Raw genomic sequence first — 57,671 nt, 5'->3', positions numbered from 1 at the left:
CCTGGCGCCGGCCGATACGGCGCTGCTCGACCCGACGCTGGTGCTCGGTTTCGTCACCGAGGAGGGCGGGCCGACCAGCCACAGCGCGATTCTGGCGCGGGCGCTGGGCGTGCCGGCCGTGGTGGCGCTGCCGGGTGCCGGTGAGCTTCCGGAGGGCACCGTGATCGCGGTGGACGGCAGCACCGGCGAGATCTTCGTGAACCCCAGCGCGGAGAAGAAGGCGCAGATGGAGGCGGAGGCCGCCGAGCGCAAGGCCGCGCTGGCCGCCTCGACCGGGCCGGGCGCGACGTCCGACGGTCACCAGGTGCCGCTGCTGGCCAACGTCGGTGGTCCCGCCGATGTGCCCGCCGCGGTGGAGGCGGGTGCGGAGGGCGTCGGTCTGTTCCGTACGGAGTTCCTCTTCCTCGACGACAGCAAGAACGCGCCGTCCGAGGAGAAGCAGATCACCGCTTACCGGCAGGTGCTGGAGGCGTTCCCGGAAGGCCGGGTCGTCGTGCGGGTGCTGGACGCGGGCGCGGACAAGCCGCTGGACTTCCTCACCCCGGCCGACGAGCCGAACCCGGCGCTGGGCGTGCGGGGTCTGCGGACGCTGCTCGACCACCCGGAGGTGCTGCGTACGCAGCTGACGGCGCTGGCGAAGGCCGCGGAGGGGCTGCCGGTCCACCTCGAGGTCATGGCCCCGATGGTCGCGGACCGTGTGGACGCCAAGGCCTTCGCGGACGCGTGCCGTGAGGCCGGGCTGCGGGCGAAGTTCGGTGCGATGGTGGAGATCCCCTCGGCCGCGCTGCGGGCGCGCTCGATCCTTCAGGAGGTCGAGTTCCTGTCGCTGGGGACGAACGACCTCGCGCAGTACACGTTCGCCGCCGACCGTCAGGTGGGCGCGGTGTCGCGGCTGCAGGATCCGTGGCAGCCCGCGCTGCTCGACCTGGTCGCGCTGGCCGCCGAGGCGGCGAAGGCCGAGGGCAAGAGCTGCGGTGTCTGCGGTGAGGCCGCGTCGGATCCGCTGCTCGCGTGTGTGCTGACCGGTCTGGGCGTCACCTCTCTGTCCATGGGTGCGGCGTCGCTCCCCTATGTGCGGGCGACGCTGGCGAAGTTCACGCTGGCGCAGTGCGAGCGGGCCGCGGCGGCCGCTCGCGCGGCGGACAGTGCCGAGGAGGCGCGCAACGCGGCTCAGGCGGTGCTGTCCGGCGAGTAGGCCCGGCGAGGCCGTTACCGTCACTGTGGTGAGGGGCGCTCCACCTTCGGGTGGGGCGCCCCTCGCGTTCAGTGGTGGTGCCCCGGCGCGGGGATGTCCTCCCCCAGATCGGGGGGTGTGCCGTAGTCGACGTTGGATTCCGGGGAGATGAGGTCGCCGGACTCGACGTCGGTGCAGTAGGCGTCGAAGACCTCGCCGGCGGTGAGGGGGGTGAGGCCGTATCCGCGCAGGCGCCAGCCGTAGATGCGGTCCGGGTTGCCGGGGGCGCTGGTCCGCATGACCAGGCCGCCGGCGGTGTGGGTCGCGAGGCCGAGGGCCAGGACGGCGGTGAATTCCAGGGCGTCGGCTTCGTCCAGCTGTACGGCGCCGTCGGTGTCGTCGTCGGCGTGCAGGACGGAGGTGAGGGCTTCCGGTGTGGTGGAGACGCTGCAGACCAGGTGCCGGTGGCCCGCCGGGGCGGTTTCGAGGATGCGCGCGAGCAGGCGTGAGGCGCGGGTGAACGCGGCGCGGCCGAGGTCCTCGCCGCAGGTGGCGCAGGTGCCGAGGCGGGCCAGCAGGGTGGAGGCGTACTCCCAGGTGGCCTGACGGACGGCTTCGTCTACGAGGGTGGGGACGAGGTCGGCGAGGGGCTGTCCGTCGTAGGGGACGGTGGGGCCGTGGGCGGCGAGCTCGGCGGTGAACCGGGTGCGGGTGGCGGGGAGGTCGGGGTCGAGGCCGGCCGTCGAGCAGAACTCGGCGTAGTCCTCGGGGTCGAAGAGGGCGATCGTGGTGTGGGTGCCCTGGGAGGCTCGTGTCCTGAGCAGGGCTTCCACCTGCCTGAGGTAGGCGGCGTGGTCGTCGAAGGTGAAGCTGCGGTAGCGCCGCATGGCGCGGAAGTCGTGCTCGTCGGTGAGCAGTCCGATGGTGCCGGCGATTTCGCGGCGCAGGACGCGTCGCATCGTCTGGTCGGTGTGCGCCATGTCTTCCCCCTGTGCGCAGTCGATCAATGCTCACTCACCGTAACCGGCGGCACTGACAACGGGGGTCGGCGTGGGCGCGGGCCGGCCGCCGTCGTGCGGGCGGCCGGCTTGCCGGGGGCCTGGTCAGGCGCGTTTGCGGGCGAGGTCTTCGTAGAAGTGGAGCAGGTCGAGGTTGTCGATGGAGCCGGGGTTGACGGCCTTCTCCAGCGGGGTGCCCTGGAGGAGCCGCTTGACGGGGACCTCGATGCGTTTGCCGGTGAGGGTGTGCGGGACGCCCGGCACCTCGATGATCTCGTCCGGGACGTGACGCGGTGAGAGCTGTTCGCGGATGGTCTGCTTGATCCGCGTCCGCAGGGCGTCGTCGAGGGCGGCGCCGGGGACCAGGTGGACGAAGAGGGGCATCCAGTAGCCGCCGTCGGGCTGCTCGACGCCGATGACGAGGGACTCCCTGATCTCGGGGAGGCGCTCGACGGCCTCGTAGATGTCCGCCGAGCCCATGCGGACGCCCTGCCGGTTGAGGGTGGAGTCGGAGCGGCCGTGGATGACGACGGAGCCGCGTGAGGTGAGGGTGATCCAGTCGCCGTGCCGCCAGACGCCGGGGTAGGTGTCGAAGTAGCTGTCGTGGTAGCGGCTGCCGTCGGGGTCGTTCCAGAAGCGGACCGGCATCGAGGGCATGGGGTTGGTGACGACGAGCTCGCCGACCTCGTCGGTGAGGGGTTCGCCGTGCGGGTCCCAGGACTGGAGGTCGGTGCCCAGGCCGGGGGCCTGGAGCTCGCCGATGTGCACGGGGAGGGTGGGGACGGCGCCCGCGAAGCAGGAGCACACGTCGGTGCCGCCGCTCACGGAGGCGATCCACAGGTCCTCGCGCACCTCGTCGTGCAGCCAGCGGAAGCCGTCGGGCGGGAGCGGGGAGCCGGTGGTGGCGACGCACTCGATCCTGGAGAGGTCCAGGTCGCGGCCCGGGTGGACGTCCGCCTTGCGGCAGGCCATGACGTAGGCGGCGGAGGTGCCGAAGAGGGTGGCGCCGGTGCGCTCCGCGATGCGCCACTGGGCGTCCGTGCCGGGGAAGCCGGGGCTGCCGTCGTAGAGGACGATCGTGGTGCCGGTGAGCAGGCCGGAGACGAGGAAGTTCCACATCATCCAGCCGGTCGACGTGTACCAGAAGAAGCGGTCCTCGGGGCCGAGGTCGCAGTGCAGGCCGAGCTGCTTGAGGTGCTCGACGAGGATGCCGCCCTGGGACTGGACGATGGCCTTGGGCAGGCCGGTGGTGCCGGAGGAGTAGAGCACCCACAGGGGGTGGTCGAAGGGGACCTGCTCGAAGACGGGGTCCGTGTCCGCGGCCGTGAGGGCGTCCCAGGCGAGTGCGCCCTCGGGGGTGTCGGTGCCGAGCAGCGGGATGTGGACCACGGCGCGCAGCGTGGGCAGTTCGCGGCGCAGTTCGGCGACGGTGTCGCGGCGGTCGTGTTCCTTGCCGCCGTAGCGATAGCCGTCGACGGTGAACAGGACGACCGGTTCGACCTGCTGGAAGCGGTCCAGGACGCTGCGGGCGCCGAAGTCGGGGGCGCAGGAGGTCCAGACGGCGCCGACGGCGGCGGTGGCGAGGAGTGCGGTGACGGCCTGGGGGATGTTCGGGAGGTAGCCGCTGACGCGGTCGCCGGGGCGGACGCCGAGGGCGCGCAGTTCGGCGGCGAGGGAGCCGACCTGGCGGCGCAGCTGCGACCAGGTGACGGGGGTTGTCTCGTGGGTCTCGTCGACGTACAGGAGGGCCGGTTCGTCCGCGCGGGTGGCCGCGGCGCGCAGGGCGTGCTCGGCGTAGTTCAGGGTGGCGCCGGGGAACCACTGGGCGCCGGGCATCGAGCGGTCGCCGAGTACGCGCGCGTAGGGGGTCGAGAAGCGTACGTCGAACCACTCCGCGACGGCTTTCCAGAAGGTGTCCAGCTCGTCGACGGACCAGCGGTGCAGGGCGGCGTATCCGCCCTCGGCGGGGGCGCCGTGGTGTTCGGCTGCCCAGGTCTGGAACCTGGTGATCCGTGCCTGCGCGATGCGCTGCGGATCGGGCTGCCAGAGCGGCTGGAGGTTCGTGGTCGACATGGGGCGGCTCCCGGACTGTGCGCGTCGTGTGCGTCCTCCGCGCACGGGCTGGGGTGTGCGCGTGACGCGGCTGACACGGACGATGCCATGTGATCGACTCCCGCACCAGGGTGCGCCCCACATAGTCGGTGTCGTGAAGATGTGGTCCTGTCACGGGTGAACGGCAGTTGAACGCGGCCCGCGCGGAGGGCGGTCGGTGGCAGGGTGAGCAGCATGGACGGTCGTGACCTGGTGCGTTCGATGAAGGCGTTCGGTTCCGCGGGACCGGCGCAGGGGTTGCGTACCGTACGGGCGGCGTGGCGCAGGCGGCGTGCGGATGCCGTGGGGCTGCCGCCGCGTGGGGCGGAGCGGGCGCGGGTGCCGGGGGCGCTGCGGGAGGTGGAGCCCGGGCCCGGGGGTGGCGTGATCCGGTTCGGCCGTTCGGAGCTGCGGATCCTCGTCGCCGTGAACGGGGCGGTGTTCTGGGGCTGGGACGGGGCGGCGCCGGAGCCGTCGTACGCGTTGGCGGGCCGCTGTCCGGAGCCGGATCCGCGGGCGGTGCTGGAGCCGGACAAGGACGGCGGCCGGCGGGTGGTGGCCGAGCGGGTGACGGTGGCCGTGTCGCGGCACGGCGCGGTGGAGGTGCGTACTCCGGGGGGTGTGGTGCTGCGCCGTGAGCTGCCTCCCCGGTGGTGGGAGCCGGCGGCTGGTGGTCCCGCGCGCTGGACGCAGCGGTCGGAGGTGGCGGCGGACGCCCGGTTCTTCGGGCTGGGCGGGCGAGCCTCGGGGCCCCGGCTGCGCGACGGCACGTACCGGCTGTGGAACACGGGGCCCGGCCCGGCCGGTCCCGCTCCGGGTGACGCCCCGGCGTCCGTGACGATGCCGGTGCAGCTGGTGGTGGCCGACGCGGGGACGCACCTGGTGTTCCACGACAACGCGTGGGACGGCTCGGTGACCTTGCGGGAGGGCGAGGAGGGTGCGGGGTCGGGGCACGACCGGCCGGGCAGGAGTGTGCTGCGGATGGACGGGGGGCCGCTGCGCTGCTGGGTCATGGTGGGGACCCCCGCGCGCGTGCTGCTCGCCTGGGCGTCGCTGACCGGCGCTCCGACGCTGCCGCCCGCGTGGGCGCTCGGTCATCATCACGGGCGGCGCGATGTCGGCGACGAGCAGGAGCTGCGGCGGGTCGTCGCCGGCTACCAGGAGCGTGATCTGCCGCTCGACGCCGTGCATCTGGACGTCGACCACCTCGATGCCCGCCGGGTGTTCACCGTGGACGAGGAGCGGTTCCCGAAGCTGCCGGTTCTCGCCGAGGAGCTGCGGCGGGACGGGATCCGGCTGGTGTCGGTCGTCGATCCCGGGGTCCCGGCCGGGTCCGGGCATGCCGCGTACGACAGCGGGGCGGAGGCGGACGTGTTCGTGCGGGGTGCCGCCGGGCCGGTGGTGCGGGGTGTGGGGTGGCCCGGAGAGGTGGTGTTCCCGGACTTCACGGACGCGCGCGTGCGGGCGTGGTGGGGCGGGCTCTGCGCGGAGCGGCTGGAGCGGGGGTTCGCCGGGTTCTGGCACGACCGGGACGAGCCGGTGTCGTTCGCCGCGTTCGGGGAGCCGACGCTGCCCCGTTCGGCGCGGCACCGGCTGGAGGGGCGCGGTGGTGACCATCGGGAGGCGCACAACGTGTACGCGCTGTGCATGGCCAGGGCCGGGTACGAGGGCCTGCGGGAGCTGGTGCCCGAGGAGCGGCCGTTCGTCCTGTCGCGCTCGGGGTGGGCCGGGATGCAGCGGTACGGGGGTGCGTGGACCGGGGAGCCTGCTTCCGGCTGGCCGGGGCTGCGGGCGTCGCTGGCGCTGGTGATGGGGCTCGGGCTGTGCGGGGTTCCGTACTCGGGGCCGGACGTGGGCGGGTCCGGGAGCCGTCCGTCGCCTGAGCTGTATCTGCGGTGGTTCCAGTTGGCCGCGTATCTGCCGCTGTTCCGTACGTACGGGGGTGCGCGGGCGGGGTTCCGCGAGCCGTGGGAGTTCGGTGCGGAGGTGCTGGAGCACGTGCGCGCGGCGTTGGTGGAGCGGCGGCGGCTGTTGCCGTACTTCGTGACGCTGGCGCATCTGGCCCGGCGTACGGGCGCGCCGTGGGTGCGGCCGCTGTGGTGGTCGGCGCCGGAGCAGCGGGCGTTGCGGGACTGCGAGGACGCGTTCCTGCTGGGCGACTGCCTGCTGGTGGCGCCGGTGCTGGACCCCGGCGCGGACGGGCGGGCGGTGCAGCTGCCGCGGGGGCGCTGGTACGACACGGTGACGGAGCGGGCGTACGAGGGGCCGGGGCAGGTGCTCGTGCAGGCTCCGCCGGACCGGATTCCGGTGTTCGCGCGCGCGGGGGCGGTGGTTCCGGTGCGTGGGGAGGACGGCGGGGTGGAGCTGGAGGTGTGGGCGCCCGCCCGGGGCCGGGCCGGGGGCGGGCTGGTCGTGCCGGACGCGGGGGACGGCTGGGAGGAGGCGGAGACCGAGCGGTACACCGTCCGCTGGGAGGGCCGGCGGGTGGTGGTGGAGCGGGAGGGAGAGGACGGCGTGAGTGCGCCGTCCCGTCCGGTGCGCGTCCGTGGGCTGGTGGAGGACTCGGCTCAGATGTAGCGGCCTTCGAAGAAGGCGCGCACGGCCCGGGTGTGGAGGGGGAAGGCGAGTTCCTCGGCCTGGCGCAGGAGGTGCCAACCCTCGGTCTCGTCGGTGGCGGCCGAGGTCGGGAGGCTCTCGGCGGGCCGCTCCGGGAGGAGGCCGAAGAGCAGCAGGTGACCGTCGGGCGAGCTCATGGCGTCGGCAAGGCGTACGTCGCGGCTCGCCGCGTCGATGCCCGTCTCCTCCTTGAGTTCGCGGACGACGGCCTGCCGCCAGTCCTCGCGGTCGTCGATGTAGCCGCCGGGCAGGGCGACGCCCCCGCGCGCGGGGGTCACGGTGCGGGTGATGACGACCAGGGCGGTGCCCTTGGTGTCGTACACGGGCTGGAGGGCGACCGCTACCGGCAGCGGGTTGCGGTAGGCGGTGGCGCCGCACGCGAGGCAGGTGCGGGGCCAGCCGGAGACGCCCTCTCCGTAGGGCGTTCCGCAGCGCGAACAGTGGGAGTCCGGCGCGGAGTTGGGAACGGAGGTATGAGTTTCGGACACGCGGCGGACTGTATCCGATCACGGAAGGGGCGGCTCCGGCGGGCGGCTCAGTGGCGGCCGGACAGTGCCTTCGCGGAGACCGGGAAGTCGAAGTAGGTGTCCGGGTAGGGCTCGGGCTTGTAGGTGAAGTGCCACCACTCCTCGGGGAGGTTGACGAGACCGGCGTCCTCCAGGGTGGTCTTCAGCAGCAGCCGGTGGGCTCGCTGGGTGCCCTGGACGCGGGGGTCGAGGGTGTGCGAGAGGGTGTCGAAGCAGTCGTAGCCGGTGCCCATGTCGACGGAGTTGTCGGGGAAGCGTTCCTGCTGGGGTGCGAAGCAGGGGACCAGTGGCTGTCCGGGGTGGTACGGGCGGGTGGGCTTCGCCGGGAGCTTCACGATCGTGAGGTCCATGGTCGAGCCGCGGCTGTGGCCGGACTTCTCCGCGATGTAACCGTCGTCGAACAGGCGGGTCTTGTCGACGTTCGGGTAGAACTCGGCCTTCATCCTCTGGTCGTCGAGGTCCTCGGCCCACCGGACGAAGTGGTCGACGGCGCGTTGCGGCCGGTAGCAGTCGTACACCTTGAGGGAGTAGCCCTGGCTCAGCAGCCGGGTCTGGGCCCGGTGGAGGGCCTGGGCCGCGGGTCGGGTGAGGATGCACAGGGGCCGGCGGTAGCCGTCGATGCGCTCGCCGACGAAGTTGTGCGAGGTGGTGTAGCGCATGTCCTGGATGATCGTGGGGTCGACGCTTCTCAGGGCCACGAAGTCCTCGGGCGCCTTGGGTTCGGGGCCCGCGGCCCGGGCGGTGGCGGGCGCGGTGGTCACAGCGAGCAGGGCGGCGAGGGTGGTGACCAGTCCGCGCAGGACGGTGGAGAGTCGTGTCATGTCCCCTGCATCTATCAGGCGGGGGTCCCGCGACGGAAGCGGTCGGACGATCACTTGTGCCGGCACGCTGCGTGATCGCGTCGGAATCCTACGTGAACGTCGCATGAACTGGGCCTGGGCGGACGCCGGTGGCGCCATCATGCTCGCGTGCGCTCCTGGACGGATACTCTCCGCTTCGCCTTCCAACCGGTGGTCAACCTGATGACCGGCGGGGTCGCGGCGCTGGAGATACTGGCCCGCCCGGAGACCGGGGACGTGCTGGCGGAGGCCCGTCGCAATCCCGGACTCGACGGCCGGCTCGCGGTGGCGGCGTTCCGCGCGGCGGTGCGGAAGGAGACGCTGCTGCCGCTGCACGTCAACGTGTTCGCCGGCACGCTCGCCGACCTCGGCGGTCTCCGCCTGTTGCGCGACGCGGTGCGGGAGTCGGGACGCCTGCCGTGGGAGGTGACGATCGACATCGGGCCGCCGTACACGCACGTACCGCACCGGGCGCTGCTGGAGGCGGTGGCCGCCTTGCGTGAGCAGGGCTTCCGGATCTGTGCGGACGGTGTCGGGGACGGTGACGTGCCGCTGCGGCTGCTGGCGGACCTGGCGCCGGAGCTGGTGAAACTCGACGCGTCGCTGCGGGCCCGGCCGGCGGCCGTCCGGGCCGCGCGGACGCTGTGCGACGAACTGGGGGCGCTGCTGTGCGTCGAGGGCGTGGAGACGGAGCTGCAGTGCGCCGCCGCGCGGTCGGCCGGGGCGCAGCTGGCGCAGGGCCATCTGTTCGGTCCGCCCGCGCGGCTGCCGGCGGCGGACGTGTACGTGCCGCCGCGGAACTCGGGTGGCGCCGGCCTGCCGCCGGTCCCACGGTCGGGCCCTTCGGTGCGGGAGTTCGTCCGGCCGGCCGCGCTGCTGCCCGCGACCGCCTCCGCCGGGCAGGTGCGCGCGCTGCTGACCGGGGCACCGGACGTGTCCGGGGTGGTGCTCGTGGACCGGGACGGGGTTCCGGTGCGGTCGGTGCACCGGTCCCGGTTCCTGCTGTCCATGTCGGGGCGCTACGGGCACGCCCTGTACGCCGACCGGCCCGCGGCGAAGCTCGGTGACCCGCCGCGGACGGTGGGCGTCGGCGCCACGGCCTGGGAGGTCCTGGACGTCGTGGCGGTCGGCGGTCCCGGGCGCACGTCGGACGACGTGGCCGTGGTCGACACGCACGGGCGGTGCGTGGGCGTCGTACGGCTCGCGGATCTCGTGCGGGCGCTGGCCGAGAGCCGGGTGGAGGAGGCGGCCGGACTCAATCCGCTGACCCGGCTGCCCGGTTCGGACGCGATCACCGGTGAGGTGGACCGGTGGATCGCGGACGGGCGGCCGTTCGCGCTGAGCTGGCTCGACGTGGACGACTTCAAGCGGGTCAACGACGGGGCCGGGTTCGCGGCGGGCGACGAGCTGATCCGGGCGGTCGGGCGGGCGCTGCAACAGGAGGCGTCGGGGACCACGCGCGTGGGGCACATCGGCGGCGACGACTTTCTGGTGCTCGCCGTGCCGGAGGAGCTGGATCCGCTGGCCGACCGCCTGCTGGGCGGGGCGTGGTCGGCGGGCGGGCGGCCCGTGACGCTGTCCCTGGCGACGGTCGTGTGCGCGCCGGGCAGTGTGCCGGACCACCGGCGGGCCGCGGCCTGTCTGGCTCCGCTGAAGAAGGCGGCGAAGGAGCTGTACGGGGCGAGTTGGGTACTGGGACGGGCCGGGGTGCCGGGGCACGAGGTACGGCGCGGCTCGGTGCGGGCGCCGGCGTCGGCGGGGTGAGGGACGGCGGCGGCGCGAAGCGCGGTCCAGTGGTCGCGCGGGCTCGTACGGGGCTGGCTCTGGGTGTCGGCAGAGGGACGGGAGTCGGAGGCAGGGGGACGGGCAAGAGCCGGGGCGGCAGGCGGAGGCGTGCGCGGGCCGACGGATGGACGGACAGGAACCGGGACGGCAGTCCAGGGGTGCGCGAGCCGACGGGTGCCGGCAGAGGCACGGGCAAGAGCCGGGCGGCAGGCTGAGGCGTGCGCGGGCCTACGGATGGACAGGCAGAAGTCGGGCGGCAGTTGCGGGGCGCTCGCGGGTCGGGGCGTGTCCGCAGGGTGGTGTTGCGTGGTGGCCGGTCCGTGTCGCGGGATCGTGGGCGGCCGGTGATCGACGGGGTGATCCGGCCGGGTGACGGTCGGGAGGCCGGCCGGCGGGTGCCGAACCGTTGCCGTCGGCTGCCTTGACGCTCCCCGGGTGCCGGTCGACACTTCCGGTGTCGGTCGGCATCGCCGTACATCTCGGCGCATTCCGGTGCGCGCCGGGCGGGCCCTGCGCCTCGAGGCCCACTCCCCCACGGGCGGTTCGACTGCGACGGCACGCCCGTGGCCCCTGCCCGCCCGGCGGAAGACGCCACGGGAATCGCACGCCGCACCACCCTGCTTTCGGGGACCAGGGCCTAGGAGCCGCCATGAGCAATGGAGACATCTTCGTCGGCGAGACCATCGGCACGGCGATCCTCATCCTCTTCGGCGCGGGGGTCTGCGCCGCCGTCACGCTCCGGTACAGCAAGGCGCGGGCCGCGGGGTGGGTGGTGATCGCGTTCGGCTGGGGGTTCGGCGTGCTGGCGGGCGCGTACACCGCCGCTCCGCTCTCCGGCGGGCACCTGAACCCCGCCGTCACCCTCGGGATCGCCGTGGACACCGGCGAGTGGGGCAAGGTCTGGGTCTACCTGCTGGGTCAGCTCGTCGGCGCCATGATCGGTGCCGTCCTGTGCTACCTCACCTACTTCGCCCAGTTCCAGGCCAACGTGCGCACGACGGGCACGACGGAGGGCACGGCGGACGAGCCGGTGCCGACCCTCGGGATCTTCTCCACCATCCCGGAGATCCGGCACCCGGTCGCCAACCTGGTCACCGAGATCATCGCGACCGTGGGGCTCGTGCTGCCGATCCTCGCGTTCGGGCTGACCGAGGGGCTCGGCGAGTCCGGGACGCTGGTGCTGATCGTGTCCCTGCTCGTCGTCGGCATCGGACTGTCGCTCGGCGGGCCGACCGGCTACGCGATCAACCCGGCGCGCGACCTCGGCCCGCGCATCGTGCACACCTTCCTGCCGATACCGAACAAGGGCACCTCCGACTGGGGTTACGCCTGGATTCCGGTGGTCGGCCCGCTGATCGGCGGGGCGCTCGCCGGTCTCCTCTACAACGTCGCCTTCTGATCCACGGCACGGGCACGGCCCAGCAGTCCTCTGAACCCAGCCCAAGGGATGGCCATGACGGAGCATGCGAAGTACGTCGCCGCGATCGACCAGGGCACCACCTCCAGCCGCTGCATCATCTTCGACCAGGACGGCGCGATGGTCGCCGTCGACCAGCGCGAGCACCGCCAGATCTTCCCCAGGCCCGGGTGGGTCGAGCACGACGCCACCGAGATCTGGTCCAAGGTGCAGGCCGTGGTCGCCGGAGCGCTCGCCAAGGCCGGACTGCGCGCCGACCGGCTCAGCGCGCTCGGCATCACCAACCAGCGCGAGACCACGGTGCTGTGGGACCGCGCGACCGGCAAGCCGGTGCACAACGCCATCGTCTGGCAGGACACCCGCACCGCGGCCCTGTGCGGCCAACTGGGCGGCACGGACGGGCAGGACCGCTTCCGCGAACAGACCGGGCTGCCGCTGGCCAGCTACTTCTCCGGGCCGAAGGCCGCCTGGCTGCTCGACGACGTACCCGGTCTGCGGGCCCGGGCGGAGCGCGGTGAGATCGCCTTCGGCACCATCGACTCCTGGCTGATCTGGAACCTCACCGGCGGCACCGACGGCGGGCGGCACGTCACCGACGTGACCAACGCCGGGCGCACCATGCTGATGAACCTGCAGACCCTCCAGTGGGACCCGGCGATCCTGTCGGCGATGGACATCCCCGAGGCCGTGCTCCCCGAGATCAGGTCCTCCGCCGAGGTGTACGGCACCGCCGTCGGACAGCTCGCCGGGGTGCCCGTGGCCTCGGCCCTGGGCGATCAGCAGGCCGCCGTGTTCGGACAGGCCTGCTACGACGTCGGAACGGCCAAGAACACGTACGGCACGGGCAGCTTCCTGCTGCTCAACACCGGGAACAGGCCGGTGCCGTCGAAGAACGGGCTGCTGACGACGATGGGCTACAAGATCGGCGACGAGGCTCCCGTGTACTGCCTGGAGGGGTCGATCGCCATCACCGGCGCGCTGGTGCAGTGGTTCCGCGACCAGCTCGGCATCATCCGCACCGCCGACGAGATCGAGCCGCTGGCGGCGAGCGTCGAGGACAACGGGGGCGCCTACATCGTGCCCGCGTTCTCCGGACTGTTCGCGCCGTACTGGCGGTCCGACGCGCGCGGAGTCGTCACCGGGCTCACCCGGTACGTCACGAAGGCGCACCTCGCACGAGCGGTGCTGGAGGCGACGAGCTGGCAGACGCGCGAGGTCGTGGACGCCATGTACCAGGACTCCGGGGTGCCCATCACGACGCTGAAGGTCGACGGCGGAATGACGCGGAACAACCTGCTGATGCAGCACCAGGCGGACGTGCTGGGCGTGCCCGTGATCCGGCCGAGGGTCTCCGAGACGACGTGCCTGGGTGCGGCGTACGCGGCCGGGCTGGCCACCGGCGTGTGGAACGGCCTGGACGAACTCAAGGCGCACTGGCGGCGGGACGTCGAGTGGACACCCGCCATGGACGCGTCCGTACGGGACCGCGAGTACCGCAACTGGCGCAAGGCGGTGGAGAAGAGCTTCGGCTGGATGGAGGAGGACGGCGACGCTTAGGGGCGCGCGGGCGCGGCCGGCACGCGCGCGTGGAGGGCCGGGTTCAGGTGGCGACGGGCCGGCGCCGGTCCGCCGCCTGGGCCATCGCGTGCTGGACGACGCCGACGAGGACCTCCTTGACCGACTCCCGGTCACGGGCGTCGCACATCACCAGCGGCACGTCGGTGTCGAGGTCGAGGGCCTGGCGCACGGTCTCGGCCGGGTAGCGGGCCGAGCCCTCGAAGCAGTTGACGCCGACGACGAAGGGGATGGAACGCCGCTCGAAGTAGTCGACGGCGGCGAAGCAGTCCTCCAGGCGGCGCGTGTCGGCGAGGACCACGGCGCCGAGGGCGCCCTCGGACAGCTCGTCCCACATGAACCAGAACCGCTCCTGCCCGGGGGTGCCGAACAGGTAGAGCACCAGGTCCTCGCGCAGCGTGATCCGGCCGAAGTCCATCGCCACGGTGGTGGTGTGCTTGCCCTCCACACCACTGACGTCGTCGACGGGGCGTCCGGCCTCGGTGAGCAGTTCCTCGGTGCGCAGCGGTCTGATCTCGCTGACCGCGCCGACGAGGGTGGTCTTGCCCACGCCGAAGCCGCCGGCCACGAGGATCTTGAGCGTGACGGGCTCGACCGGCGGCTTGCCGCGCTGAGAACGCCCGAAGATCATCGATCTCTTCTCCTTACCTGCCCGCGGGGCCGCTCCGGGGTGCCCGCGGGACCGTTTCACAGTGCGCGCAGGCCGTTGATCACGTCGCGCAGAATGTTCTCGTCCGGTAGTTCGGCCGGGGGCACCGGCCGGTTCACGTGGACGAGCTCGGCGTCGACGAGGTCCCCGACCAGGACGCGTACGACGCCGACGGGCAGGTCGAGTTCGGCGGCGAGTTCGGCGACCGACTGCGGGGTGTCCCGGCACAGGCCGACGATGTCCACGTGCTCCGGGGCGAGCGTGACGTCCGCCTCCGGGTCGTCCGCGTGCGGTTCCGGCACCACCACCGCGATGAGGTCGAGGCGGTGCTGGGCCGTGCTGCTGGTGCGGCCGCGCGTCATGGCGTACGGACGGACGACGGGGCCGGCCTCGTCGTCGAACCAGTGGTGTGCTCCCTGACCGTCTGCGCTCATGTCATCCCACTTACCCACCCGAGGGCAGATCGGTGCGCGGGGCGGTGCCCAGATGCACGCCGACCCGCTTGACGAGGAGGGTCATCTCGTAGGCGACCTGGCCGACGTCGGAGTCGGCGTCCGACAGGACGGCGAGGCAGCTGCCGTCGCCGGCGGCCGTGACGAACAGGAAGGCGTCGTCGAGTTCGACGACCGTCTGCCGGACGCTGCCCGCCTCGAAGTGGCGGCCCACGCCCTTGGCGAGGCTGTGGAAGCCGGAGGCCACGGCGGCCAGGTGTTCGCTGTCCTCCCTGGTCAGGTCCTTGGAAGCGCCGGTCGCCAGGCCGTCGCCGGACAGGACGACGGCCTTGCGGATGCTCGCGACGCGGTCCACCAGGTCATCGAGGAGCCAATTGAGCTCGCCGGACCTGGTCTCGGCGTGGCCGGTCGCCTTCGGTGCGGTCATCGACCGTCCCCCTTAGTCGTTCGGTGTGGTGCTTGTGGTGCCTGCGACGCTTGTGGCGTCTGTGGTCGTGGTGCGTCTGGTCGTGCGGCGTCGGAACCGGCGTCGCCCGAGGCGTTCTCCCTGCGGCCGCGCTGCCAGCCGCGCTGGAGGGAGGCCATGCGGCTGCGCACCTCCTCGGCGTCCCGGTCGGACGGGTCGGGCCGCTCCTCGGCGGGCCGTTCGGCGCTGCGCTTGAGCTGGGGGGCCAGGTTGGCCTGCCGCACGCGCCGGGGCAGTGCGCTGCCGTCGGTGCCCGGCCCGGAGTCGTCCGGAGCGCTGGACGTGAGCGGTGTGCCGCGGCGCCGGGACGGGAGGGACGGCAGCACGTCGGGCTCCGGGCGGCCTGGGGCGCGGTCGGTGTCGCGACCGGTCTCGCGGTCGGTTTCCCGGTCGGTGGCAGGGGGCGGGGCCGGGGCCTCCCGTCGGCCGCGGACCGGCAGCGCGGGGGCCTCACCGGGTTCTGCCGGCCGCTCCGTCCGGCTCCCGGCGTCCGGCGCGGCCGTGTCGTCCGCACGGTCGCGGGAGCCGCGCTCGGGGACGGGGCGTCCGTGCGAACTGACCAGCTTGGGCGTCCGGCGGCGGGGCAGCGGGACCGGGGCGTTCGGGTCGCCCTCGGCATCGGGCCGGTCCGCGCTTCCGGGCCGTTCCGAGGCTCCGGGGAACCGGTCCGGGCCGGCCGGTCGTCCCGGCCCCTCGGTGTCCTGGCGTCGCCGCTCGCCACGGCCGATCACCGGGTCGTCCTGCGCCGGGGTGAGGGAACGACGTGACCGGAAGAGGCCGCCACGCTCGCTCTCCTGGTCACCGAGCCCGCCGGGGAGGTCGTCGAGGGCGTCCAGGTCGACGGGCGCCTCCAGTTCGACCGGTCCGTCCAGCAGCGGGGCCGGCCGGCCCGGGAGCCGGACGGGAACGTGGGCGAGGGCGGAACGGCGGCTCTCCTCCCGCTCCTTCTCCTTTGCGCGCTGCGGCCGGTCGAGGCGGAATCCGACGCCGTTGGTGTCGGGCGCGTCGTCGGTGAGCAGTGCGTCGGGGACGAAGACGACGGCGGTGGTGCCGCCGTACGGGGAGGGCTGGAGGGAGACCCGGACGTTCTGCCGCTGGGCGAGCCGGCTGACGACGAACAGGCCGAGCCGGTCGGTGTCGGACAGCTCGAACTCCGGTGTCTCGGCGAGCCGGAGGTTGGCGTCGAGAAGGGCCTCGGCCGCCATGCCGAGGCCGCGGTCGTGGATCTCCAGGGTGAAGCCGTTGGCGACCCGCTCTCCCAGGACCTGCACGGCGGTGTGCGGCGGCGAGAACACCGTGGCGTTCTCCAGGAGTTCGGCCACGAGGTGGGTGAGGTCGGCGACGGCCGGCCCGGTGACGGCGATGCGGGGCAGCCGGCGGACCTCGATGCGCTCGTAGTCCTCGACCTCGGCGACGGCGGCCCGCACGACGTCCATGAGCTGGACGGGCTTGCGCCACTGGCGGGACGGGGCGGCGCCGGAGAGGATGACCAGACCCTCGGCGTGCCGGCGCATGCGGGTGGTCAGGTGGTCCAGGCGGAACAGGTCGGCGAGTTCCTCGGTGTCCTCGGTGCGTCGCTCCATGGTGTCGAGCAGGGTGAGCTGCTTGTGCAGCAGGACCTGGCTGCGGCGGGCGAGGTTGACGAACACCTCGGAGACTCCGGCGCGCAGCTCGGCCTGCTTGACGGCGGCCTCCACGGCGGCACGCTGGAGCGTGTTGAGGGCCTGGCCGACCTCACCGATCTCGTTCTTGTCGTACTCCAGGCGCGGCACCTCGGTCTCGACGTCGACCTGTTCGCCCGCCGAGAGGCGGCGCATGACGCTGGGCAGGCGGACTCCGGACGCCTCGTGGGCCTCCAGGCGCAGCTGCCTGAGGTCGCGGATGAGGGCGCGGCCGACGCGGACGGACAGGAAGAGGGAGAACAGCACGGCGATCAGACCGAGCGCGCCGGCGACGACCGCCTTGGTGATGACGTTCATCGCGACCGGCCGGACGCGGTCCTGGTAGCGGTCGGCGGCCTGGTCGTCGAGGTCGCCGAGCTCGTCGAGGACGCTCCCGGCGGCGGTGTCCCAACTCTTGGCGGTGACGCCGTGGGGCAGGCCGTCCTCGGTGGAGACGGCCGCCTCCTCGGCGACGCGCAGGGGGGCGGAGGAGGCGTTCTTCCAGAAGCGCTCGTACCGGCCGCGTTCCGTGGCGGGCAGCAGCGGAAGGTTGCTTTCGTACAGCACGGTGCGCTGCGCCACGAGGTCCGAGACGTCCCGTGTCTCGCTCCGGGTGAGCCTGCCGGTGACGAGGGCGGAGCCGAGCAGGGCGTCCTCGCGGGAGAGCAGTTCGCGGGCGCGGGAGACGTTGACGAGTGCGCGGTACTGCTTGTCCAGGCCGACGTCGTCGACGACGTGCAGGTTGGCGAGCAGCGCGTGGCAGGGGTCGACCAGGCGGTTGTAGAGGCCGAGTGCCTGTGCACGGTCGACGGTGCCGTCCTCGACGCTGCGGCGCAGGGCGTCGATGCCGTCGAAGGCGTCCAGGACCGCGGTCAGGCGGTCCTCCTCGGGGGCGCCGAGCGCGTCGCGTACGTCGGGGTTCGCGGCGTTGCGGCGGATCTCGGCGACGGCCTCGTCGGTGGCGGTGCGGCTGCGGTGCAGGGCGGAGAGGCCGTCGGAGGCGCGTGGGTCGGCGAGATGGACCAGGGTCTGGCGGCGTTCCTGCTGGAGTACGCGGACGGTGTCCTCGACGGGGTAGCCGACCTGTTCGACGAGGGTCGACACGTTGAACAGCCGGCCCGCCTCACGTCCCGTGAGCACCGTGGCGAAGGCCCAGATCGTGGTCAGGGACACCAGCGGCACGAGAAGCAGCGCCACGATCTTCCGGCGGATCGACTTCCCGCGAAAGCGCATGGCCTCCCCCAGCTGGACCCCCACCGGAAGGGGGTACACATGTGCGTCAACAAACGGCGCGAGCCTACTACCGACGCACAGGTAACTCGAAGACCCGTCCGGAAGGCGAACTTCCGCACCGGCGGCCGGGGATGGTCAGTTGTCCGGTCATTGCGGGAGATTGCCTCCCGGGTTCCGGCGGGCGGCGCGGGACCGTGTCCGTGGAGCACGGCGGGCGGATTGGCCGAAATTTTTCGACTGCCGGGGTTTTCCGGGAATCTTGGCAGGCCGTGGTTCGTCGTTCTCTACGGGAAATGGAGGCGGAATCGGCCACAGGAGCCGCATCCCGCCTCCGCGCGGCGTAAAGCGACGCAAGCCGGGCAGCCAGAGGGGAGCCGGGTCTTCGGACGCGGGTGGGCGGTCTGCAGGCGGTGGGGAGTGACATGGTGATGGGCACGGCGGAGCGGCGCAAGGCGCCCGGGGACGCCGGGGCGGCCGAACCGGCGGGAGCGGGTCCCGGGGTGACGGATCGCGACATTCCGGCGCCCGGGCGCGCCGTGGAGGGGACGGAGCAGGAGAGAGGGCGCGAACCGCAGCCGGTCTACCGGCAGTTGTGGACGGACGAGCCTGCGCGGCGGCGCCGGCTGCCGGATCCGGTACGGACGGCCGCGGTACGTGCGGTGCTCGTCGTCGCCGTGACGCTGATCCTGGCCATGGTGGCCTTCCTGTGCACGATGGCCGGATCCTGGCTGGCGTTCCCGATGGTGATCGGCAGCGTGGCCGGCACGGTGGTGGCCACCTGGGGCGTGCTCGACGTGTGGGTGACGCGTCAGGTCTGGAACCAGCGCCACGGTGTGGTGTCGATGCCGAACAGCACCGCGCGGGCGATGCGGCGCGAGCGGCGCCGGGCGCGGCGGCAGGCGCGGACCGCCGAGCGCGGCCAGGATCGGATACGCGGGCGCGGTGGCGCGGGACAGTTGTCGCACCCCTGAGGGGCCGTACCGGCCGTTCAGTTCGCGGCGGGCTGCGCCGGGGCCACTGCCCGGGCGAGTTCGCGCCGGGCCCGTGCGAAGGGGCGCGGCCGGTCCACGGAGAGCACCGCGGTCGTGCGGCCGTCCCGTTCGTAGCGGGCGAGGAAGCCGTCCTCGGCGGGCGCCCCGTCGGTGATCCCGCCCTCGGTGATCCGGACGGTGTCGCCCTCCTGACGCCGGCCGGCGAACTGGATGCGCGCGCCGTACTGGTCGGACCAGAAGTACGGCACCGGCCTCAGGCTCTCCACGGTGCGCCCGGCGAGCAGGTTCGTCACGGCGACCCGGGGCTGTTCGGTCGCGGAGGTCCAGTGCTCCGCGCGCGTGCCGCCGACGCGGGCCACGTCGCCGACGGCGACCACCTCGGGCAGGGCCGTGACACATCCGTCGTCGCACAGGACGCCGTCGTGCAGGGCCAGTGCCGAGCCCGCCAGCCAACTCGTGTTGGGGGTGGCGCCGATGCCGACGACCACCACGTCCGCCGGGAGGGCCCGGCCGTCCGCGAGGGCCACCGCGGTGACGGCGTCGGTGCCGTGCAGTGCGGCCACGGTCGCCCCGGTGACCAGGTCCACGCCGCCGCGGCGGTGCAGCGCGGCGCACACGGCGGCCATCTCGGTGCCGAGCGGGGCGACGAGCGGGAGCGGGGCGGCCTCGACGACGGTGACGGCGTGGCCGAGGGCGGCGCAGGAGGAGGCGGTCTCGGCGCCGATGAACCCGCCGCCGATGACGACGACCCGGCGCGGGCCTCGGGTGAGTTCCTCGCGCAGGGCGCGGGCGTCGTCCAGGGTGCGCAGCGTGTGGACGCCGGCCAGGCTGTCACCGGGCAGGCGCCGGGCCGAGGCACCGGTGGCGATGACGACGCCGTCGGTGGACACGGTGCGGCCGTCGCCGAGGAGCACGGTGCGGCCCCGGGGGTCCAGGCCACGGGCGCGGACGCCGAGCAGCCACTCGGCGTCCAGTGCGGCGGTTTCCTCGGCGTCGGTGAGGGCGAGCCGGTCCTCGTCGGCCCGGCCGGTGAGGAAGTCCTTGGAGAGAGGAGGCCGGTCGTAGGGGCGGTGGGGTTCGTCGCCGACGACCACCAGCCGTCCGTCGAATCCCTGGGCGCGCAGTTCCCGGGCGGCGTAGAGGCCGGAGAGCGAGGCGCCGACGACGGTCACGGTCCTCATGCGGCGCTCCCCTCCTCCGCGGCGACATGGACGTGGATCACGCCGTCGTCGACGCTGACGCGGTGGGTGCGCACGGGGCGGCGGGCGGGCAGGCAGGTCGGCAGGCCCGTGCGGAGGTCGAACGAGGCGGCGTGCAGCGGGCATTCGACCAGGCAGCCCTCCAGCCAGCCCTCGGAGAGCGAGGCGTCCTGGTGGGTGCAGGTGTCGTCGATGGCGTAGAGCTCGCCGTCGTCGGTGCGGAAGACCGCGATGGGCGGGGTCGTCGCGATGCGGACGGACTCGCCCTCGGGGAGGTCTTCGAGGCGGCAGACGGGAATCACGGGCCCCCCTCTCGGTCCGGAACGCGCGGCTCCCGCGGGATCCGCGTCCTCGGTGACGGCGCGATCCGCTCGAGGCGCGCACCCTTCCGGGATCCGGACTCTTCGGTAACATGATGTTTCACATGACGCACTGACAAGCGCTGTGCGCAACAGAATCCGGGCGGGCGACCGTGACGTCAAGGGTTTCCCGCAGATGCGGTCCGAACGGGGCCGCCAGGTGGTGAGAGTTGAGCCATGACCCGCACGCAGAAGCAGTCCGAGCACGGTGACGAGCAGGTGGAGAACGCGGCGGAACCGGTGCACTCGGGACCCTCGGGAAAGCAGAACGGCAGAGGCGCGGCGAGCTCGGTCCAGTCGGTGGACCGCGCGGTGAGCGTGCTGGAGATCCTCGCCCGGCACGGCGAGGCGGGTGTCACCGAGATCGCCGACGAGCTGGACGTGCACAAGTCCACCGCGTTCCGGCTGCTCGGCGTCCTGGAGAACCGCGGCCTGGTGGCCCAGGAGAAGGACCGCGGCAAGTACTACCTGGGTGCCGGCGTACTGCGCCTCGCGGGGGCGGCGGCAGTGCGTCTGGACATCTCCCAGGAGGGCGTTCCGGTCTGTCGCGAACTCGCCGACGAACTCGGGGAGACGGCCAACATCGCCGTCCTGGACGACGACGCCGCGGTCAACATCATGCAGGCCCGCGGCACCGCCTCGGTGACCGCGCAGAACTGGCTCGGCCGACGCACACCGTTGCACGCCACCGCCAGCGGGAAGGTGCTGCTCGCCCATCTGCCGCCCACCCTGCGCGAGGGCCTGCTGGCCCGCCCGCTGCACCGGTTCACGGAGCGCACCGTGACCGGGGCGGCGGCGCTGCGCGGCGAGCTGGAGACGGTGGCCCAGCAGGGGTACGCGATCACGCAGGAGGAGCTGGAGATCGGGCTCGCCGCCGTCGCCGCGCCCGTCCGTTCCCACGAGGGCAAGGTGATCGCGGCGATCAGCGTCTCGGGCCCGGTGTACCGGCTGAGCCCCGACCGGCTGCCGGAGTTGGCCAAGCGCGCCCTGGCGGCGGGGGACGAGCTGTCCCGCCGGATGGGATACGGCGACTGACCCGGCCGGGGCCGGGCGGGTGCGACCGCGGCGCGGGACCGGAGGACCGGGGACTCCCGGGGCTTCCAGGTCCCGCGCCGCGGCGCGTTCTGCCGTGTTCCGCGCTACGCGCGCTCTTTGCCAAGGGTTGGACCGCACCTCTTGACGACCCGTCGGCGGCGTTCCCACTATGTTCCTCATCGCGCAACCCATCGTGCAAAGCGCAACAGCAGAGGAGCTTGTCGTGCCACACGAGGTCCGTGCCGTGGTCGCGGTGAAGAAGGGCGCACCCGTCGAGGTGCAGACGATCGTCGTCCCGGATCCGGGGCCCGGAGAGGTGCTCGTGGCCGTGCAGGCCTGCGGGGTGTGCCACACGGACCTCCACTACCGGGAGGGCGCGATCACGGACGACTTCCCGTTCCTGCTGGGCCATGAGGCCGCCGGCACGATCGAGGCCGTCGGCGAGGGCGTCACCGGCCTGAAGCCGGGTGACTACGTGGTCCTGGCCTGGCGTGCGCCCTGCGGCGACTGCCGTTCCTGCCGACGGGGCCGCCCCTGGTACTGCTTCGACTCCCGCAACGCCGCCCAGCGGATGACCCTGCTGGACGGCACGCCGCTCACCAGCGCGCTCGGCATCGGTGCGTTCGCCGAGAAGACGCTGGTCGCGGCGGGGCAGGCGGTGAAGGTCGACCCGGCCGCCCGCCCCGAGGCGGCCGGTCTGATCGGCTGCGGGGTGATGGCCGGTTACGGGGCGGCCGTCAACACCGGAAACGTCGGGCGCGGCGACTCGGTCGCCGTCATCGGCTGCGGCGGCGTCGGCGACGCGGCGATCGCGGGCGCCTGTCTGGGCGGCGCCATGAAGGTCATCGCCGTCGACATCGACGACCGGAAGCTGGACCGCGCGGAGCGGTTCGGCGCCACGCACACCGTCAACTCCCGGGGCACGGACCCGGTGGAGGCGGTCAGGGCGCTGACCGACGGGCACGGCGTGGACCTCGCGATCGACGCGGTGGGCCGCCCGGAGACGTTCCGGCAGGCGTTCTACATGCGCGACCACGCGGGTCTGCTGGTCCAGGTCGGCGTCCCCGCCCCGGAGATGAGGATCGAGCTGCCGCTGATCGACGTGTTCTCCCGCGGGGGCGCCATCAAGTCGTCCTGGTACGGCGACTGTCTGCCGAGCCGTGACTTCCCGTTCCTCATCGACCAGTACCTGTACGGGCTGCTGGACCTGGGCGCCTTCGTCACGGAAACGATCGCGCTGGACCGGGTGGAGGAGGCGTTCACGAAGATGGACCGGGGGGAGGTGCTGCGCTCGGTGGTGGTGCTGTGAGCGGCCGGTTCACCGGCGGCACGCTCTCCCACGGCACCCTCTCCCACGGCGGCCCGGCACGGCCAGGGCAGCACTATCGCCCCCGAACGGCCCCCGCGTCCCCGCACCCTGAGCGCCGCCGACGTCCCAGGCCCCGGCGCGGGCCGGGCTCTGCTCCGTCCGGCCCCGGCTCCGCATCGGCCCCCGACCCACCTCACTCCGGCTCACCCCGCTCCGGCTCACCCCGCTCCGGCTCACTCACCCCGGCAAGGAGGGGCATGTCCAGCACCCCCGCACACGGTTCCCCCCGCGTGGTCGTCATCGGCGCCGGCATCGTCGGCTGCTCGCTCGCCGACGAGCTGACCGCCCGAGGCTGGACCGACGTCACCGTTCTCGAACAGGGCCCCCTGCCCGCGCCCGGCGGTTCCACGTCGCACGCGCCGGGCCTCGTGTTCCGGACCAGCCCCTCGAAGACCCTCACGGCGTTCGCCCGGTACACCGTCGAGAAGTTCGGCTCTCTGGAGGCGGACGGCGTCCCCTGCTTCCTCCCGGTGGGCGGCCTGGAGCTGGCCACCACCCCGGAGCGCCTCGCCGACCTGCACCGCAGGGCCGGCCTCGCCGCCTCCTGGGGCGTGCGGGGTGAGGTCGTGAGCGCCGCCCGGTGCAAGGAACTCTGGCCGCTGATCGACGAGTCGGTGGTCCTCGGCGGCTTCCACACCCCCGACGACGGCCTCGCCCGCGCCCTTCTCGCCTCCCGCGCCCAGATGGACCGGGCCACCGCGCGGGGCGCCCGCTTCCTGGACCGTCACACGGTCACCGGCATCGAACGGCGGAACGGCCACGTCACGGGCGTCGTCACCGACCGGGGCACCTTCCCCGCCGACCACGTCGTCTCCGCCGCCGGTTTCTGGGGACCGGTCATCGGCCGCATGGCCGGGGTCGACGTACCGCTGCAGCCGCTCGCGCACCAGTACGCGAAGACCGGTCCGCTCCCCCAGCTGAGCGGTGCCACCGCGGAGGCGTCGCGGCCGATCCTCCGGTTCCAGGACCGGGACCTCTACTTCCGCGAGCACACCGACCGCATCGGCATCGGTTCCTACGCCCACCGGCCCCTGCCCGTCGACCCGTTCGCGGTGCTGCCCTACGACGAGGCCCGCGCCCGGGACCTCGACATGCCGTCCTCCTTCCCGTTCACGCCGGAGGACTGGGCGCCGAGCTGGGAGGACTGCCGGCGGCTGATCCCCGCCCTGCGCGACCGCGAGATCGACCAAGGGTTCAACGGCGTGTTCTCCTTCACGCCCGACGGCATGCCGGTCCTCGGCGAGTCCCGCGATCTGAGGGGCTTCTGGCTGGCGGAGGCCGTGTGGGTCACGCACTCCGCGGGGGTCGCCAAGGCGGTCGCCGAGTGGATGGTCGACGGCCGGCCGTCCCTAGACGTGCACGAGTGCGAGCTCACGCGGTTCGAGGAGGCGCAGCGTTCACCGGCGTTCATCCGTGAGCGCGGTTCACAGCAGTTCGTCGAGGTGTACGACGTCGTGCATCCGCTGCGGCCGATGGAGCGGCCACGCCCCCTGCGGGTCAGCCCCTTCCACGCCCGTCAGCAGCGGCTCGGCGCCTGCTTCCTCGAGGGCGGAGGCTGGGAGCGACCGCACTGGTACGAGGCGAACGCCGGCCTCGTCACCGGCCTCGACCTGCCCGAACGCGACGCCTGGTCGGCCCGTCACTGGTCCCCGATCGCGGCGGCGGAGGCCCTGGCGACCCGCGAGAAGGTCGCCCTGTACGACATGACCCCCCTGCGCCGCCTGGAGGTCACCGGCCCCGGTGCCCTCGACTTCCTGGACCGGATGACCACCAACAACCTCCGCAAGAAGCCCGGCGCGGTCACCTACACGCTCCTCCTGGACGAGGCGGGCGGCATCCGCTCCGACCTCACCGTGGCGCGCCTCGCCCCCGACCGCTTCCAAGTCGGCGCCAACACCCCCGCCGACCTCGACCGGCTGCTGCGCCACGCGCCCGACGGCGTGCACGTCCGGGACATCACCTCCGGCACCTGCTGCGTCGGCGTCTGGGGCCCGCTCGCCCGCGACCTCGTCCAGCCCCTGAGCCCCGACGACTTCTCGCACGGGGCGTTCGGCTACTTCCGCGCCAAGGAGACGTACGTCGGCCACGTCCCCGTCACGGCCATGCGCCTGTCGTACGTGGGCGAGCTCGGCTGGGAGCTGTACACCACCGCCGACCTGGGGCTCCGGCTCTGGGACACGCTGTGGGAGGCCGGGCGGGAGCTCGGCGTGGTCGCGGCCGGCCGCTCCGCCTTCAACTCGCTGCGCCTGGAGAAGGGATACCGGGCCTGGGGCGTCGACATGACCGGCGAGGACAACCCGTTCGAGGCGGGCCTCGGGTTCGCCGTCCGCATGGACAAGGAGGACTTCACCGGGAAGGCCGCGCTGGAGAACGCGGGCGAACCCGCCCGTCGCCTCACCCCCCTCCTCCTGGACGACCCCGCCGCGGTGGTCCTCGGCAAGGAACCGGTGTATGTCGACGGCTCCCCCGCCGGCTACGTCACCAGCGCCTCCTACGGCTACACGCTCGGTCGCTGCGTCGCGTACGCCTGGCTGCCGTCCGGCCTGCCCGACGGCACCGGTGTGCACGTCGAGTACTTCGGCGAGAAGGTGCCCGCCACCGTCGCCGACGAGCCGTTGTTCGACCCGGAGATGACTCGCATCCGCTGCTAGGGAGCGGCATCGGACGGCCCCGTCCTCGTCCGGCCCGCCTCGCCGCCGCGCCCGCCAGGAGACACAGGAGACGCACGTGACGACGACACCCGTTTCCCCGGCCCACCGACCCGGCTCGCCCAGCCTCGTCGCGACGTTGCCGGGGCGCTACTACACCGATCCGGAGATCTTCCGCCAGGAGCAGCAGCACGTCCTGGAGGCCCTGTGGTTCTGCGCCGTGCGCAGCGCCGACCTCGACCGTCCCGGGGCCTTCCGCACCGTCCAGGTCGGCCGCGAGAGCGTCATCGTCACCCGCAACCGCAAGGGCGCGCTGCGCGCCTTCCTCAACATCTGCCGGCACCGCGGGGCCCGGATCTGCCTCGAGGAGTCCGGCGAGGTGCGCCGCAGCCTCCAGTGCCCGTACCACGCGTGGACGTACGACCTGGACGGCAGGCTGATCGCCGCGCCCAACCTGACCAGCATGCCGGACGTGGACCGGACCGCGTACGGGCTGGTGGAGGTGGCCCTGCGCGAGTGGCTCGGCTACGCCTGGGTGTGCCTGGCCGACGAACCGCCCTCCTTCGAGGAGACCGTACGGGGCGCCGCCGTCGAACGGCTCGGCGACCCCGCCGCCATCGACCACTACGGAACCGAGGGCCTCGCGCTCGGCCGGCGCATCACCTACGACGTGAAGGCGAACTGGAAGCTGATCGTCGAGAACTTCATGGAGTGCTACCACTGCGCCACGATCCACCCCGAACTCACCGAGGTGCTCCCCGAGTTCGCCGAGGGCTACGCGGCCCAGTACTACGTGGGCCACGGTGCCCAGTTCGGCGCGGACGTCCAGGGCTTCACCGTCGACGGCAGCGCGGGCTTCGGCAGGCTGCCCGACGTGGCGGAGGACCAGGACCGGCGCTACTACGCGATCACGGTGAAGCCCACCGTCTTCGTCAACCTCGTACCCGACCACGTGATCCTGCACCGCATGTTCCCGCTGGCCGAGGACCGCACCGTCGTCGAGTGCGACTGGCTGTACGCGCCCGAGGTGGTGGCGTCCGGAGCAGATCTGTCGAAGTCGGTGGAGCTGTTCCACCGGGTCAACGCGCAGGACTTCGAGGCCTGCGAGCGGACCCAGCCGGCGATGTCGTCCCGGGCGTACCGCGCGGGCGGGGTGCTGGTGCCGACCGAGCACCACATCGGGATCTTCCACGAGTGGCTCCTTCAGCGGCTGGGAGGGGACGGCCATGCCGGACCTGTTCATTGACGGACGCTGGCGGGCCGCGCTCGACGGGCGCACCCGGGAGATCCGCTGTCCCGCCGACGGCTCCCCGGTCGGGGTGGTGGACGAGGCGGGCGGCAAGGACACGGTGGAGGCCGTCGCCGCCGCCCGCCGGGCGTTCGACGAGGGCCCCTGGCCCCGGACCCCGGCGGGCGAGCGCGGTGACCTGCTGCTGCGGGTCGCCGGCCTCCTCGTGCGCGACAAGGACGCACTGGCGCGCGCCGAGTCCCTGGACACGGGCAAGCGGCTGGTCGAGAGCGCCTGCGACATCGACGACGTGGCGAACTGCTTCCGCCACTTCGGGCGGCTGGCCGCGGTCGACGGCGGGCGGGTCGTCGACACCGGCCAGGAGGGGGTCGACAGCCGGGTGGTGCAGGAACCGGTCGGCGTGTGCGCGCTGATCACGCCGTGGAACTATCCGCTCCTGCAGACCTCCTGGAAGGTCGCCCCGGCACTCGCCGCCGGCAACACCTTCGTGCTCAAGCCGAGCGAGCTGACCCCGCACAGCGCGATCCACCTGATGCGGCTGCTGGCGGAGGCCGGGCTTCCGCCCGGCGTGGGCAATCTCGTCCTGGGCGCCGGACCGGTGACGGGCGCGCCGCTCGGCGAGCACCCCGACGTGGACCTCGTCTCCTTCACCGGCGGACTGCACACCGGCCGGCACCTGATGGCGGCCGCGGCGGGGACCGTGAAGAAGGTCGCCCTCGAACTCGGCGGCAAGAACCCCGACATCGTCTTCGCGGACGCCGACTTCGAGGCGGCCGTCGACATGGCGCTGACCGCGGTCTTCCTGCACTCGGGGCAGGTCTGCTCGGCCGGGGCGCGGCTCCTGGTCGAGGACGGCCTGCACGACCGGTTCGTCGACGAGGTCGTGCGGCGGGCCTCGGACATCCGGCTGGGCGGCCCGTTCGACGAGCGGGCGCAGACCGGGCCGCTGATCTCGGCGGCGCACCGGGACAAGGTCGAGGCGTACGTCGCCCGGGGTCTGGCGGAGGGCGCGGTGCTGCGCTGCGGCGGGGCGCGGCCCACCGGGCCCGGTCTCGACGAGGGCTTCTACTACCTGCCCACCGTGCTGGACGACTGCGCCTCCGGGATGTCGGTGGTGCGGGAGGAGTCGTTCGGGCCGGTGCTGACCGTCGAGCGCTTCCGGAGCGAGGAGGAGGCGGTGCGTCTGGCCAACGACACCGTGTACGGGCTCGCGGGCGCCGTGTGGACCGGTGACGAGGCGCGGGCCGCGCGGGTCGCGGCGGCACTGCGGCTCGGCACGGTCTGGATCAACGACTACCACCCGTACGTTCCGCAGGCCGAGTGGGGCGGCTACAAGCAGTCCGGGGTCGGGCGCGAGCTGGGACCGGCGGGGCTCGCCGAGTATCGCGAGACGAAGCACATCTGGCGCAACACCCGTCCCGCACCCCAGGGTTGGTTCACCTGACGTCCCCTCCGACCCCCGCACGAGCCACTCCCCCACCGTCCCGAGGCCCACCAGGAGTCCGCTCATGACGACCGACGACGCCGAACTCGCCGAGTTCGGCTACAAACCCGAGCTCAAACGCACCCTGGGCACCTTCCACACGTTCGCCGCCGGCATCAGCTACATCTCCATCCTCACCGGCACCTTCCAGCTGTTCTACTTCGGGTACGGCAGCGGCGGCCCCGCCTACTGGTGGTCGTGGCCGATGGTCTTCGCCGGCCAGTTCACGGTCGCCCTGTGCTTCGCCGAGCTGGCCGCCCGCTATCCCGTCGCGGGGTCGGTCTACAACTGGTCGAAGAAGATCGGCAATCCGCACCTGGGCTGGCTGGCGGGCTGGATGATGCTGGTCGCCTCCATCGTGTCGATCGCGGCGGTGGCGCTGGCCTACCAGCTGACGCTTCCGCAGATCTCGTCCGCGTTCCAGTTCGTGGGGGACGGCAGCGGAAAGTACGACGTGGCGACCAACGCCGTCCTGCTGGCCGGGGTGTTGATCCTGTTCACCACGCTGGTCAACGCATTCGGTGTCAAGCTGATGGCCACGATCAACACGGCGGGGGTGTTCATCGAACTGATCGCCACCGTGGTGCTGATCGTCCTGTTCGCCGCGCACATCACGCGCGGCCCGCAGGTGGTCACGCACACGGAGGGAACGGGAGCGGGGTACTCCACCGGCTACCTCGGCGCGTTCCTCGTGGCGTCGCTGGCCTCCGCGTACGTGATGTACGGCTTCGACACCGCGGCGTCGCTCGGCGAGGAGTCCCTCGACCCGTCCCGCAACGCGCCCCGCGCGATCGTCCGGGCGATCGTCGCCTCGTTCGTGCTGGGCGGGCTGGTCCTGCTGCTGGCGCTGATGAGCGTGTCGAGCCTGAAGGGCGAGAAGCTGTCCACGGACGGACTCCAGTACGTCGTGCTCGACGTGCTCGGGCCGACGGCCGGCAAGGCGATGCTGTGGTGCGTACTGATCGCCGTCACGGTGTGCGCCCTGGCGGTCCACACGGCGGCGATCCGGCTGGCGTTCGCGATGGCGCGGGACAACAACCTGCCCGCGTCCTCGCTGCTGGCCAGAGTCAGTCCGCGGTTCCGGACGCCGGTGGCGCCGGCCGTGGTCATCGGGGTGCTGGCGCTGGCGATCCTGGTGGTCAACATCCGCCAGCCGCAGATCTTCACCGTCGTCACCAGCATCGGCATCGTCATGATCTACCTGGCCTATCTGGGCGTCACCGCGCCGATGCTGATGGCCCGGCTGCGCGGGAGGTGGCAGCCGGCCGGCGAGGGCCGCTTCTCGCTGGGCCGCTGGGGACTGCCCGTCAACATCGCCGCCGTCCTGTGGGGCGCGGCCATGACGCTCAACCTGATCTGGCCGCGCGCCGCGGTCTACAACGCGGCGGCCCCCCACCACTGGTACCTGCGCTGGGGCGCGGTGCTGTTCGTCGCCGTGATCGCGGGCGGCGGTTACGCCTACTACTGGTTCGTCCAACGGCACCGGACCGGCGTGCTCGCGGAGCACCGGCTCGACGACCGGGCCGCTCCGCTCGTCACTCCGGCGGCCGACTGAAGGAGGACAACGTCTCGTGGACATCGATGAGTTCGACTACGTGGTGGTCGGCGGCGGCACGGCGGGGAACGTGGTGGCGGCCCGGCTCTCGGAGGACCCCGGCGTCACGGTGTGCGTGCTGGAGGCGGGGCCGAGCGACGTCGGCGACGACGACGTGCTGCGGCTGGAGCGCTGGATGGGCCTGCTGGAGTCCGGCTACGACTGGGACTATCCCGTCGAGCCGCAGGCCCGCGGCAACAGCTTCATGCGGCACGCCCGCGCCAAGGTGCTGGGCGGCTGTTCCTCGCACAACTCCTGCATCGCCTTCTGGGCGCCGGCCGAGGATCTCGACGACTGGGCGGCGCGGGGCTGTACCGGCTGGAGCGCCGCCGACCTCTTCCCGCTGTACCGGCGGCTGGAGTCCAACGACGCCCCCGGCGACCACCACGGCCGCACCGGCCCGGTGAAGCTGCGCACGCTCAAGAGCGAGGACCCGTGCGGGGCCGCGCTGCTGAAGGCGTGTGCGCAGGCGGGCATCCCGACGACGCCCTTCAACACGGGCCGGACGGTGGTGCGGGGCGCGAACTGGTTCCAGATCAACTCCGACGAGAACAACATCCGCCAGTCGTCCTCGGTCGCCTATCTGCACCCGGTCCTGGGCAGGCGGCCGAACCTGGACGTCCGCACGGGCGTGCGGGCCAAGCGGCTCCTGCTGGAGGGGCGGCGGTGCGTGGGCGCCGAGTACCTGGACCCGGACCTGATCCACACCCGGACGGTACGGGCCCGGCGGGAGGTGGTCCTCTCGTGCGGGGCGATCGACTCGCCGAAGCTGCTGATGCTGTCCGGCATCGGACCGGCGGGGCACCTGCGCGAGGCCGGCGTCGAGGTGGCCGTGGACTCCCCCGGCGTCGGCGAGAACCTCCAGGACCATCCCGAGGGCGTCATCATGTGGGAGGCCCGGCAGCCGATGACCACCACGTCCAGCCAGTGGTGGGAGGCGGGCATCTTCTACGACACCGAGCCCGGCCTGGACCGGCCCGACCTGATGTTCCACTACGGTTCGGTGCCGTTCGACCTGAACACCGCCCGGCACGGCTACCCCACCTCGGAGAACGCCTTCTGTCTCACGCCCAACGTGACGCGCGCGAAGTCGCGGGGCACGGTGCGGCTGCGGACCCGGGACTACCGGGACAAGCCGAAGGTGGACCCGCGGTACTTCACGCACGAGCACGACGTGCGCGTGATGACCCACGGCCTGCGGCTGGCCCGGCGGATCGCCGCGCAGCCCGCGCTCAGCGGCTGGACGGGCGCGGAGCTGGCGCCGGGCCCGCAGGTGCGCGGCGACGACGAACTGCTCGACTACATCCGCAAGACCCACAACACCGTCTACCACCCGTCCTGCACGGTGCGGATGGGCGCGGACGACGACCCCCTGGCCCCGCTCGACGCGCGGCTGCGGGTCAAGGGGGTCGGGGGCCTGCGGGTGGCGGACGGATCGGTGATGCCGGACCTGGTGACCGTCAACCCGTGCATCACGACGATGATGATCGGCGAGAAGTGCGCGGATCTGGTCCGGGCGGACCGCTAGGCGGGTGACCGGTCGCCCGGGGGCCGTCGGTACATCCGGGTCGCCGTGATCTCGCTGTGCACCGTTTCGCCCTCACCGGCCGGGGCCTGCTGGGGCAGCCCCGGCCTCAGGTGCTCCTCCACGCTGATGTACTTCAGGCCGGCCCTGAGGTCGGCGTCGTTGCGCAACCGGATGACCAGCGGGAACTCGGCCAGCGCAGTCGTGTCGAACAGGCCGGTGGTGTACAGGAGCTGCACCCCGAGCGCGTCGGACACGGCCCGCTGGAGCTCCAGCAGGTAGGTGGCGTTGGCGCGGCCGATGGGGTTGTCGAGGAACAGGGTGCCGGCGTGCCGGTGCCGATCGCGGCCCCGGTCGTTGCTGCGGAGGGCGGCCATCGTGCAGTACAGGGCGATGGCCGCGGTGAGCAGCTGGCCGCCGGAGAAGACGTCGCCCATCTGCCCCACAGGGACGCGCTCGGCGCGCAGCACGGCGTCGGGCTTGAGGATCTCGACGGCGACGCCCTTGGGGTGGAGGGCGGCGGCGACGCCGCGCAGCAGCAGGGACATGCCGTCGCGGCGCAGGTCGGAGTTCTTCTTCACGGCCGCCCTGGTCGCCTCGTCGACGACCTCGCCGAGCCGCTCGGTGAGGGTGGCCTGGTCGGGCTCCTCGAAGCGGATGCGCAGGAACTCCTGCCCGGACCACTCGCCGAGGCCCTCCGGCAGCCGGGAGAGCCGCTGGGCGGAGCGGAGCGTGGCGAGCGCGGACTCGACCAGGCCGCGCAGCCGGTCCACGATCGAGTCCCGGTTGCGTTCCAGCTGGGCCAGCTCGTCGGTGAGGACCCGCAGCCGGGGCGCGAAGGCGTCCGCCCACTTGCCCGCGTACTCGGGCAGCGCGGAGGCGGGCAGCTCGCGGATCTGCTGCCGCGCCGGGGTGCGGACCTGCTCGTAGCGCGTGGAGTTGGCGTGCCGGACGAGGACGTCGCTCGCCTCGCGGACGGCGGCCTCGGCGGCGGACAGGTCGGCGGCGCAGCCGCGCAGCGACCGGCGGGCCTCGGCGGCGGCCTGCCGGGCCTCCTCCAGGCTCCCGGGGTACGGCTCGGGGTCCTCCGCCTCGTCGTCGGACGCGGGTTCGCGCAGCAGGTCGCGGAGCATCGCGGCGATCTCGTCGAAGCCGCCGGCCGCGTCCTCGGCGGCGCGGTGCGCGTCGAGCAGTTCGGCGTGGGCGTCGCGAGCCTGGGTCAGCGCCTCGGTGCGGGAGGCGAGTTCGGCGGTGGCCGTGCGCAGCAGGGTCTGGGCGTGCTCGGCGTCGGCCGGGACCAGGTCCTCGGGGAGTTCGGTGTGGGCGTCGCCGTCCTCGGGCGCGTGCCGCTCCGCCTCGCCGCGCAGCCGGCCGAGCTGTTCGCTCGCGGTCGACACACGGGTCTCCAGGAGCTGCACCAGTTCCTCGGCGCGGGCGGCGGCGGCCTGCCGGGAGGGCCCGTCGGAGCCGTCGGGCGACTCCAGCAGCTGGGCGGCGCGGGTGCGGACCTTGTTGCTGAGCCGGTCCAGCTCGGCGCGTGCCGCGCTCTCGTCGCTCTCCGCGCGGGCCTGCTCGGCGCGCAGGTCGGCGCCGACGCCGACCTTCTCGTACACCTGGGAGGCGGCGCGGTAGGCCTCGCGGAGGTCCGGCAGCGACGCCTTGGGCGCCTCCGTGGCGTTCCCGGCCGCGTCCTCGGACACGTCGTCGGGGGCGCCCGCGATCTCGGAGCGCTCGGCGCGCAGTGCGCGGGCGGTGCGCCGGGCGTCGTCGGCGGCGCGCTGGGCGGCGCGGCGGTCCTCGTCGGCGGCGCGGGCCCGCTCCAGGCAGACCTGGGCGCGGGCCTCGGCCTCGGCGCCCTCGTCGGCGAGTTCCCTCAGCCTGGCCTGCCAGCCGGCGCGTTCGCGCAGCCGGAAGGCGAGTCCGGCGAGGGCGTCGGCGGCGCGGCGGGCCTTCTGCGCGGCCTCCTGGCGCTCGTCGCGCAGGTGCACGGCCTCGGCGGCGCTCTCGTCGGCCTCGGCCCGCGCGGTGCGCGCCTCGGTCAGCTCGGCCTCGGTCTCCTCGGCGAAGGCACGCGCCTCCTCGGCGGTCCGCGCCAGTTCGGCGAGGCGTCCGGCCGGGCAGCCGCTGCGCCAGGAGGCGAGCCGGGCCGCCAGTTCCCGGTCCTTGCCGAGCCGGGCGGCGAGCGTGCGGATCTCCTCGTCGCGCTCCGTCGCCCGCGCACGCAGGGTCTGCCGCTCCTCGTCGGCGGCGTGCTCGTCGTGCATGGCCGGGTTCGGCGGTACGAGGAAGACGTCCTCGGCACCGGAGCCGGGGGGCGGGGTGGGCGCGAGCAGGGCGGCGGCGGTGCCGACGGCGACCGCGGAGCGCGGCAGCAGGGCGGCGTCGCCGAGGACGTCCCGGGCGCGGGTGTGCGAGTCGGGGTCGGTGATGATCACGCCGTCGACCAGCTCGGGCCGGGCGGCCAGCACGCGCGCGTGGTCGGCGGGGTCGACGGCCTGCGCGAGGTAGCGCCAGCCGGGCAGGGCGGGGATGCCGTGCTCGCCGAGGAACTCCACGGTGGCCAGCACGTCGGGGCCGGGCGGCAGCAGTCCGCCGTCGCCGAGGGCGCCGAGGATGCGGGAGTCGTCGGCGGCGGCGGTGCGCAGCTCGAACAGCTGGCGTTCGGCGGAGGAGACCGTGTCGTCGAGCAGCTCGCGCAGCTCGTCGGCGAAGCGGTCGAGTTCCTCGGCGGTCAGGGCGCCGTCGGACGCCCTGGGCGCCTCGGCGGGGCGGTCGTGGTCCGCGTCCTGCCGGGGCTGGGGGATGCCCGGGCGGGTCCGGGCGGCCAGGCCGAGCAGCTCCGCGAGACGCTCCTCGGCCGCCAGTGCCTCGGCGGTGCGGCGTTCGGCCTCGTGGGCGCGCTCGGCGGCGGTGGCCGCGTCGGCCGCGCGGGCCGCGGTCAGCTCGGCGCGGGACTCGGCGGCGGCGGCCTCGCGGGCGTGCTCGGTGGCCCGGCGGGCGGCCTCGCGGGCGGTGTCCCAGGCGGCGACCGTCGTCTTCTCGGCGTCGCTGGCCGCGAGGGCGGCGCGGGCGGGGTCGGCGTCGGGGGCGCTGTCGTCGAGCCAGCCGGCGCGGACCGCCTCGGCGGTCTCCTGCTCGACCTCGGTCAGCCGCTGGCGCAGGTGCCCGGCCTCGCTGCGGGCCCGCTGGGCCTCGGTGGCGGCGGCGGTGGAGTCGCGGTGGGCGGCGTCGCCGACGTCCTGGAGGGCGGCGGAGCGCTCCTCCTCCTCGTTGGCGTGGTGTTCGGCCTTGGTGGCCGCCGCGTGCAGGGCGCGGACGAGGTCGACGGCGGCCTGGGCACGGGCGGCGAGCGCGGGCGCGGCGTCCCGCTCGGCCTCCTGGATGGCGGCGGACACGCGGGCGACGCGGTCGGCGGCGGCGCGGTGGCGCAGGACGGCCTCGGCGGCCTGCCAGGCGGCGTGCAGGGTGCGCGCGTCGGCGAGCTCGCGCTTCTGCGCGGCGGCCGACTTCTCGGCGGCGGTCAGGGCCAGCGCGGCGTGCCGGTAGGCGAGTTCGGCGGCGATGAGCCCGCTGCGGTCGCGGGCCGACTCGGCGTGCGTGACGGCGTAGGCGGCGGCGGTGACCCGCTGGGCGAGGTCGGCCGTCCGGGCCCGCTCCCGGGCGCCGCGCGCCGAGAGTCTGCGCGCCAGGGTCCTGGTGCGGCGTTCGGCGCCGGTGTGGATGTCGCGGGCGCGGCCGCGGGCGTCGGCGGCCTCGACGATGCGGCCGAGGAGGTCGACGGAACCGGCGGTGAAGTCGCGTTCGGCGATCAGCTCGGCACGCCGGCCCAGCTTGTTGCCGAAGCCGCTGACCAGGTCGGCGAGTCCGTCGGTGTCGCGGGTGTCGGTGACGGCGCGCAGCAGCAGGTCGGTGAAGTCGGAGTCCTTCTTGACCGCGAAGAGGCCGGCGGCCTCGCCCTCGTCGGCGTTCATCTCGCGCTGGTAGCGGAAGAGTTCGGGGTCGAGGCCGAGGTCGCCGAGGTGCTCGATCCAGCGGTCGTGGATCTCCTCCCAGTGCACCTCCAGGTGCGGGTAGGCCTTCCCGGCCTCGGTGATGGCGTCCCGGAAGCCCTTCATGGTGCGCCGCCGGCCCTGGGCGCCGGACACGCCCTCGACGGGCGGGCGGACGGAGGTGGCCTCGGCGACGGGCAGGTTGTCCAGGGTGAGTCCGGGGCCGGGCCGGAAGGAGTACCAGGCCTCGGCGAACTTGCGCGGGTCGTTGGAGACCTGCCGTCCCCGCCACTCGCTGACCTTGCCGACGACGACGCACTCGCCGGTCTGCACGTGCTGCCACTCCAGCGCCACGTGTCCGCAGTCGTCGGCGAGCAGGAACTTGCGGAGCACACCCGAGCTGGCGCCGCCCAGGGTGTTGCGGTGGCCCGGCAGCATCACGGAGAAGATCAGCTTGAGCAGGACGGACTTGCCGCCGCCGTTCTCCAGGAACAGCACTCCCGCGGGCGCGGGCCGGCGCGGCGGGCCGACGGGCTCCTCCTCGAAGAACTCCGCCTGCGCGGGCGCGGGGCGCGGTACGGGTTCACCGACACCGCGCAGGTCAAGCACGGTGTCGGCGTAGCGCGCACCGGCGGGCCCGATGGAGTAGAGGCGGACCCGGGACAGCTCGTACATGGCGGACTCTCGTAAGTCTTCGTGACGTCGGGGGCGTTCGGGGGTGTTGCGGGGTCAGGACGAGTGGAACGGCAGTCCGGCGTCGGCCACCAGCTCCAGGTCCTCCGTGTCCTCGGCGGGCAGCAGCGTCGCCGTGCCGTCGGTGACCGGGACGACGCCCAGCTCCAGCAGCTCGGCCAGCGCGGCGCTGCCCGCCATGTCCCGCACCTGGAGCTGGTAGCGGGCGGTCGTGCGGTAGGTGCCGCCGTTCTCGTCGCCGGTGCGCTGGAGGAAGCCGGACTCGGTGAGGAAGGCGGCGGCCTTGCCGACGATGCCGGTGGTGGAGCCGGGGAGCCGGCGCGCGTCCTTGGTGGCGCCGGTGGCGCTGCGTCTGGCCCAGACGCGCCAGGCCGCCTCCAGGCCCGGGGCGTCGGTGGCCGGGTCGGTGTTCTCGCCCTGCTGCTCGGCCCGCTCCTCCAGCCGACGGCAGGCCTGGCGGACGAAGGCGTCCACCCCGTTGACCGTGACGCGGCCGATGTAGCCGTCGTCGGCGAGGTCCTCGGGGCGCGGGTAGGCCATGGCGGCGACGGCGAGGTGGGCGAGGCCGTGCAGGAAGCGGTCGCCGGAGTCGGTGGCGGCGCGGCGCGCGTAGTCGCCCATGCGGACGGCGAACACCGAGTCCTCGGCGGCGGTGACGGCCATCCCCGCGCGCGGGGACACCTCGAGGACGACGAGGCCGAGGCCGGCCGCCACGGCGTCGGCGAGCCGCGCGAAGGGCGGGTCCTCGCGGTAGCGGCGCAGCAGGTCGGCGTACTCCTGGTCGCGGGCGGGGAGCAGCTTGGGCTGGAGGCCGAAGGCCACGAGCCGCGCCGCGTCGGCGGCGTCGGCGGGCGTGACGGCCGCGGTGGCCGGTGCGGCTCCCGCCTCCGGTTCGCTCCGGTCGACGTGCTCGGTCACGGTCGGTGCTCCTCGCTGTGCTGGTGGGTGGTGCCGTGCTGCTGGTTCCCGCGGTGCGGGTGGGCGGTTCCGGGCCGGCGCCGGCTGCCGGGCCGCCCGGGTGGTCCGGCGCCGTTCACGCGGCCTCCGTCCGGTCCGCCGCCATCCCCGCCGCGTCCAGCAGCGCGGTGCCGACGATGAGGTCGGCGCCGCCGAACTCGGGATCGTCCAGCTCGGTGCCGTCGTCCACGGCGAACAGCAGCTTGGGCTCGCCCTGCCGGTAGGCGGTGCCGACCGGCGGGCTGGCCGCGTGCACGGCCAGCAGGGCGACGAGGTACGGCAGGTCGGGGTCCTGTGCGCGCGCGTCGGCCAGCAGCCCGGACAGACGGCGCGGGGCGTCGTGCGGCAGGTCGAGCAGTTCCATGGCGGAGGCCAGCTGTTCCTCGCTGAAGCGGCTGTCGTCCGGGGTGGCGATCAGGTCGGGTTCCGGCATCTCGGCGCCCAGGTGTTCCCGCTCCACCGGCGGGGTCAGCAGGATGTCGACTAGGTCGCCGACCCGCACCGAGACGGGTGTGCGCAAACCGGTGCCGTGCGCGAAGAAGGCGTCGGTCGCGCGGAGCGCCTGGTCCAGCGGCAGCGGCAGGACGGGGGCGACCAGGTGCCCGTACAGGTCGAGGCCCGAGGTCGTCAGGGGGGTGGCGAAGGCCTGCCGGTCCTGTTCGGCGCGGAAGAGCGGGCCGGCCTCCAGCAGCCGGGACTGCAGCTGGGTGTGGCGGCGGATGCAGTCCTTGACGATGTCGACGAGCTCGGCGGCGCGCCGCTTCTGCTCGGGGTCCTCGGACTCGTCGCGGGCCTTGCGGATGTTGGTGAGGATGGCGTTCTCGTGCCGGTACCGGTCGGCGACGTGGTCCAGGGCCTCGGCGATCATGTCGGGGACGGCGGTCAGCCAGTCGACCGCGCGGACGTTGCGCCGGGTGGCGTCGAGGGCCTTGCGCAGGGTCTCCGAGTACTGGACGGTCCGGTAGCGGGCCTGCTCGGCGGCGAGCTGGGCGTCGGCGAGCCGACCGCGGCTGATCAGCACCTCCAGCTTGACCTCGGCGGCGATCTGGGCGCTGGTGACATCGGTGTCCAGGGCGCCGACCAGGACGTTGACCGCTTCGTCGGTGGTGCGCAGATAGACGGTGCCGCCGGGGCCGGGGACCTCCTCCAGGAGCTTGAAGTCGTAGTCGCGCCGCACATAGGTGCCGTCCGGCTCGAAGGTGCCGTACACCGCGCGGAAGCCGCGGTCGACGCTGCCGACGTTGATCAGGTTCTCCAGGACCCAGCGGGCCACCCGCTCGTGCTCGGCGGCGGGCCGTGCCGGGGCCTGGGCGGCGACGCGCGGGACGAGCCGGGCGACTATCTGGTCGTGGTCGGCGCCCGTGTCGAAGTCCATGTTCAGTGTGACGAGGTCGATGGCCGCGAGGGCCACCTCCGCCATGCCGTACACCGAGTACTCGCCGGCGAGGTTGGCCTTGCGCGCGTCGAGGTCGTGCAGCGGCGCCGTGCAGGCGAGCGCGCGCAGCCGCCGCGCCAGTCCCTCGTCGGCGGCCGGGCCCGGGGCGGGGCGCGGCCCCGCGCTGAGCTGGGGCGGAACGCTGTCCGTCGATGCAGGCGAAGTCACGGTGCACAGACTAGGTCCTCGGTCCGACAACGACCCAAACGACGCAGAACCACCGAGCCGGCACCGGCCCCGCGCCCGGCCTCCGCCGCCCCTCAGGCGGGGGCGGCGCCGTCGTCGCCGACCCGCCGCAGGTACACGTCCACGACCCGCTCCAGCGAGTTCTCGAGGTAGACGGCGAGCAGCCGCGCGGCCGTCTCGCGTTCTCCCGCCCGGAGGGCCTCGAGTATCTCCGCGTTCCGCGCGATGTACGGCTCGTGCAGGCGCCGCGGGTCGTCCACGACGTGGAAGGCGAGGCGCAGTTCGGCGAAGACGCTGCGCATCAGCTCGTCCGTGCGCTCACTGCCGGCGAGGGCGACCAGCTCCCGGTGGAAGTGGATGTTGGCCGTACCCACCCCTTTCCAGTCACCTTCGACGGCCGACCGCCGCCCGTCCTCGACGGCCGAGGCGACCCCGTCGAGGCCGTACGGCGGCTCGCCGAGGCCCCGGACGACGGCGCACTCGACGAGGGCGCGGGTGCGGTAGATGTCCTCGACGTCCTCGACGGTCAGGACCCGGACGAAGACGCCCCGGTTCAGCTCGTGGACGAGCAGGCGTTCGTGGGTGAGCAGCCGGAACGCCTCGCGCAGCGTGTTGCGGGAGACGCCGAGTGCGCCGCCGATGCTGTCCTCGGACAAGCGCGTCCCGGGTGGGAAGTACCCGTCCGCGATGCGGCTCCTGAGGATGTCCGAGACCCGCTCCGCCGTGCTGGTCCGCCCGAGGAGGGCACGGTCGTCGGCCAGTCCCGTCAACTGCTCTGCCATGCCCGGAATTCAATCGCAGATACCAGAACGAAACAACATGGGTATTGAGGGATCGTTGAACGATCCCCTACGGTGCCTTCAGGTGTTCTCCCGCGGCGCCCGCTCACTCACCGTTCCACCGCGCCGCCGCACCGACCGGCTCACTCGACAAGCACCCTCCGTCCTCCCCTGCGAGGTGCCCATGAGTACGACCCCTCCCCCTCCCACCCGGTCCGCCGGCATCCGCGACGGCGCCGCCGAACGCCCCACCGACGACGGCCCGTCGGGCTGGCTGCGCGCCCTCGGTCCGCGGGGCCGGCGCGCCTTCGGCGGCGCGTTCGGCGGCTACGCCCTCGACTCCTACGACTACTTCACGCTGCCACTGACGATGGTCGCGCTGGCCGCGTACTTCGGCCTGGACAGCGGGCAGACCGGTCTGCTCACCACGGTCACCCTGGTCGTCTCGGCCGTCGGCGGCGCCCTCGCGGGTGTTCTCGCGGACCGTGTGGGCCGGGTCAGGGCGCTGCTGCTCACCGTGATCACCTACGCCGTGTTCACGGTGGCCTGCGGGTTCGCGCCGAACTACGAGACGCTGCTGGTCTTCCGTGCCCTGCAGGGCCTCGGCTTCGGCGGCGAGTGGGCGGTCGGCGCGATCCTGGTCGCCGAGTACGCGAGCGCCCGGCACCGGGGCCGGACCCTCGGCGCGGTGCAGAGCGCGTGGGCCGCGGGCTGGGCGCTGGCGGTGATCGTGTACACGCTGGTGTTCTCGGTGACGGGCGACGACCTGGCCTGGCGTGTCATGTTCTGGACCGGCGCGCTGCCCGCGGTGCTCGTGGTCTGGGTGCGGCGCAGCGTCCACGACGCGCCCGAGGCCGCCGCGGCCCGCGTGCGGGACCCGGGCAAGGGCTCGTTCACGGCGATCTTCCGGCCGCGCACGGCCGACGGGCCGGGCCTGCTGCGCACCACGCTCTTCGCGAGTCTGCTCTCCACCGGTGTCCAGGGCGGCTACTACACCCTCGCCACCTGGGTGCCGACGTACCTGAAGGACGAGCGCGAGCTGTCGGTCGTCGGGACCGGCGGCTATCTGACGTTCCTGATCTCGGGCGCCTTCCTCGGCTACCTCACCGGCGGCTACCTCACCGACCTGCTGGGCCGCCGGCGCAACATCTGGCTCTTCGCGCTGCTGTCGGCGGTCTGCATCCTGGCGTACGCGAACATCCCCAGCGGCGCCAACGCCCTGCTCCTGGTGCTCGGTTTCCCGCTCGGCTTCTGCATGTCGGCCATCTTCAGCGGCTTCGGTTCCTACCTGAGCGAGCTGTACCCGACGGCGGTGCGGGGCGCCGGACAGGGATTCACGTACAACACCGGACGCGCCGTGGGCGCCGTCTTCCCCACGACGGTCGGCTTCCTGGCCGACAGCTGGGGTGTGGGCGGCGCGCTCGCTGGCACTGCTGGGGCTGCCGGAGACCCGCGGGAAGGAACTGGCATGAACCACTCGCACCACGTGGCCGAGGACCGGCCGATCGCCCTCGTCGACGAGCACGCGCACGCGTGGAGCCCGGGAACGGCCCGCGCCCGCTTCCGGGACGGGCTGACCGGCCCCACGGCCGGGGTCGCGGCCGGCCACACCCAGGCCAACCTGATCTCGGTGCCCGCCGACTGGGCGTACGACATGCTGCTGTTCTGCACGCGCAACCCGAAGCCGTGCCCGGTGCTGGACGTCACGGACGCCGGGAGCTGGACCACCGCACTCGCCGACGGCGCGGACCTGCGCACCGACCTGCCGCGCTACCGGGTGTGGCGGGACGGCGAGCTGGTGGAGGAGCCGACGGACGTGCGCGCGCACTGGCGGGACGACCTCGTGTCGTTCCTCATCGGCTGCAGCTTCACCTTCGAGTGGGCGCTGACCTCGGCGGGCGTGCCGATCCGCCACGTCGAGCAGGGCCGCAACGTGCCGATGTACGTGACCAGCCGCCAGTGCCGTCCGGCGGGGCGGCTGCACGGCCCGATGGTGGTCTCCATGCGCCCGGTGCCGCCCGCGCACCTGTCGGCGGCGATCCACGAGACCAGCCTGCTCCCGGCGGTGCACGGCAGCCCGGTGCACTGCGGCGATCCCTCGGCGCTCGGCATCGGCGACCTGGGCCGGCCGGACTTCGGCGACCCGGTGGACACCGCGCCGGACGACATCCCGGTGTTCTGGGCCTGCGGAGTGACCCCGCAGGCGGCGGTGATGGCCTCGCGCCCGCCCTTCGCCCTCACCCACGCCCCGGGGCAGATGTTCCTCACCGACGCCCGCGACGAGCAGTACCGCGTGGCCTGACACCCGCCCAGGACGTTGTGCCGGGAGGCACCGGGCAGCGCCGCGGGAGTGGCGGGCCACCGCTGCGGGCGGGTGCCGGATGCCCCGGCGCCCGTCTCGCGCGCGTGGCGCCGGGGTTCGTCGGCGGCCCGCGTCGGCGGGTGCGTCAGCGGGTCGGGGCACCGTCGGCCGGGCCGGCGTCCGCGGTGGCCGGTCACCACGGGCTCGCCTGGGCCCGGCCCCGAGGCGGCCAGGGCGCGCGGCGGGTGTCTCGCCCCTCGCCGGCCGTGGATCACACGGCCGGCGCGTCCGGTCCGAAGCGGCTGCGTACCGCCGTCTGGACCTCGTCCTCCTCGGCCGGATCGGCGGCGAGCCGGCGCAGCCGTTCGACGACGCGGTTGTCGCCGGTCTCGGCATAGCGGGCGGCCAGTTCCCGGGTCGTCTCCTCGCAGTCCCACAGGCACTCGACGGCGAAGCCGGCGGCGAAGGACGGGTCGGTGGCGGCCAGTGCGCGGGCGGCCCGGCCACGCAGATGGGAGGAGGCGGTCTCGCGGTAGATGTGGCGCAGGACCGGGGCGGCGCAGGCGATGCCGAGCCGGCCGGTGCCGTCCACGAGGGTCCACAGGGTGGGCGCGTCGGGGCCCTCGCCCCGTACCGCCTCCCGCAGTGCGGCGAGGACGAGTTCGCTGTCCTGGGCGCCGCCCCGGCAGGCGAGCACGCGCCCGGCGGCGGCGCCGAGGGCGTCGGGCCGGTGGACCCAGCCGCGCGCCCGGTCGACGGCGGCGGGGCCGCGCATGCGCTCGAAGGCGGCGACGGCGGCCTCCACGACGGGTGCCGAACCGGTGATCACGGCGCCCTCGATCAGACCGAGGGCCTCGGGATCCTCGCAGTCGGCGAGATAGCGCAGGGCCGTGCAGCGGGCGCCTTCGGTGCCGGTCCGCGCGGCCTCGACGATCTCGGCCCGGTCGTCGGGGCCGGCGACCGCGGTGAGGCAGCGGGCGGCGGGGACGTGGAGCGCGGCGCCGCGCTCGACGCCCTGCTGGGCCCACTCGAACACGGCCCGGACGCTCCAGCCCGGACGCGGCCCGCTGGGACTCATCTGCCGCTGCCAGCGGTCGAAGCAGCCCGCCTCGTGGGCGGCACGCACGCGCGTGGCGATCGATTCGCGGGAGTCCTCCGCCCACAGCCGCCAGGGCCTGGGTTCGAAGGCGTCGCGCACGGCGGCGGCCAGTTCGGCGTCGCCCTCGGCATCTCGTGGGAAGCGGGCCAGTACGGGCGCGGCGAGGGCGCGCAGCCCCGCGTCGTCGTCGCGCAGCGCCAGCTCGTCCAGGGCCCAGGCCCAGTTGACGCCGTGGGCGGCGTACCGGCGCAGCAGCTGGAGCGCGTCGAGCCTGCCGTAGGAGGCGAGGTGGCCGAGCACCGCGAGGGCCAGCCCGGTGCGTGACTCGTCGGAGTCGAGGACGTCCTCGGGGTCGAAGAGGTGGGTCTCGATCGCGTCCAGCTCGCCGTGCAGGTCGAGGTAGAGGCGGGCGTAGTAGAGGGAGCGGTTCTCCACCTGCCAGTCGTGGCGGGGATCGCGTAGCACACAGTGGTTCAGTGCCGCGAGCGCTTCGGCACGCGGGGCGGTGAGCGCGTGCAGCGTGCCGTCGCCGCGACCCCGCTGCAGCAGGCCGAGCAGGGTACCGCTGGGCGCTATGACCGGATCGAACATGGGAAACAGCCTCACATCAAGCGTCGACGCAACCGGGAACCACGCGTTACCTGGCCGCGTGACAACACGTCGGAGCGCCCGCCGTCTCTTGCTTGCCGTGAACCATGTTTCTCTGCCTCTCGTCGGTGGCCCATGCGGGCCGCATCACGGCCCGCGCGGTGCGGCCAAACCTGCCCAGCCATCGCGTCCGTGAACCACGTCGTCATGATGACCCGGCGGTCACATCTGCCGCGACCGAAATTTCGGCGGCCCCGTACCGCCTCCCCCGTTTGTCGTATTTTCCCTGGTCAGCGCATGGAACCAGGAGTGGATCAGCCAGGGATCACGCCACCCCGAACAGCTCCAGCAGCTCGGTCCGGGCGAACATCCGCGCCGTGTCGACCGCCGACGGGGTGCCCGCGGACGGATCCGCGCCGGCCTCGAGGAGCGCCTTGGCCACGTCCGTCTCCCCCTTGAAGGCGGCACCGGCCAGCGGTGTCTGGCCCCGGTCGTTGACCCGGTCCACGTCGGCGCCTCGGGTCAGCAGCTCGCGGACCGCGTCGGCGTGGCCGTGGTAGGCGGCGAGCATGACGAGGGAGTCACCCCGGTCGTTGGTGAGGTTGGCCGGAACGCCGGCGTCCACATAGGCCACCAGCTCCTCGGTCCGCCCCTGCCGGGCCAGATCGAAGATCTTGGTCGCCAGCTCCACGACCTCGGGGTCGGGGGCTTCACTCATCGGCCGGACCACCTCTCACTCACGGACGTTCGAACGTCGGGGACTGCGTGTGCGCACGGCCGCGAGCGGTGCGGCCGTACGAGTGAATCGCCAGGGTACTGGCTCGCGCCGCACATGAGCGGACGCGCCCGAGGCAAAGATCGTCACGGACCCGGCCCGGCGCAACCCCCGCGCGCGGCCGGCCCGAGGACCGCTCCGCCACACGGGGCAAATTCATGAAAATTCCTCCATTTGCACCTTTAATCGTATGGATACATCCTGTGAGCCTGGAAGTACTCATGGTGACTGTCCCCGCGAACCAGGAGAACTCACATGATCCTCTCGATCTCAGGCGTGGTCCTGCTCGGCATCGTCGTCTTCATCTTCTTCCGCAAGGACGGCCTCAAGGCCTCTCACGCGCTGGTCGCGGTCCTGTTCGGCTTCTACCTCGCCAGCACGGCCATCGCCCCGAGCATCAGAGCGGGCGGCGAGAGCCTGGCGGGCCTCCTCGGCGGAATCAAGTTCTGACGGCTCGGCCCGCCCGAAACCCGCACGTACGGACTCCCAGGAGGCAGCAGTGGCCCGGCGGCCCCTCCCCCGCATTCTGAGCAACGGCGGCGCACAGCTCGCCCGGAGCCGGGAGCTGGCCCGGACGGCGGCCGACAGCGCCACGGACGTCCTCCAGCCGCTCATCACGATCGGCCGCGGTCTGCGACGGCTGGCCTCGGCCGCCCGGCGCAGATGGACCGAGACCCCCAAGGACCGGCGCGGTGCGCTGCTGTTCCTGGTGGCCTCCGTGGTCCTGGTCGTGGCGCTGGCTCCGTACGGCCCGCTGCTCGCCGTCATCGTCCTGATGACGGCGGCGGCGTGGCAGGGCAGGGACCGCACGCCGCCGGGGCCCCAGGGCCCCGACGACGCGCAGATCCAGCGCCTCAAGTCGCTCTACGAGGCGCTGGTCCCCTACTTCTCGATCGCCGAGGACCCCGATCCGCTCTACGTCCACGGCGGCGCGTGGGAGAAGGCGTTCCCGGCCCACGAGTTCGACGACGCCGGCCGTGTCACCGAGCTGGTGATCCGCTACCCGGCGTACTTCACCGACGGGGAGGCCCAGTCCAGGGCGCGGATCGAGCACCTGCTCACCGCCAAGGCCGGCCGGGGCCGCGAGTACCACTACACGTGGGACGAGGAGGCCAACCACCTCACCGTCGCCGTCCTCCCGCCGCTGCCCACCGACATCGCCGCCCAGCGGTTCGTCACGGCACCGGGCGAGACGGTCCTGGGCTTCACCGACCCGACCCGGGTGCAGCGCACCCTGCCCCTCACCCACGGCGAGGAGCAGCGGGACGTGCCGCCGGTCGTCTGGCGCACGGGCATCCGCTCCACCGAGCCGCATCTGCTGGTCCTCGGGCAGCCCGGCACCGGCACCTCCACCCTGCTGCGCTCGATCGCCCTCCAGGCCCTGCACCACGGCGACCTGGTCATCGTGGACGGCGGCGGCACCGGCGAGTACGCCTGTCTGACCGGGCGCGACGGCGTCCTGGCCGTCGAGTGCGGCCTCGCCGGAGCGCTGACCAGCCTCGAGTGGGCGGCTCACGAGACGGAGCGCCGGCTGATCGCCGTCAACCGGGCCCGGCAGGAAGGCCGGCCGGCGCCCGACGACACCCGGCGGCCCCTGTGGGTCCTGGTGGACCGTCCGAGCGCGTTCACGCACCTGGCCGCCGCGGACGGCCGCAGGGATCCCCAGTCCCTGCTCCAGATCCCGCTGCGGCACGGCCGAGCTGCGAACGTGACAGTGGTCGTCGCCGACCAGCTGGACGCGCTGGACGGCCTCGTCGACGCCGTACGGCAGCACACGCGCGCGCGGGTGGTGCTCGGTCCGGCCACGGCCGACGAACTGACGACCGTGCTGGGTGCCGCCCCGCACACCACGCCCGTCGACCAGGTGCCGCCCGGCCGCGGCTACGCCCGCCTGGGCAACGGTCCGGTGCACCGGCTCCAGGTACCGGCCACGCCGGACCCCTACGACGACGCGACGAGCGACGCGCAGCGGCAGGCGGTCCTCGACCTGCTGCCGCCGCGCACGACGCCCGCCGACGGCGAACAGGCGGCCGTGCCCGCGAAGGCCAGGCCGCACACGATCCTGATCAAGACGAAGGGCGTCCCGGTCGAGACGCGGACCGTCGCCACCGAGGGGACGGCGAGGCTCGAGACCAGGTCCGCCCCCGCCGGGACGAAGACGTCCCCCGGGGAGACGGAAGAATCCCCCGACATGCCCGGGCCGGTCACGGCCTCCCCCGCACCGGAGAGGACCGTCGCCGGAGCGGCGCCGGCCGAACCGGTCGCCCCGGATTCGGTTCCCGCCGAGGCCGTCGCCGCAAAAGCCGTTCCCGCCAAGGCCGTCGCGGCGGAGACGACCTGACCCGCGGGTCCGGCCGCGCGGTGTCGCCCCGCCCGGCCGGGCCACCGGCCGCCCCCCGCGCTCCCCGGCGGGTCCCCGCCGTCGGCGGGGCCCGTCCCGGCTAGGCCACGAAGGTCCGGGGCGCCTCGCTTCCCCCGGCGCCGCCGTTCTCCACCAGCCGGGCCGCCGCGGCCAGCCGTGCGGCCGCCTCGTCCGCCACCGCCCCACCGACGGTGAACGGCAGCCGGACGTATCCCTCGAAGGCCCCGTCGACCCCGAACCTCGGCCCGGACGGGACCCGCACCCCCACGCGCTCCCCCGCCTCGGCGAGCCGCGAACCCGAGAGTCCGCCGGAGCGCACCCAGAGGGTCAGGCCGCCGCGCGGCACCTCGAACTCCCAGTCGGGCAGCTCGCGCCGCACCGCCGTCACCAGCTCGTCACGGTTCTGCCGGGCCTGCTCGCGGCGCATCCGCACCGCCTGCTCCCAGCCGCCCGTGCTGAACAGCCAGTTCACCGCCAGCTGCTCCAGCACCGGCGTGCCCAGATCCGCGTAGGCGCGCGCGGCGACCAGGCTGCGGATCACGTCGGGCGCGGCGCGGACCCAGCCGATGCGCATGCCGGCCCAGAAGGCCTTGCTGGCGGAGCCGACGGTGACGACCGTGGAGCCGGCCGGGTCGAAGGCGCAGACGGGGCGCGGCATCTCGACGTCGTCCTCGAGCCACAGCTCGCTCATCGTCTCGTCGGCGACGAGAACGGTGCCGGCCGACCGGGCCGCGTCCACCAGCCGCCGCCGCTGGTCGTCGTCGGCGAGCGCGCCGGTGGGGTTGTGGAAGTCGGCGACGACGTAGGCGATGCGGGGCGCGGCCTCGCGCAGCACCTGCCGCCAGCGGTCCACGTCCCAGCCGGTGAGGCCCTCGGCCATCGCGACGGGGACCAGCCGCGCCCCCGCCTCGCGCATCAGCTGGAGGATGTTGGCGTACGACGGCGACTCGACGGCGATGCGCTCGCCGCGTCCCCCGAAGAGGTGGCAGATCGCGTCGATCGCGCCCATCGCGCCCGTGGTCACCATGATCTGCTCGGGCATGGTCGGGATGCCGCGCGCGGTGTAGCGCTCGGCGATCATCGACCGCAGCGCGGGCAGCCCGGCCGGGTAGTCGCCGTGGGTGTGCGCGTACGGCGGCAGCTCCTCCAGGGCGCCCTGCACCGCGCGGGTGAGCCAGGGCTCGGGCGCGGGCAGCGCCGCGCAGCCGAGGTCGATCATCGAGCCGAGGGCCTCGGGCGGCAGGGGCTCCAGGCCCCGCGCGGGCAGCGGGTTCCCGGCGGGTACGGCGGTCCAGCTGCCGGCGCCGCGCCGGGACTCCAGGAAACCCTCGGCGCGCAGGGCCTCGTAGGCGGCGGCGACCGTGGTGCGGCTGACGTTCAGGGCCAGGGCCAGCTCGCGTTCGGCGGGCAGCCGGGCGGCGACCGGCACCCGCCCTTCGAGGACCAGCAGCCGGATGCCGTCAGCAAGCGCGCGATAGGCGGGCGGACGGCGGGTGCCGGGGCCGGCCGGACGGTCCTGCTGGGAGCCGAGCAGCCGGGCGAGCTGAGCCGCTCCCACGGCCGAGGTCCACTGCGCCATGGAAATCAGTCCACCTTCCCCGAATTGGCCATGGTTGGCTCTGCTTCTCAAGCCACAGGGTGTCATGCAGCAGGCCACTACCACCACACAGGGGGGCACATCTTGTCCAGCCGATCCGGACACGGTCATCTCGCACGACGGCTGACACAGCTCTACGGCGGACTCGTGCTCTACGGCGCGAGCTCGGCGCTGCTGGTCAGGTCGGGACTCGGCCTCGAGCCCTGGAACGTGCTGCACCAGGGCCTCGCCGAGCGCACGGGCCTGTCCATGGGCGTGGTGCTGACCATCGTGGGCGCCGCCGTGCTGCTGCTGTGGATCCCGCTGCGACAGCGGCCGGGCCTGGGCACGGTCTCCAACGTGCTGGTGATCGGGGCCGCGATGGACGCGACGCTGGCCGTGGTGCCCGATGCCCACGGCTGGACGCTGCGGATCGCCATGATGGCGGCGGGAATCGTCCTGAACGGCGCGGCGACCGGGCTGTACATCGCGGCCCGGTTCGGGCCGGGCCCGCGTGACGGCCTGATGACGGGCCTGAACCGGCGCACGGGCCTGTCGGTGCGCCTGGTGCGCACGGTGCTGGAGATCACCGTCGTGGCGACGGGCTTCCTCCTCGGCGGCACGGTCGGTGTCGGCACCCTGCTGTACGCCCTGTCGATCGGCCCGCTCGCCCAGATGTTCCTGCGGTTGTTCGCCGTGCCCGTGGCACCGGAAGGCAGCACGGTGGTTGCCGCGGGTCAGCCGCGGCGCGCGATACTGCGGCGGTGAGCACCCCGATACGCCACCCCTACCTCGACCATCCCGGTCCGATCGCCTTCGCCCACCGGGGCGGTGCCGCGGACGGCCTGGAGAACACGCTGCGCCAGTTCCGGCACGCGGTCGACGCGGGCTACCGGTACATCGAGACGGACGTCCACGCCACGCGGGACGGGAGGCTCGTCGCCTTCCACGACGCGACCCTGGACCGGGTGACCGACGGGGCCGGCCGGATCGCCGACCTGCGCTGGGAGGAGGTGCGCCACGCGCGCGTGGCGGGCGAGGAGCCGGTGCCGCTCTTCGAGGAGCTGCTGGAGACCTTCCCCGACGTGCGCTGGAACATCGACGTGAAGGCGGAGCCGGCGCTGCGACCCCTCCTGGAGCTGATCGGGCGGAGAGACGCCTGGGACCGGATCTGCGTCGGCTCGTTCTCCGAGGCCCGGGTCGTCCGTGCCCAGCGGCTGGCCGGGCCGCGCCTGGCCACCTCGTACGGCATCCGGGGCGTTCTCGGCCTGCGGCTGCGCTCCTGGGGGATCCCCGCCGCGCTGCGCCGCTCGGCGGTGGCCGCGCAGGTGCCGGAGGCCCAGTCGGGCATCCAGGTGGTGGACCACCGGTTCGTGCGCGCCGCCCACGCGCGCGGGCTCCAGGTCCACGTGTGGACGGTGAACGATCCGGCCCGTATGCACCGGCTCCTGGACCTGGGAGTGGATGGCATCATGACCGATCACATCGACACACTGCGCAAGGTCATGGAGGACCGCGGCGTCTGGGTCTGAGACCCCGGGGACCCGCGGCCGGGGCTCCGGCGGCGGCGCGCGTTCACGGGGAAGCGAGGGCACGGGTGGGGACCGAGACCGTGCGGACGGACGCGGCGGACGGAGCCGCCGACCGACGGCGCGAGCAGCGCGGCTGGTACTTCTACGACTGGGCGTGCTCCGTCTACTCGACGAGCGTGCTCACCGTGTTCCTGGGGCCCTATCTGACGTCGGTCGCCGAGTCGGCGGCGGACGCGGACGGCTATGTGCACCCCCTGGGCATTCCGGTGCGCTCCGGGTCCTTCTTCGCGTACTCGGTGTCCCTGTCGGTGATCGTGGCGGTACTGGTGATGCCCCTGGTGGGCGCCGCGGCCGACCGCACGGGCCGCAAGAAGCCGCTGCTCGGGGCCGCCGCGTACACCGGGGCTGCGGCGACGGCCGGCATGTTCTTCCTCGACGGCGACCGCTACCTGCTGGGCGGTCTGCTCCTGATCGTCGCCAACGCCGCACAGTCGGTGGCGATGATGCTCTACAACTCCTACCTGCCGCAGATCGCGCCGCCCGAGGAACGCGACGCGGTCTCCTCGCGCGGCTGGGCCTTCGGCTACGCGGCCGGGTCCCTGGTCCTGGTCGTGAACCTGGTCCTCTACACGGCCCACGACTCGTTCGGCCTGAGCGAGAGCGCGGCGGTCCGCGTCTGCCTCGCCTCGGCCGGACTGTGGTGGGGCGCCTTCGCGCTCATACCGCTGCGGCGGCTGCGCGACCGCCGCGCCCCCGCCCGGGAGGCGTCCCTCCCGGGCTTCCGGCAGCTCGCGGCGACCGTCCGCGACATGCGCCGCCGCCCGCTGACCCTGGCCTTCCTGCTGGCCTACCTCGTCTACAACGACGGCATCCAGACGGTGATCTCCCAGGCCTCGGTCTACGGCTCCGAGGAACTGGGGCTCGGGCAGTCCACGCTCATCGTGGCCGTGCTGCTGGTCCAGGTGCTGGCCGTGGTGGGCGCGCTGGCGCTGGGCCGGCTGGCCCGGACGTACGGCGCCAAGCGCACGATCCTCGGGTCGCTGGTCGCCTGGACGGTCACGCTCGCGGCCGGGTACTTCCTGCCGGCCGGGGCTCCGGCGTGGTTCTTCGTGCTGGCCGCCGGCATCGGTCTCGTCCTCGGCGGCAGCCAGGCGCTGTCCCGCTCGCTCTTCTCGCACCTGGTCCCGCCCGGCAAGGAGGCCGAGTACTTCTCCGCGTACGAGCTGAGCGACCGCGGCATGAGCTGGCTCGGGCCCCTGCTGTTCGGGCTCACCTACCAGCTGACCGGGAGCTACCGGGACGCGATCATCTCGCTGGTGGCGTTCTTCGTCATCGGTTTCGTCCTGCTCGCGCGGGTACCGGTACGGCGTGCGATCGCCGACGCGGGCAACCCGGTACCCGAAAGGATTTAGCACTCGACACGAAAGGGCTGTAGTGTACGCGTTTGGCCTGCCAGGCGTACCGTTACTGCGCGTCAATGGTGCCGAAACGCTATGTCGCATCTGGCAACAGAGGTGACAAACCGGACGTCGGCGGGTACTGCACTGGGTGACAAGGCTGCGGCTGCGACGGCGACGCAGGGCCCGGAACGGGGACTCCGGACGGGAATCTTTACCGCCGCCCGGACGTTGACCGGATGACGACGACAGCGACACCTGTCCTGTGGGCGACAAGCCCGGGAGGCACGATTCATGAGTGAGCGAGCTCTTCGCGGCACGCGCCTCGTGGTGACCAGCTACGAGACGGACCGCGGCATCGACCTGGCCCCGCGCCAGGCCGTGGAGTACGCATGCGAGAAGGGGCATCGATTCGAGATGCCCTTCTCGGTCGAGGCGGAGATCCCGCCGGAGTGGGAGTGCAAGGTCTGCGGGGCCCAGGCACTCCTGGTGGATGGCGACGGCCCTGAGGAGAAGAAGGCCAAGCCCGCGCGTACGCACTGGGACATGCTGATGGAGCGACGCACCCGCGAGGAACTCGAAGAGGTCCTCGAGGAGCGACTGGCCGTTCTGCGCTCCGGCGCGATGAACATCGCGGTGCATCCGCGGGACAGCCGCAAGAGTGCGTAGTCCCCACGGGGGCTGAGCCGAGCTTTCAGCGACGCAAGCGATCGCGGGCGCCGTACGTGGTTTCACGTACGGCGCCCGCGCTTTGCTGTGTGCCCCTCTTGCCAGGGGTGGGGTGCGGTTCCGTCAGCGCGTCAGCGGCGGGCGGGGGTCCTGCGGGGCGTCGCCCGGCTCGTCCCGGATCACCTCGCCCTGGACGACCTTGCCGTCCGGGTGGTGCATGCGGGCCTGCCGGAAGGCGTCGCCCAGGGTGCCCGGGACGGCCTCGCGGAGCTTGCGCTCGACGGTGCGCTGCGTGTACCGGCTCACGGCCTTCTGGACCGGGGGCAGCAGGAGGAGCAGGCCCAGCGCGTCCGAGATCATGCCGGGGATCATCAGGAGCAGGCCGCCCAGCATCGTCAGCCCGTTGCCCTCGCTGTTCGCGCGGGGCGTGGGCGTCGCGCCGGGCTGCTGCTGTTGCAGCGTCTCGGTGAGATCACGGAAGGCCCGGCGGCCGGCCCGCTTGATGACCACGGAGCCGAGCAGCAGGCCCGCGACCAGGATCAGGAAGACCACCCACCCGCTCGACGCGCCCGCGACCACGGTCAGCAGCCAGATCTCCAGCACCAGCCACGCGGCGAGGCCCAGCGGCAGGAAGGTGCGCAGCCGGGAGCGCCGGGGCCGGGCGGAGGGCCTGGGGGTCTGAGCGCCTGTCGTCATACCCCCAGTGTGCCTGGGCCCGGCTCAGCACGGGATAAGGGGGTGATCAGGCCTTCTCGTCCGGTGCGCCCGGCCGCGCCGGTGCGGCGGCGTCCTGGTCGCCCGGCTTGTCGGTGGGACTGTCGCCCGGCTTGTCGGTGGGACTGTCGCCCGGCTTGTCGGCGGGCTTGTCGCGGCCCAGGACCTTGCCGACCCGCTCCCCCACGCCCCACGTGGTGACCCGCCAGAGGGCCTCCACCAGGATGTCGCGGCTCATCTTCGAGTCGCCGAGTTCGCGCTCGACGAACGTGATGGGCACCTCGACGACGTGGTAGCCGGCCTTGACCGCCCGGCGGGCCAGGTCGACCTGGAAGCAGTAGCCCTGGGAGGCGACCTCGTCCAGACCGAGCCCCTCCAGGGTTTCCCGGCGGAAGGCGCGGTAGCCGCCCGTGATGTCGCGCAGCGGCAGGTCGAGCGCCAGGCGCGAGTACATGCTGCCGCCGCGGGAGATGAACTCGCGGGACTTGGGCCAGTTCACCACCCGGCCGCCGGGCACCCAGCGGGAGCCGAGCACCAGGTCGGCGCCCTTGAGCGCGGTCAGCAGGCGGGGAAGCTCCTCGGGCTGGTGGGAGCCGTCGGCGTCCATCTCGACCAGCACGCCGTACCCGTGCTCCAGGCCCCAGCGGAACCCGGCGAGGTAGGCGGCCCCCAGCCCTTCCTTGCCCTTGCGGTGCAGGACCTGGACGTGGTCGTCCCCGGCGGCCAGTTCGTCGGCGAGCTTGCCGGTGCCGTCGGGACTGTTGTCGTCGGCCACGAGAACGTGTGCCTCGGGGACCGCCTCGCGCACACGCCCGACGATCGCCTTGATGTTCTCCGCCTCGTTGTAGGTCGGGATGATCACCAGGGCCGTGCCCAGGGGGCCGAACCGCCTCCCTTGGTCCGCTGCCGCGAGCGTCCCGTCGCCGTCGTTCACTGCTGCCCCTTCATGTCCGTACGCAGAGGACCACCATAGTGGCCGCGGCCTGCGATGACGTGACAGGACGTGCGAAAGGTGGTGTCCTCGCCCGGGAACCGGGGTAGGGATGCGCGTTTCGGACCGTTTCCTCGGCGGATGGGGGCCCGGCGCCCTTCGGGCCGACCAGGGACCCGCTGGCTGCGGGTCGACCGAAAGCCGTTGTCTACTGAGCGCCCGGGCCCCACCCGGGTCACACCTCCCGACCGGCCGTATCGTTCCCCCGCCGTGGCGCGAGCGCTGAGCCTGGCTCCCAGTGGCGGTGCGCCGGTGCGGCACACCGTCCCTGACGCAGCGGCGCCGCGGCGAGTGCGCGGAGGTTTCCCGGTCGGGCGTCCGGTGGTGGACTCCGTCGAACCTACCGGCCCTCCGCCGTCGCCTGTCAACAGTCGTTCGACCTGCGGCTTTCGCACCAATGCCCAGGTCAGCGCGGCGGACGGCCGGTGTCTGCCGGCCGGAAGATCACCGCCCCGTCGCCCGTGGAGATCACTCGCCCGGCCGTACGAACACCGTCCGGCCGCCCACCACGGTGCGCAGGCAGGCGGGCAGGTCGCGGCCGGGGGTGAGGTCGGGCAGGCCGGGCGTGCCGGAGCGCGGGTCCGTCGACCAGCGCGCGACCCGGTCGTCGGGTGCCTGGACCACCAGCTCGCCGGTGCGCCAGACGGCGTAGTCCGCGGGTGCTCCCGGCACCAGGACGCCCGCGTCGTCCCGGCCGATCGCCCGCCAGCCGCCGCGCGTATGCGCCCTGAAGGCCGCGCGCACGGAGACGCGGTGCTCCGGGGTGCGGTGGAAGGCGGCCGCCCGGACGGTGCCCCACGGGTCGAGGGGGGTGACCGGGCTGTCGGAGCCGAAGGCGAGCGGGACACCGGCGCGCAGCAGGGCCGCGAAGGGGTTGAGGGCGCGGGCCCGCTCGGCGCCCAGCCGCTGGGCGTACATGCCGTCCTCGCCGCCCCACAGCGCGTCGAAGGCGGGCTGGACGGAGGCGGTCAGGCCGAGCTCGGCGAAGGCCGCGACGGTCTCCGGGGTGAGCATCTCGGCGTGCTCGACGCGGTGGCGGGCGGCGCGGACGCGGGCGAGGCCGACCTTCTCGGCGGCGGCGCGCACGCCCTCCACCACGGCGGTCACGGCGGCGTCGCCGATGGCGTGGAAGCCCGCCTGGAGGCCCGCCTCGGTGCAGGCGACGACGTGGGCGGCGACGTCGGCGGCGTCCAGGTAGGCGGTGCCGGTGTGGCCGGCGTCGGCGTAGGGCTCGTGCAGGCAGGCGGTGTGCGAGCCGAGGGCGCCGTCGGCGAAGAGGTCGCCCGCGGCGCCGAGCGCGCCCAGCTCCCTCGCCTTGTCGACGTCCTGTTCGGCCCAGTAGCCGACCACACGCGGTCCGTCGCCCTCGGCCGCGAGGCGCAGCAGTCCGGTGAGGTCGTCCTCGGAGGAGATCTGCGGGCCTGCGCACTCGTGAACGGTTCCGATCCCGAGGGAGGCGGCGTGCGCGAGGGCGGCGCGCTGGGCCTCGGTGCGCTGGGCGGAGGTGATGGCACCCAGCGCGGTGGCGCGCGCGGCGTGGTGGTCGTCGGCGGTGAGCGGACCGTCGCTCCGGCCGACGTCGCCGGGGACCAGGTCGAGCAGCGCGGTGGTGACGACCGCGGAGTGGACGTCGATACGGCTGAGGTAGAGGGGCCGGCCGCCGGTGGCCTCGTCCAGTTCCGCGCGGGTCGGGGGCAGGCCGTCGGGCCAGCGGGAGGCGTCCCAGCCGTGGCCGAGCAGGACCCGGTCGCCGGGGCGGGCCGCTGCGAAGTCCCGGACGAGGGCGAGGGCCGCCTCGCGGGTGGGGGCGCCGGACAGGTCGAGGCCGGTGAGGGCGAGGCCGGTGGACGTGGTGTGCACGTGTGCGTCGGTGAACGCCGGGGTGACCAGCGCGCCGTCCAGGTCGATCACCTCGTCCACGCCGTCCGCGAAGGCGTCCGCGGCGCCCTCGGAGCCGACCCAGGCGACCTGGCCGCGTTCGACGACCATGGCCGTCGCGAAGGGGTCGGCGGGACTGTGGACCTCGCCGCGGCGCAGCAGGACGGTGGCGGGCGGGGTGGTGGACTCACTCATGGACACCAGTCTCGCCCCTCGCGCCGGGCGGTCCGCACGCAGGTCGGCGCCGCGCGGGGCCGGAGCGTGCGGGTGGGGTCAGATCCGCGGCGGGCGCGCCTCGTAGGGCGTCGAGAGGACCACGGTGGTGCGGGTCGACACGCCGGCCAGGGAACGCAGCCGGGCGAGCAGCTCCTCCAGCTCGTGCGGGGTGGCCACGCGCACCTTGAGGATGTAGTTCTCGTCGCCCGCCACGCTGTGGCAGGCCTCGATCTCGGGGACCCCGGCCAGCCGGTCGGCGATGTCGTCGGGCGCGCTGGGGTCGAACGGTTTCACGGAGATGAAGGCGGTCATCGGCAGCCCGACGGCCTCCGGGTCGACGACCGCGGCGTACCCGCGGATGACGCCACGCTGTTCCAGCCGCCGCACCCGCTGGTGCACGGCCGACGTGGACAGGCCCGTGGCCTTGCCCAGGTCTGTGTAGCTCATCCGCCCGTCCTTGACGAGCAGCTGCACGATCTGTCGGTCCAGCTCCTCCATGGCGCAAGAACCTACAGTGCGCTTGATCTCCACGGATACCCGAGCAGCCCAGGTCATGCCCGTTCGTGATGCGGGCGGGGGTCGGGGGGCGGCACGGCGGGGACAAAACCACCGCACCGGGCACCCGCGAGCGGCGTGTGACCAACACCACACCCCCCGGCCCGTCTCCGTGATGTTCTCGTGATTACCCGGGAGGGGGGACGGGAAGTGCTTGCTGTGGTCGAGGCCGCAGTGCCGTCACGGCCCAGCCCGAGGGGGAGAATCCCATGCAGAGTCTTAAGCGCCCTGGTCGTACCGCGCCCAAGCGGCAGCAGCCCGTCGTCGAATCCGTGCCGGAGGGCGTCGATCCCGACGTCTTCGACGACGAGGAGCTCGACACCTACGACACCTTCGAGATGTACCGGGTGATCTGCCCGGACTGCGCGCAGGCCATCGCCCTGCTGGCGGACGAGGAGGTGTTGCCGGAGCACGCGCTGTGCGCCTCGCCGTGGAACCCGTTCGGTCTGACCGTCTGCGCGGGCACCGGCCGCAGGGCCACCGACGCGCGTCCCGCGGACGAGTCGTTCCAGCCCCACGAGCAGGACACCGCCCTGCTGTTGACGCTGCCGCACGGCCTCGACTGGCGGACCCAGCCCTTCTCCCACGTCGGCGGTCCGGGCTCGCGCCCGATGCGCGTGCCGACGATGCGGCGCGAGGCCGCCTGAGCGACCGCGTCCCCGGACACACCCGGGGCCGCCGCTCCCCGCACGGACTTCCGCGCCACGGCTCGCAGGCCGCCGTGGCGCGGGCAGGTGTGCCACGACGTCCCGCACGAGGCGCGGCGGACCCCGTGAACGCACGCCCGATTCCGCGGGCCGGTGACTGTCCGCGCTTCGCCGCGTTGCCCTGGTATGACTCCCACGTACTCGGCGACCGGGAGCCGGCGCCGCGTGTTCGTGCCGGTACCGACGGGACCGGTTCCGCCGGCTCCGCAACCCCCGGACCCGCCGATCTACCGCGAGTTGATGCGGACCTGGGCCGACCGCGGACGTACCCTGCCGGGGCGCCACGACCCGGAGTGGGTCAGGCTCGCCGAGCCCCCGCGCGGGCTCGGCGATGTCGTCGCGACCGGTGACTTCAGCGTCACCGGCACCTTCAGCGTCCCTCGGGACCCGCGAGGTGACGGGCGATGACCATCCGCTGGATCTGGTTGGTGCCCTCGACGATCTGCAGGACCTTCGCCTCGCGCATGTAGCGCTCGGCCGGGAAGTCCGCGGTGTAGCCGTAGCCGCCGAGGACCTGCACGGCGTCGGTGGTCACCCGCATCGCCGTGTCGGTGCAGTACAGCTTGGCCATGGCGGCCTGCTTGGCGAACGGCAGTCCCGCGTCGCGCAGCCGCGCAGCCGTCAGATACAGCGCGCGGCCCGCCTCGATCTGGGTGGCCATGTCGGCGAGCATGAAGCGCAGCCCCTGGAAGTCGGAGATCGGCTTGCCGAACTGCCGTCGCTCGGCCGCGTAGGACACCGCCTCGTCCAATGCCGCCTGGGCCACGCCGATCGCACAGGCGGCGATGCCGAGCCGTCCGGAGTCGAGCGCGGACAGGGCGATCGCGAAGCCCTGCCCCTCCTCCCCGAGACGCCGGGCGTCGGGGACCCGCACGCCGTCGAGGTGGACCTGTGCGGTGGGCGAGCCTTTGAGGCCCATCTTCTTCTCCGGCGCCGCGGCGCTCAGCCCGTCGGCGTCGCCGGGGACCAGGAAGGCGGTGATGCCGCGCGGGCCCTCCACGCCCGTGCGTGCCATGACGGTGTAGAAGTCGGCGATCCCGCCGTGCGTGATCCACGCCTTGGTCCCGGTGATCACCCAGTCGTCCCCGTCCCGCACGGCCTTGGTGCGCAGGGAGGCGGCGTCCGAGCCGGAGGCGGGTTCGGAGAGGCAGTAGGCGCCGAGCAGTCCGCCGCCGAGCATCGCGGGCAGGTGCTCGACCTGCTGCTCCTTGGTGCCGTAGGCGGCGAGCGCGTAGGAGGCGAGGGTGTGCACGCTGACGCCCAGGCCGACGGTGAGCCGGGCCGCGGCGAGTTCCTCGAGGACCTGGAGGTAGACCTCGTAGGGCTGCTCGCCGC

The 57,671-nt window shown here is 73.4% G+C and carries 44 protein-coding genes and 1 pseudogene (2 of these 45 running past the window's edge); 23 read left to right on the top strand and 22 right to left on the bottom strand.

Features of this window, described 5'->3' with window-relative positions; all coding sequences use genetic code 11:
* Positions 1-1,195: the 3' portion of a phosphoenolpyruvate--protein phosphotransferase gene (gene ptsP / locus IEZ05_RS15795; protein ID WP_189230722.1), read on the top strand. Its footprint begins 476 nt before the window's first position; the window shows 1,195 of its 1,671 coding nt (coding positions 477-1,671); the start codon falls outside the window, past its left edge; its stop codon occupies positions 1,193-1,195.
* A 68-nt stretch (positions 1,196-1,263) separates the two neighbouring features.
* Here the strand turns inward: ptsP and IEZ05_RS15790 are convergent, their stop codons facing one another.
* Entirely contained in the window at positions 1,264-2,154 is an 891-nt protein-coding gene (locus tag IEZ05_RS15790; protein WP_189230721.1) for a hypothetical protein, read from the bottom strand.
* 123 nt (positions 2,155-2,277) lie between these two features.
* Positions 2,278-4,245 (bottom strand): acetoacetate--CoA ligase, encoded by a 1,968-nt coding sequence (locus IEZ05_RS15785; protein WP_189230720.1) that lies wholly within the window; start codon positions 4,243-4,245, stop codon positions 2,278-2,280.
* Positions 4,246-4,458: 213 nt separating this feature from the next.
* On the opposite strand from IEZ05_RS15785, the gene IEZ05_RS15780 reads away from it, so the two are divergent.
* A complete protein-coding gene (locus IEZ05_RS15780) occupies positions 4,459-6,840 on the top strand; it encodes a glycoside hydrolase family 31 protein (protein ID WP_189230719.1) in 2,382 nt (793 codons plus the stop codon).
* On the opposite strand, the gene IEZ05_RS15775 is transcribed toward IEZ05_RS15780, so the two are convergent.
* Positions 6,831-7,367: an NUDIX domain-containing protein gene (locus IEZ05_RS15775; RefSeq protein WP_189230718.1), complete on the bottom strand. Its 537-nt coding sequence runs from the start codon at positions 7,365-7,367 to the stop codon at positions 6,831-6,833. The genes IEZ05_RS15780 and IEZ05_RS15775 overlap by 10 nt on opposite strands.
* 47 nt (positions 7,368-7,414) lie before the next feature.
* The gene (locus IEZ05_RS15770) at positions 7,415-8,227 is read right to left on the bottom strand and encodes a M15 family metallopeptidase (protein ID WP_189230717.1); all 813 of its coding nucleotides are present in this window, start codon (positions 8,225-8,227) and stop codon (positions 7,415-7,417) included.
* A gap of 147 nt (positions 8,228-8,374) precedes the next feature.
* On the opposite strand from IEZ05_RS15770, the gene IEZ05_RS15765 reads away from it, so the two are divergent.
* From IEZ05_RS15765 to glpK, 3 genes are all read left to right on the top strand, one after another.
* Entirely contained in the window at positions 8,375-10,009 is a 1,635-nt protein-coding gene (locus IEZ05_RS15765) for a GGDEF domain-containing protein (RefSeq protein ID WP_189230716.1), read from the top strand.
* A 670-nt stretch (positions 10,010-10,679) separates the two neighbouring features.
* Positions 10,680-11,429, top strand: coding sequence for an MIP/aquaporin family protein (locus IEZ05_RS15760; protein ID WP_189230715.1), 750 nt, complete (start codon positions 10,680-10,682; stop codon positions 11,427-11,429).
* A 54-nt stretch (positions 11,430-11,483) separates the two neighbouring features.
* Complete coding sequence (gene glpK, locus IEZ05_RS15755) at positions 11,484-13,004, top strand: glycerol kinase GlpK (protein WP_189230714.1); 1,521 nt, start codon at positions 11,484-11,486, stop codon at positions 13,002-13,004.
* A gap of 43 nt (positions 13,005-13,047) precedes the next feature.
* Here the strand turns inward: glpK and IEZ05_RS15750 are convergent, their stop codons facing one another.
* The 4 genes from IEZ05_RS15750 to IEZ05_RS15735 are packed head-to-tail and all read right to left on the bottom strand — an operon-like array spanning position 13,048 to position 17,483.
* A complete protein-coding gene (locus tag IEZ05_RS15750; protein WP_189230713.1) occupies positions 13,048-13,653 on the bottom strand; it encodes a GTP-binding protein in 606 nt (201 codons plus the stop codon).
* 56 nt (positions 13,654-13,709) lie between these two features.
* Positions 13,710-14,105 carry a DUF742 domain-containing protein gene (locus tag IEZ05_RS15745; protein WP_189230712.1) on the bottom strand — a complete coding sequence of 132 codons (396 nt, stop codon included), beginning with the start codon at positions 14,103-14,105 and terminating at the stop codon, positions 13,710-13,712.
* Between the two features lie 10 nt (positions 14,106-14,115).
* Positions 14,116-14,550 carry a roadblock/LC7 domain-containing protein gene (locus IEZ05_RS15740; RefSeq protein ID WP_189230711.1) on the bottom strand — a complete coding sequence of 145 codons (435 nt, stop codon included), beginning with the start codon at positions 14,548-14,550 and terminating at the stop codon, positions 14,116-14,118.
* Entirely contained in the window at positions 14,547-17,483 is a 2,937-nt protein-coding gene (locus tag IEZ05_RS15735) for a sensor histidine kinase (protein WP_189230710.1), read from the bottom strand. The genes IEZ05_RS15740 and IEZ05_RS15735 overlap by 4 nt, the downstream gene beginning before the upstream one ends.
* A 422-nt stretch (positions 17,484-17,905) precedes the next feature.
* Here IEZ05_RS15735 and IEZ05_RS15730 point away from each other — a divergent pair, with 422 nt between their 5' ends.
* Complete coding sequence (locus IEZ05_RS15730; RefSeq protein WP_189230709.1) at positions 17,906-18,454, top strand: hypothetical protein; 549 nt, start codon at positions 17,906-17,908, stop codon at positions 18,452-18,454.
* Positions 18,455-18,471: 17 nt separating this feature from the next.
* Here IEZ05_RS15730 and IEZ05_RS15725 read toward each other — a convergent pair whose 3' ends face one another.
* Complete coding sequence (locus IEZ05_RS15725) at positions 18,472-19,656, bottom strand: NAD(P)/FAD-dependent oxidoreductase (RefSeq protein WP_189230708.1); 1,185 nt, start codon at positions 19,654-19,656, stop codon at positions 18,472-18,474.
* Positions 19,653-19,976: a bifunctional 3-phenylpropionate/cinnamic acid dioxygenase ferredoxin subunit gene (locus IEZ05_RS15720; protein ID WP_189230707.1), complete on the bottom strand. Its 324-nt coding sequence runs from the start codon at positions 19,974-19,976 to the stop codon at positions 19,653-19,655. The genes IEZ05_RS15725 and IEZ05_RS15720 overlap by 4 nt, the downstream gene beginning before the upstream one ends.
* 234 nt (positions 19,977-20,210) lie before the next feature.
* Here IEZ05_RS15720 and IEZ05_RS15715 point away from each other — a divergent pair, with 234 nt between their 5' ends.
* The 7 genes from IEZ05_RS15715 to IEZ05_RS15685 all read left to right on the top strand — a co-directional run bounded on the left by IEZ05_RS15715 (position 20,211) and on the right by IEZ05_RS15685 (position 30,939).
* A complete protein-coding gene (locus IEZ05_RS15715) occupies positions 20,211-21,068 on the top strand; it encodes an IclR family transcriptional regulator (protein ID WP_229869719.1) in 858 nt (285 codons plus the stop codon).
* Positions 21,069-21,291: 223 nt separating this feature from the next.
* Positions 21,292-22,377 (top strand): S-(hydroxymethyl)mycothiol dehydrogenase, encoded by a 1,086-nt coding sequence (locus tag IEZ05_RS15710; protein WP_189230706.1) that lies wholly within the window; start codon positions 21,292-21,294, stop codon positions 22,375-22,377.
* A 257-nt stretch (positions 22,378-22,634) separates the two neighbouring features.
* Positions 22,635-25,088 carry a GcvT family protein gene (locus IEZ05_RS15705; RefSeq protein ID WP_189230705.1) on the top strand — a complete coding sequence of 818 codons (2,454 nt, stop codon included), beginning with the start codon at positions 22,635-22,637 and terminating at the stop codon, positions 25,086-25,088.
* Between the two features lie 76 nt (positions 25,089-25,164).
* Positions 25,165-26,331, top strand: a complete 1,167-nt coding sequence (locus IEZ05_RS15700) for an aromatic ring-hydroxylating oxygenase subunit alpha (protein ID WP_189230704.1) — start codon at positions 25,165-25,167, stop codon at positions 26,329-26,331.
* The gene (locus IEZ05_RS15695) at positions 26,312-27,778 is read left to right on the top strand and encodes an aldehyde dehydrogenase family protein (RefSeq protein WP_189230703.1); all 1,467 of its coding nucleotides are present in this window, start codon (positions 26,312-26,314) and stop codon (positions 27,776-27,778) included. The genes IEZ05_RS15700 and IEZ05_RS15695 overlap by 20 nt, the downstream gene beginning before the upstream one ends.
* Positions 27,779-27,842: 64 nt before the next feature.
* Positions 27,843-29,372 carry an APC family permease gene (locus IEZ05_RS15690; RefSeq protein ID WP_189230702.1) on the top strand — a complete coding sequence of 510 codons (1,530 nt, stop codon included), beginning with the start codon at positions 27,843-27,845 and terminating at the stop codon, positions 29,370-29,372.
* A gap of 16 nt (positions 29,373-29,388) precedes the next feature.
* Complete coding sequence (locus tag IEZ05_RS15685) at positions 29,389-30,939, top strand: GMC family oxidoreductase (protein ID WP_189230701.1); 1,551 nt, start codon at positions 29,389-29,391, stop codon at positions 30,937-30,939.
* Here the strand turns inward: IEZ05_RS15685 and IEZ05_RS15680 are convergent.
* From IEZ05_RS15680 to IEZ05_RS15665, 4 genes are all read right to left on the bottom strand, one after another.
* The gene (locus IEZ05_RS15680; RefSeq protein ID WP_189230700.1) at positions 30,936-35,600 is read right to left on the bottom strand and encodes a hypothetical protein; all 4,665 of its coding nucleotides are present in this window, start codon (positions 35,598-35,600) and stop codon (positions 30,936-30,938) included. The two genes, IEZ05_RS15685 and IEZ05_RS15680, sit on opposite strands and share 4 nt — an antisense overlap.
* Positions 35,601-35,654: 54 nt before the next feature.
* Positions 35,655-36,536, bottom strand: coding sequence for a hypothetical protein (locus tag IEZ05_RS15675; protein WP_189230699.1), 882 nt, complete (start codon positions 36,534-36,536; stop codon positions 35,655-35,657).
* 115 nt (positions 36,537-36,651) lie between these two features.
* Positions 36,652-38,178, bottom strand: coding sequence for a hypothetical protein (locus IEZ05_RS15670; protein WP_189230698.1), 1,527 nt, complete (start codon positions 38,176-38,178; stop codon positions 36,652-36,654).
* 92 nt (positions 38,179-38,270) lie between these two features.
* Positions 38,271-38,978 carry a GntR family transcriptional regulator gene (locus IEZ05_RS15665; RefSeq protein WP_189230697.1) on the bottom strand — a complete coding sequence of 236 codons (708 nt, stop codon included), beginning with the start codon at positions 38,976-38,978 and terminating at the stop codon, positions 38,271-38,273.
* A gap of 181 nt (positions 38,979-39,159) precedes the next feature.
* On the opposite strand from IEZ05_RS15665, the pseudogene IEZ05_RS15660 reads away from it, so the two are divergent.
* Positions 39,160-40,447, top strand: a pseudogene (locus IEZ05_RS15660) (MFS transporter).
* Complete coding sequence (locus IEZ05_RS15655) at positions 40,444-41,277, top strand: putative hydro-lyase (RefSeq protein ID WP_189230696.1); 834 nt, start codon at positions 40,444-40,446, stop codon at positions 41,275-41,277. Before IEZ05_RS15660 ends, IEZ05_RS15655 begins: the two are co-directional and overlap by 4 nt.
* A 271-nt stretch (positions 41,278-41,548) precedes the next feature.
* On the opposite strand, the gene IEZ05_RS15650 is transcribed toward IEZ05_RS15655, so the two are convergent.
* Positions 41,549-42,967, bottom strand: a complete 1,419-nt coding sequence (locus IEZ05_RS15650; RefSeq protein ID WP_189230695.1) for a HEAT repeat domain-containing protein — start codon at positions 42,965-42,967, stop codon at positions 41,549-41,551.
* Between the two features lie 322 nt (positions 42,968-43,289).
* Positions 43,290-43,682, bottom strand: coding sequence for an ankyrin repeat domain-containing protein (locus tag IEZ05_RS15645; RefSeq protein WP_189230694.1), 393 nt, complete (start codon positions 43,680-43,682; stop codon positions 43,290-43,292).
* A gap of 312 nt (positions 43,683-43,994) precedes the next feature.
* On the opposite strand from IEZ05_RS15645, the gene IEZ05_RS15640 reads away from it, so the two are divergent.
* A complete protein-coding gene (locus IEZ05_RS15640; protein WP_161166034.1) occupies positions 43,995-44,189 on the top strand; it encodes a hypothetical protein in 195 nt (64 codons plus the stop codon).
* Between the two features lie 49 nt (positions 44,190-44,238).
* A complete protein-coding gene (locus tag IEZ05_RS15635; RefSeq protein WP_189230693.1) occupies positions 44,239-46,080 on the top strand; it encodes a hypothetical protein in 1,842 nt (613 codons plus the stop codon).
* Between the two features lie 100 nt (positions 46,081-46,180).
* On the opposite strand, the gene IEZ05_RS15630 is transcribed toward IEZ05_RS15635, so the two are convergent.
* Positions 46,181-47,680, bottom strand: coding sequence for an SCO1417 family PLP biosynthesis transcription factor (locus IEZ05_RS15630; RefSeq protein WP_189230692.1), 1,500 nt, complete (start codon positions 47,678-47,680; stop codon positions 46,181-46,183).
* Between the two features lie 102 nt (positions 47,681-47,782).
* Between IEZ05_RS15630 and yczE the strand changes: the two genes are divergently transcribed.
* The 4 genes from yczE (at position 47,783) to IEZ05_RS15610 (ending at position 51,275) form a co-directional block, all read left to right on the top strand.
* The gene (gene yczE / locus IEZ05_RS15625) at positions 47,783-48,445 is read left to right on the top strand and encodes a membrane protein YczE (protein WP_189230691.1); all 663 of its coding nucleotides are present in this window, start codon (positions 47,783-47,785) and stop codon (positions 48,443-48,445) included.
* The gene (locus IEZ05_RS15620) at positions 48,442-49,209 is read left to right on the top strand and encodes a glycerophosphodiester phosphodiesterase (protein WP_189230690.1); all 768 of its coding nucleotides are present in this window, start codon (positions 48,442-48,444) and stop codon (positions 49,207-49,209) included. The genes yczE and IEZ05_RS15620 overlap by 4 nt, the downstream gene beginning before the upstream one ends.
* A gap of 65 nt (positions 49,210-49,274) precedes the next feature.
* A complete protein-coding gene (locus IEZ05_RS15615) occupies positions 49,275-50,621 on the top strand; it encodes an MFS transporter (protein WP_189230689.1) in 1,347 nt (448 codons plus the stop codon).
* A 279-nt stretch (positions 50,622-50,900) separates the two neighbouring features.
* Complete coding sequence (locus IEZ05_RS15610) at positions 50,901-51,275, top strand: RNA polymerase-binding protein RbpA (protein ID WP_003977404.1); 375 nt, start codon at positions 50,901-50,903, stop codon at positions 51,273-51,275.
* 123 nt (positions 51,276-51,398) lie between these two features.
* Here the strand turns inward: IEZ05_RS15610 and fxsA are convergent, their stop codons facing one another.
* From fxsA to IEZ05_RS15590, 4 genes are all read right to left on the bottom strand, one after another.
* A complete protein-coding gene (gene fxsA, locus IEZ05_RS15605) occupies positions 51,399-51,971 on the bottom strand; it encodes an FxsA family membrane protein (RefSeq protein ID WP_189230688.1) in 573 nt (190 codons plus the stop codon).
* Between the two features lie 46 nt (positions 51,972-52,017).
* Positions 52,018-52,923, bottom strand: coding sequence for a glycosyltransferase (locus IEZ05_RS15600; RefSeq protein WP_189230687.1), 906 nt, complete (start codon positions 52,921-52,923; stop codon positions 52,018-52,020).
* Between the two features lie 525 nt (positions 52,924-53,448).
* Entirely contained in the window at positions 53,449-55,053 is a 1,605-nt protein-coding gene (locus IEZ05_RS15595) for an amidohydrolase (RefSeq protein WP_189230686.1), read from the bottom strand.
* A gap of 78 nt (positions 55,054-55,131) precedes the next feature.
* The gene (locus IEZ05_RS15590) at positions 55,132-55,572 is read right to left on the bottom strand and encodes an Lrp/AsnC family transcriptional regulator (RefSeq protein WP_004002750.1); all 441 of its coding nucleotides are present in this window, start codon (positions 55,570-55,572) and stop codon (positions 55,132-55,134) included.
* Positions 55,573-55,838: 266 nt separating this feature from the next.
* On the opposite strand from IEZ05_RS15590, the gene IEZ05_RS15585 reads away from it, so the two are divergent.
* Both IEZ05_RS15585 and IEZ05_RS36350 read left to right on the top strand, forming a co-directional pair.
* The gene (locus IEZ05_RS15585) at positions 55,839-56,276 is read left to right on the top strand and encodes a hypothetical protein (RefSeq protein ID WP_189230685.1); all 438 of its coding nucleotides are present in this window, start codon (positions 55,839-55,841) and stop codon (positions 56,274-56,276) included.
* 186 nt (positions 56,277-56,462) lie between these two features.
* A complete protein-coding gene (locus tag IEZ05_RS36350) occupies positions 56,463-56,744 on the top strand; it encodes a hypothetical protein (protein WP_225635294.1) in 282 nt (93 codons plus the stop codon).
* Here IEZ05_RS36350 and IEZ05_RS15580 read toward each other — a convergent pair.
* Positions 56,707-57,671: the 3' portion of an acyl-CoA dehydrogenase gene (locus IEZ05_RS15580; protein WP_189230684.1), read on the bottom strand. 208 nt of this gene lie beyond the right edge of the window; the window shows 965 of its 1,173 coding nt (coding positions 209-1,173); its start codon lies off the right edge, out of view; the stop codon is at positions 56,707-56,709. The two genes, IEZ05_RS36350 and IEZ05_RS15580, sit on opposite strands and share 38 nt — an antisense overlap.

It is taken from the genome of Streptomyces flaveolus, from assembly GCF_014648815.1.
GTDB classification, from domain to species: Bacteria; Actinomycetota; Actinomycetes; order Streptomycetales; family Streptomycetaceae; genus Streptomyces; species Streptomyces flaveolus.
This window is presented reverse-complemented; position numbering and strand designations above follow the sequence as displayed.

Bases quoted from the DNA above. Each gene is read 5' to 3' on its own strand.
- IEZ05_RS15780 (WP_189230719.1), top strand. From the start codon at position 4,459: ATGGACGGTCGTGACCTGGTGCGTTCGATGAAGGCGTTCGGTTCCGCG.
- IEZ05_RS15785 (WP_189230720.1), bottom strand. From the start codon at position 4,245: ATGTCGACCACGAACCTCCAGCCGCTCTGGCAGCCCGATCCGCAGCGC.
- IEZ05_RS15715 (WP_229869719.1), top strand. From the start codon at position 20,211: ATGACCCGCACGCAGAAGCAGTCCGAGCACGGTGACGAGCAGGTGGAG.
- IEZ05_RS15585 (WP_189230685.1), top strand. From the start codon at position 55,839: ATGCAGAGTCTTAAGCGCCCTGGTCGTACCGCGCCCAAGCGGCAGCAG.
- IEZ05_RS15655 (WP_189230696.1), top strand. From the start codon at position 40,444: ATGAACCACTCGCACCACGTGGCCGAGGACCGGCCGATCGCCCTCGTC.
- fxsA (WP_189230688.1), bottom strand. From the start codon at position 51,971: ATGACGACAGGCGCTCAGACCCCCAGGCCCTCCGCCCGGCCCCGGCGC.
- IEZ05_RS15760 (WP_189230715.1), top strand. From the start codon at position 10,680: ATGAGCAATGGAGACATCTTCGTCGGCGAGACCATCGGCACGGCGATC.
- IEZ05_RS36350 (WP_225635294.1), top strand. From the start codon at position 56,463: ATGACTCCCACGTACTCGGCGACCGGGAGCCGGCGCCGCGTGTTCGTG.
- IEZ05_RS15740 (WP_189230711.1), bottom strand. From the start codon at position 14,550: ATGACCGCACCGAAGGCGACCGGCCACGCCGAGACCAGGTCCGGCGAG.
- IEZ05_RS15630 (WP_189230692.1), bottom strand. From the start codon at position 47,680: ATGGCGCAGTGGACCTCGGCCGTGGGAGCGGCTCAGCTCGCCCGGCTG.
- IEZ05_RS15745 (WP_189230712.1), bottom strand. From the start codon at position 14,105: ATGAGCGCAGACGGTCAGGGAGCACACCACTGGTTCGACGACGAGGCC.
- IEZ05_RS15735 (WP_189230710.1), bottom strand. From the start codon at position 17,483: ATGCGCTTTCGCGGGAAGTCGATCCGCCGGAAGATCGTGGCGCTGCTT.
- IEZ05_RS15790 (WP_189230721.1), bottom strand. From the start codon at position 2,154: ATGGCGCACACCGACCAGACGATGCGACGCGTCCTGCGCCGCGAAATC.
- IEZ05_RS15595 (WP_189230686.1), bottom strand. From the start codon at position 55,053: ATGAGTGAGTCCACCACCCCGCCCGCCACCGTCCTGCTGCGCCGCGGC.
- IEZ05_RS15645 (WP_189230694.1), bottom strand. From the start codon at position 43,682: ATGAGTGAAGCCCCCGACCCCGAGGTCGTGGAGCTGGCGACCAAGATC.
- IEZ05_RS15665 (WP_189230697.1), bottom strand. From the start codon at position 38,978: ATGGCAGAGCAGTTGACGGGACTGGCCGACGACCGTGCCCTCCTCGGG.
- IEZ05_RS15680 (WP_189230700.1), bottom strand. From the start codon at position 35,600: ATGTACGAGCTGTCCCGGGTCCGCCTCTACTCCATCGGGCCCGCCGGT.
- IEZ05_RS15695 (WP_189230703.1), top strand. From the start codon at position 26,312: ATGCCGGACCTGTTCATTGACGGACGCTGGCGGGCCGCGCTCGACGGG.
- IEZ05_RS15590 (WP_004002750.1), bottom strand. From the start codon at position 55,572: ATGGAGGAGCTGGACCGACAGATCGTGCAGCTGCTCGTCAAGGACGGG.
- IEZ05_RS15725 (WP_189230708.1), bottom strand. From the start codon at position 19,656: ATGAGGACCGTGACCGTCGTCGGCGCCTCGCTCTCCGGCCTCTACGCC.
- IEZ05_RS15640 (WP_161166034.1), top strand. From the start codon at position 43,995: ATGATCCTCTCGATCTCAGGCGTGGTCCTGCTCGGCATCGTCGTCTTC.
- IEZ05_RS15690 (WP_189230702.1), top strand. From the start codon at position 27,843: ATGACGACCGACGACGCCGAACTCGCCGAGTTCGGCTACAAACCCGAG.
- IEZ05_RS15705 (WP_189230705.1), top strand. From the start codon at position 22,635: ATGTCCAGCACCCCCGCACACGGTTCCCCCCGCGTGGTCGTCATCGGC.
- glpK (WP_189230714.1), top strand. From the start codon at position 11,484: ATGACGGAGCATGCGAAGTACGTCGCCGCGATCGACCAGGGCACCACC.
- IEZ05_RS15610 (WP_003977404.1), top strand. From the start codon at position 50,901: ATGAGTGAGCGAGCTCTTCGCGGCACGCGCCTCGTGGTGACCAGCTAC.
- IEZ05_RS15770 (WP_189230717.1), bottom strand. From the start codon at position 8,227: ATGACACGACTCTCCACCGTCCTGCGCGGACTGGTCACCACCCTCGCC.
- IEZ05_RS15650 (WP_189230695.1), bottom strand. From the start codon at position 42,967: ATGTTCGATCCGGTCATAGCGCCCAGCGGTACCCTGCTCGGCCTGCTG.
- IEZ05_RS15750 (WP_189230713.1), bottom strand. From the start codon at position 13,653: ATGATCTTCGGGCGTTCTCAGCGCGGCAAGCCGCCGGTCGAGCCCGTC.
- IEZ05_RS15730 (WP_189230709.1), top strand. From the start codon at position 17,906: ATGGTGATGGGCACGGCGGAGCGGCGCAAGGCGCCCGGGGACGCCGGG.